The following is a 55,660-nucleotide window of genomic DNA, read 5'->3' as shown; positions in this document are numbered from 1 at the left end:
CGCCATCGCCTGGTTGATCAGGTCATCGACCTGGCGCTCGGCCAGTTGCGTCACCGCCAGCACCAAGGCGTGGCGCTGACGCTGCCAGTCGTTCTCCGCCGGCTGTGTGGTTTCGGTCGGCGCTGGTGTGTCCAGCAACGGCTTGATCTTGCTCACCGCAACGCCACGATCGATCCACGTGAGGATGTTCCGGATCCGTTGTACATGCTCGGCATTGAACAGTCGGTGACCCTTGGGTGTGCGGTGCGGCACGATCAGGCCGTACCGGCGCTCCCAGGCCCGTAGCGTGATGGCGTTGACCCCGGTCTGCCGGGCGACTTCGCGAATGGGCAGCCAGCCTTGGGCCAAGGCCTGGGCAAAATCGGCCCCCAAGTCTTCGCGGGCGCTGGCGTCGGGGTCGTTCTTCATTAGATAGCGTTTCGCAAGCTAAGGTTTTCCGGGTGCGGTTGCAGGTAGACCTGCTGCGCCAGGTAAGGATCGGGGTGCTGGCGCAGGTGATGCTTGAGCAATGTCAGCGGCACTACCAAGGGCACGATGCCGAGGCGATATTGCCCGATGAGGTGCTGCACCTCTTGTTTGTCCTCGGCGTCGATGTCGCGCTTGAGATACCCGCTCAGGTGTTGCAGCACGTTGGTGTGGGTGCGGCGGGTGGCGCATTTCTTCAGGGCGGCCATCAATGCGCTGAAATAGCGTGGGCCTAGCTCGTTGGCATCGGCCTTGCCCATGGTGCCCAGTAGTTTGCCCAGGGCCTTGTACTGCTCCGGGTTGTGGGCCATGAGCAGGTATTTGTAGCGCGAGTGAAATTCGATCAGGTCGCGACGGGTCAGGCCCTGGCGGCGCAGGGATTGCCAGGCGGCATAGGCAAACACCCGGGTCAGGAAGTTTTCCCGTAGCACCGGGTCGTTGAGGCGACCGTCTTCCTCCACCGGCAGGTCGGGATGGCGTTCGCAAAAGGCCTGGGCATAGATGCCGCGCCCGCCGCCGTCCTGGGTCACGCCGTTGTGGTCGTAGACCTTGACCCGCTCCAGTCCGCAGGAGGGCGATTTCTGCATGAAGATGTAGCCGCAGATGTCATCCAGTTCACCCGCCATCTGCCGCCCGTAGTCGGCCAGTGGCCGGGTCACGTCGAGGTCGCGATTCACCGTGCCGAGCGCCTCGGGGTGTTCGGGGTCGCCCACCAGGCGGATCGGTTCGCGAGGAATACCCAGGCCGATAGCGACTTCAGGGCACACCGACACGAAATCGAAGTACTCGACGAGGGTGCGGCTGCACAATGGCGATTGCTTGTGCCCGCCATTGAAGCGAACTTCAGCCCCCATCAGGCAGGCGCTGATGGCGATTCTGGGTTTGGCGATGGCTGCTTTGGACATGGGCGACCTCTGATAGCTAAATCTTGTACAGATTTTTTGCTCTGTACAATATTTCCATCATAGGTCCGAATGTGTGCAAGTCAATTGGATTTATCGAAGGGACTGACGCAATGAGTGTCGCAGGCAGGCTGCTGTCTCGTTCGACAGCAGCGGATGACGAGCGCTAACGCGCGATCTTATTGCAGGCTGGCATGCAGGCGGCGTGCTGCCTCCTGGCCGCTGAGCCATGCGCCTTCGACCCGGCCGGACAGGCACCAGTCGCCGCATACATACAGGCCCAGGTCGGCATCGGCCAGGGCGCCCCATTCGTGGCTGCCGGCGGGGCGGGCGTAGAGCCAGCGATGGGCCACGCTGAAGCTCGGGGCGGGCATCGCACTGTGCAGCAGCTCAGCGAACGCGCCGTGCAGGTGTTCGATCACCGCTTCCTTGGACAGGTCGATGTGCTGCCGGCTCCAGTCGCTGGTGGCGTGCAGTACCCAAGTGTCGAGTTTGCTGTCGCGTCCCGGTTTGCTGCGGTTGCGTGCCAGCCAGTCCAGCGGGCTGTCCTGCACGAAGCAGCCTTCCATGGGCGTATCCAACGGTGCTTCGAAAGCCAGCGCCACGGCCCAGGTCGGGTCCATCTTCACGCCGGCGGCCACCGCAGCCAGTTTCGGTACGGCCGCCAGCAACGCGGTGGCCTGGGGCGCGGGTGTGGCAATCACCACTTGGCCAAAGGGGCCATGGGTGAAACCTTCCGCGTCCTGCAGATGCCAATGTTCCTGGCCGCGGTACACCTCGGTGATCCGGCAGGAAAACTGCACTTGCAGCTTGTCGAGCAAGGCGCGGGTGATGGCGCTCATGCGCGGGGTGCCGACCCAGCGGGTCTGCTCGTCCGGCGATGGGCTCAATTGTCCATTCTGGAAGTTGTAGAGCTGCGGGTTCCATTCCGCGGCCCAGCCGTTGGCTTGCCAGCGCTGGACCTCCGTGACAAAGCGGCGGTCGCGAGCGGTGAAGTATTGCGCGCCCATGTCCAGCGCGCCGGCATCGCTGCGCTTGCTCGACATGCGTCCGCCACTGCCATGGCTTTTATCGAAGAGTTGAACGACATGCCCGGCCTCCGTCAGGGCCTGGGCGGCTGAAAGTCCGGCGATGCCGGTGCCGATGATTGCGATAGGTACAGTCATGAGGGCCTCGTTTACCTTTCTGTACAGACTACGCCGTCGATTAAACCTGTACAATTTTGGTTTTTGGTATAAGTTTTACCGTTCGCGTTTGGACAGGTTGTCCTATTGTTAAACACAGACCCTGTCCGATACGAAAAATCCCTACCTATAAAAATAGACTAATGGGCCGGGTAAAACGCGATGCGAGGAACATCTCATGCACATATTGCTGACCGGCGGTACTGGTTTGATCGGACGTCAGCTCTGCCGCCTCTGGTTGCAGCAGGGGCATCGCTTGACGGTATGGAGTCGTCGACCCGAAGAGGTGGCGAAAATCTGCGGGACATCGGTGCGGGGCGTCGCCAGGCTCGACGAAATTGACGAGCCGGTGGATGCGGTGGTCAACCTCGCGGGAGCACCGATTGCCGACCGTCCCTGGAGCCATAAACGCAAGATGCTGTTGTGGAGCAGTCGCATCACGTTGACGGAAGTTTTGCTGGCGTGGCTGGGGCGTTGCGAGCAGAAACCGCAGGTGTTGATTTCCGGTTCCGCGGTGGGTTGGTACGGCGATGGTGGCGAGCGTGAGTTGACCGAGGAGTCGGGGCCGGTGAGCGAAGATTTCGCCAGCCAGTTGTGCATCGCCTGGGAAGAAACCGCGCAGCGGGCCGAGGCCTTGGGCCTGCGCGTGGTGCTGGTGCGTACCGGCCTGGTCCTGTCTGCCGAGGGCGGCTTTTTGTCGCGGCTGCTGCTGCCGTTCAAACTGGCGCTGGGCGGGCGTATCGGCAATGGTCGGCAGTGGATGCCATGGGTTCATATTGACGATCAAATCGCCCTGATTGATTTTCTTCTGCACCGCACCGATGCCAGCGGTCCTTATAATGCGTGCGCGCCGAACCCGGTGCGCAACCGCGATTTTGCCAAGGCCCTGGGGCGCGTCTTGCATCGGCCGGCCGTGGTGCCGATGCCGGAGCTTGCGCTGAAGGTCACGCTGGGGGAATTGTCCTTGCTGTTGCTCGGCGGCCAGCGCGCCACGCCGGCCCGATTGCAGGCGGCGGGTTTCACATTCCGGTTCACTGATTTGCCCGCGGCCCTGGAAGACTTGTCCAGCCGCCTTTGAAATAGGACGTTGCATGACCGATCACGCGTTGCTTCTGGTGAATCTGGGTTCGCCTGCCTCCACCTCGGTGGCCGATGTGCGCCGCTACCTCAATCAATTCCTGATGGATCCGTATGTCATCGACCTGCCATGGCCGGTGCGGCGCTTGCTGGTATCGCTGATCCTGATCAAGCGTCCCGAGCAGTCGGCCCATGCCTACGCCTCGATCTGGTGGGAGGAGGGTTCGCCGCTGGTGGTGCTCAGTCGCCGGCTGCAACAGGCCATGACCGCGCAGTGGACCCAGGGCCCGGTGGAACTGGCGATGCGTTATGGCGAGCCGTCCATTGAATCGGCGCTCGTGCGGCTGGCGAGCCAGGGACACAAGAAGATCACCTTGGCGCCGTTGTACCCGCAGTTCGCCGACAGCACCGTGACCACGGTGATCGAGGAGGCCAAGCGGGTCGTGCGGGAAAAGAAACTCGATGTGCAGTTTTCGATCCTCCAGCCGTTCTACGATCAGCCGGAATACCTCGACGCCCTGGTCACCAGCGCCAAGCCGTACCTGATGCAGGAACACGATCATCTGTTGTTGAGTTTTCACGGCCTGCCGGAACGGCACCTGACCAAGCTCGACCCAACGGGGTTCCATTGCTTCAAGGATGCCGACTGCTGCAAGAACGCGCCGCCGGAGGTCATGGCCACCTGTTACCGCGCGCAATGCATCCGTACGGCCGAACTGTTCGCCCAACGCATGGGGCTGGCGGACGGCAAATGGTCGGTGTCGTTCCAGTCGCGCTTGGGACGGGCCAAGTGGATCGAACCCTACACGGAGGCGCGCTTGGAGGAGCTGGCTAAAAGCGGCGTGAAGAAGGTGTTGGTAATGTGCCCGGCGTTCGTCGCCGACTGCATTGAAACCCTGGAGGAAATCGGCGATCGCGGCCGCGAGCAGTTCCGCGAAGCGGGAGGGGATGAATTGGTGTTGGTGCCTTGCCTCAATGATGAGCCGCAGTGGGCGAAGGCGTTGAGTACCCTCTGCGAACGGGCGCCGATAGCTCTGTAGATTTCAGCGGCCCCTTCGCGAGCAAGCCCGCTCCCACATTGGATCTTTGTCGTTCACAAAGTTTGTGTACGCTGAGGATCAAGTGTGGGAGCGGGCTTGCTCGCGAAGAGGGCCTGTCAGACAACAGAACTTTTAAATCAGCGGCTCATCCACCTTCTTCTGCTTCCAACCGTCATTACCCGGCAGCAGCAGGTTCAGCGCGATCGCCACCACCGCGCACAGCGCGATGCCTTTGAGGCCGAAGTCGTCCGGGCCGGTGCCGGTGCCCACCAGCACGCCGCCGATGCCGAACACCAGCGTCACCGAAACGATCACCAGGTTGCGCGCCTCGCCCAGGTCGATCTTGTGGCGGATCAGCGTGTTCATGCCCACCGCCGCAATCGAACCGAACAACAGGCACAGGATCCCGCCCATCACCGGCACCGGGATGCTTTGCAGCAGCGCGCCGAACTTGCCGATGAACGCCAGGCTGATGGCAAAGATCGCCGCCCAGGTCATGATCTTCGGGTTGTAGTTCTTGGTCAGCATCACCGCGCCGGTCACTTCGGCGTAGGTGGTGTTGGGCGGGCCGCCGAACAGGCCGGCGGTGGTGGTGGCAATGCCGTCACCCAGCAGCGTGCGATGCAGGCCGGGTTTTTTCAGGTAGTCGCGACCGGTCACGCTGCCTACGGCAATCACCCCACCGATGTGCTCGATGGCCGGCGCCAGGGCGACCGGCACGATGAACAGGATCGCCTGCCAGTTGAACTCCGGCGCGGTGAACGCCGGCAGGGCGAACCATGGCGCGGCGGCGATTTTCGCGGTGTCCACGACACCGAAGAAAAACGCCATGGCAAAGCCCACCAGCACGCCGGAAATGATCGGCACCAGGCGGAAAATGCCTTTGCCGAACACCGCGACGATCAAGGTCGTGAGCAGGGCCGGCATCGAAATCATCATCGCGGTCTGATAATGAATCAGCTCGGCGCCGTCGCCGGCCTTGCCCATCGCCATGTTGGCGGCAATCGGCGCCATGGCCAGGCCGATGGAGATGATCACCGGGCCAATCACCACCGGCGGCAGCAGCCGATCGATGAACCCGGTGCCCTTGATCTTCACCGCCAGGCCCAGGAAGGTGTAGACGAAACCCGCCGCCATCACGCCGCCCATGGTCGCGGCCAGGCCGAACTGGCCCTTGGCGAGGATGATCGGGGTGATGAAGGCAAAGCTCGAGGCCAGGAACACCGGTACCTGGCGCCCAGTGACGACCTGGAACAGGATCGTTCCCAGGCCGGCGGTGAACAGCGCCACGTTAGGGTCCAGCCCGGTGATCAGCGGCATCAATACCAGCGCGCCGAAGGCGACGAACAGCATCTGGGCACCGGACAGGATCTGGCGCCAGAGCGGATCGTTGAACTCGTCTTGCATGCTCAAGCGTCCTTCTGCTTGGTGCCGAAGATCTTGTCGCCGGCATCGCCCAGGCCCGGGATGATGTAGCCATGTTCGTTGAGTTTCTGGTCGATGGACGCGGTGTAGATGGTCACATCCGGGTGGGCGTCCTGCACGGCCTTGATGCCTTCGGGGGCCGCGACCAGCACCATGGCGCGGATGTCCCGGCAACCGGCTTTTTTCAGCAGGTCGATGGTGGCGACCATGGAGCTGCCAGTGGCGAGCATCGGGTCGATGATCATCGCCAGGCGCTCGTCGATTTCCGGCACCAGTTTTTCCAGGTAGGTGTGCGCTTGCAGGGTCTGCTCGTTGCGAGCCACGCCCACGGCGCTGACCTTGGCCCCGGGGATCAGGCTCAGGACGCCCTCGAGCATGCCGATGCCGGCGCGCAGGATCGGCACCACGGTGATTTTCTTGCCGGCGATTTTCTCGACCTGGACCGTACCGGCCCAGCCGTCGATTTCGTAGGACTCCAGCGGCAGGTCCTTGGTGGCTTCGTAGGTGAGCAGGGCACCGACTTCCTGGGCCAGTTCACGGAAGTTCTTCGTGCTGATATCGGCGCGGCGCATCAGGCCGAGTTTGTGTCTGATCAGCGGGTGGCGGATCTCGAGGATGGGCATGGGGAAGGCTCCGGCGGCGGGCAAAAAAACCGGCCTAGATTAATCTATCCGAGGGTGTTGTCCTATAGACAATACAGAACGTTAGTCCACAAACGCTTGATCTGGCCGGGCGGGATGCGTACCTTTGCCGGCTTTTCCGAACCCTGCCCCTTGGAGAGCGCCATGTCCGCTGATCTCGAGCATATCCGTCAAATCATGCGAGAGGCTGACTGCCTGTACACCGAAGCCGAAGTCGAAGCGGCCATCGCCCGTGTCGGTGCGCAAATCAACGAGCAACTGGCCGATGCCAATCCGGTGGTGTTCTGCGTGATGAACGGCGGGCTGATTTTCTCCGGCAAGCTGTTGACCTACCTGAACTTCCCCCTGGAAGCGTCCTACCTGCACGCGACGCGTTATCGCAACGAAACCAGCGGCGGCGATCTGTTTTGGAAAGCCAAGCCGGAAGTCTCGTTCATCGACCGCGACGTGCTGATCATCGATGACATCCTCGACGAAGGTCACACCCTGGGCGCAATCATCGACTTCTGCAAACACGCCGGCGCCCGTGCCGTGCACACCGCCGTGCTGATCGACAAGGACCATGACCGCAAGGCGCGGCCGGACTTGAAAGCCGATTTCGTCGGCCTGCCATGCATCGACCGCTACATCTTCGGTTATGGCATGGACTACAAAGGTTACTGGCGCAACGCCAATGGCATCTTCGCCGTCAAGGGCATGTAATCGATGACTCGGCCAAGCTTTCTGGAACAAGCGCTGTTCGATGAGTTGGCCGAGAAAGCCGCGGCCAATCCTCGCGGGCGGCAGCACCATAATTTCCATGGGATGGATGAGCCGTGCCATCGCATGGCGGTGGGTTTGCAGCCTTCCACCTACATCCCGCCGCACCGTCACCTGAGTGCCGACAAGGCGGAAACCTTGCTGGTGCTCAAGGGCCGATTGGGGGTGTTGATTTTTGACCAGGCCGGTGCGGTGGTGGACAAGCGCATCCTGCAGGCCGGCGGCGATTGCCTCGGCGTCGACTTGCCGGCTGGCGTGTACCACGGCTTGGTGGTGCTGGAAGCCGACAGCCTGATGTTCGAATGCAAGGCCGGCCCTTACCGGCCCGTGGGCGAGGGCGAACTGGCCCATTGGGCGCCCCGCGAAGGCGAGCCTGGCGTAGCGCAATACCACGCCTGGATGCGCGCCCAATTCGCCTAGCACCTGTGGCCTGAGAGCTTTTGTGGCGAGGGAGCTTGCTCCCGCTTGGGTGCGGAGCACCCACCTGCAATTGCACAACTCCACCCCAAGGGGCTGCTACGCAGCCCAGCGGGAGCAAGCTCCCTCGCCACATAGGCTCCCTTGCTACAGATCAGGCCAGCCTTGCTTGAGTCGCGCTACCGGCTAGCCATTTTTCGCTCTTGACCCGCGCCTGCTCCAAGGTCTGCACATACGCCAACTGACGTTGTTCGCGATGAATGCCGGCGCGGCGCAGTTTCAGGCGCACCCTGGGCGCAGTCGCCACCAGGATCAGGCCGATGCCGTGCTTGCGGTAATCCTTCAGGATATTTTCCAGCGCGGCCAGGGCGGTCATGTCCAGCATCGGCACGGCGCTCATGTCCACGACCACTACACGAACGCCCGGGTCGAACCGGCGCAGCACATCCAGGGCCTTTTCCGCCGCGCCGAAGAACAGCGGCCCACGGATCCCGTAGCAGCGTACATGTTCGGGCATGTCCAGTAGGGCCTGGTGGAAGTGGCGCGGCAGTTCGGCACTGTCGGTCAGTTCGCTCATGCGCTTGATGAACAGCCCGGCGGCGAGCAGCAGGCCGACTGCGACGGCCAGGACCATGTCGAACAGCACCGTCAGGCCCAGGCAGGTCAGCAGCACCAGTACGTCGCTGCGCGGGGCGATGCGCAGGGTGTGCAGCACATGCCCGGCTTCGCTCATGTTCCAGGCGACCATCACCAACAGCGCGGCCAGTGCGGCCATGGGCAAATAACTGAACAGCGGCGCCAGCAGCACAATCGCCACCAGCACCACGAGGCTGTGGATAATCGCGGCCAGCGGTGAAGAGGCGCCGCTGCGCACATTGGTGGCGCTGCGGGCAATGGCGGCGGTGGCGGTGATGCCACCGAACAGCGGCGCCACCAAATTGCCCAGGCCCTGGCCCATCAACTCGGCGTTGGGGTCGTGCTTGCTGCCGGTCATGCCATCCGCCACCACCGCGCACAACAAGGATTCGATGGCGCCGAGCATGGCGATGGCAAAGGCGGGCGCCAGCAGTTGGCGGATCAGGTCATAGGAGAGGATCAACCGATGCCCCTGGCCGTCCGGCAGGTTCCAGGGCCAGTCGAAGCTCGGTAAGAAAGGTGGGATGCCTGGGTGAACGATGCCATCGACAACGTAGCTGAACCGTTCGCCCAGCGTCGCGATCGGCCATCCGCCGCTTTCCATCGCCAGCCCAAGCAGCGTACCCACCAGCAGGGCCACCAGATGCCCAGGCACCCGGGGCACCCAGCGCGGCCAGGCAATCAGCACCGCCAGGCACGCGGCGCCGATGACTCCATCGCCGAGACGGGCACCGGGCAGCGCCACGAGCAATTCCCCCAGTTGTTCGATGTAGTGTTTGGCTTGGCCTGCGGTGGTCAGCCCCAGCAGGTCCTTCAGTTGCAAGGTGGCAATGACCACGCCAATGCCCGCGGTGAAACCGAGGATGACCGGGTAGGGAATGTACTGGATCAAACGGCCGGCGCGCATCAGGCCCAGGGCGATCAGGATCAGGCCGGCAAGCATGGTGCACAACAAGAGGCCGCCCAGGCCGTATTGCTGGGTGATGGGCAGCAGGATGACCACGAACGCCGCTGTCGGCCCGCTCACGTTGAAGCGTGAGCCGCCAGTGAGGGCGATCAGCGGCGCTGCCACCAACACCGTGTACAGGCCGTGCTGCGGCGGCACGCCGACGGCAATCGCCAGGGCCATGGCCAGGGGGATGGCGATAATGCCGACGGTCAGCCCGGCCACCAGATCGCCGCGCAGGCGTTCGAGGGTGTAACCGGCCCGCCAGGTTTGGCGCCAGGCGGCGAACAGCGGTGGGGCGGAAAAAGACATGGGCACTCCACACAAAATGAACGGGCGTTACATCTGGATCTGCCGAACAACGATCCCTGTGGCGAGGGAGCTTGCTCCCGCTCGGCTGCGCAGCCGTCGTAAAACGGGTCGACGCGGTTTGCCAGGGGAATCGCAGTCGCCTGTTGTTTGGGGCGGCTGCGCCACCCAGCGGGAGCAAGCTCCCTCGCCACACGGGCATGCGCCAGTGAGATCGACGCTGATGGCTCTTTGAGTATGCCGCGCCCGCTGCCCGGATGTATTGATCCGGATCGCTTATTTTTACCGCCGGTGCTCATGCTAGAGTGCCCGGCCAAGACCCTGGAGCTTGCCATGCGTGTATCGATCCGCCGTTGCGCCATTTTGTTGTTGATCGCCAGTCTGCCTTTGACGGCCGTGGCCGCGCCGATGCACAGCCAGTTCCTGCCACCGGATGACCTGGTGGTGCGCCAGGAACAACCTGAACAGCAGCAGTTGCTGCAAGTGACCGAATATTCGGTGGTGCTGGGTAACCAGCGCCAGTCCAACCAGCAACCGATCCCGGTCACTTCGCCCCTGCTGGTCCGTCTCAAGGGCAAGCCCTTGAATAAAGGAGCGACCGTCAGCCAGGTGATCCTCAACTTCGACGGCGAAAGCAAAAGCCTGAAGAAGCCAGTCTTCGATGAGGCGAGCAAGACCCTGACGCTGTCTTATCCACAGGCCCAGTACCGGGTGGTCATCGATCTGCTGCGCAACAACACGGTTTATGTGCAGTTCCTCACTTACGCCAACGGCCATATCTGGGCCGACCTGCACACCGGCGCCGAACGCCCGCGTTGAGCCCCGGGGCCTGCCGGGGGTAAACTGCCCGCCCCGTGAATTGTGCGAGTTGGAGCCGGCAATGCGTAAAGACAAGAAACAAGTGATTGGCGACGAAATTGGCGACGAGCAGATCAAGCTGTTCCTCAATTTCGAACCGGTCGATGCCACTTCGCCGTCGTTGCACAAACTGATCAAGGCCTACCGTGGCCTGCGGGTCGACGATTTCGAGCGCTTCCTGACGTTCTTCGTCGAGGCCGGCCATGACCTCGATGGCAAGGATGAGCACGGCAACGATTTCGTTGCGCTGATCAAGGACCAGCGTAATGCCGAGGAATACATCGAGTTGATCAACAAGGCGCGCGGCTGAATCAACGCCTATCAACGCTCTTCGGAGCGTTGAATATTCCGCTTGTATGCAACTAACTTTTTTATTTACAGATCGCTCTGAAAGGTTATGTCACCATTCGGGCTGTTCTGTTTTATTTGAAATTCCATTACTTTTGCGTTCGAAGCCAAGTGGCTTTTACGTCATTTTCTTAATGGAGTTGTATGTATCATGGAAGATCAAAAAAAGTATATCGCCGGCGTGCTGTTGTCCTTGGCGGCGTGTCTGGCAAGTTCCGCTTCCTACGCGCGGGATGAAGTTGTCAATGTCGAAATTCACAATGCCACGGTAGACGATATTATTCCTGGTAGCGGCTTTAGCTGGACTGATTATTGGGCCAGTTCGGGCCACAATTTTTGGATAGTCCCGGGTGAGAGCCAGGAGCTGACGTACTATCTGCCCCAATCGCGCGCCGAGCGAGAGGCCCTCAGCTACACGCAAGACAGTCGCACCTGCCATTTCAGCTTTGGGCATGTCGCACGAACACCGGTCAGTGAAGGGGCAATGCCTTATCGTCGTTGGGTCAAAGCAGAGCCGACGGATTATTGCGTCGCTCAATTGATTGATGTTGAAGATTATGACGGCTACGTTCGCAACGGTGGAACACGCATCAAATTCACCATGAAATAAAACCGCGGAAAATAAAAAGCCTCCCGTTTTGCACGGGAGGCTTTTTATATTAACGGCAAGGTATCAGGCGTAACTGTGCGCCTTGCTGTCTTCGACCAACTCCAACGCAATGTTGTTCTGCACATTGATCTTGCGATACAGCGCCGCGTCGGTTTCCAGCACTTTTTCCCGTGCCGGAAAGATCTCCGCGAGCTTGGTAGCCCACTCGCCCTTGGCCTTGTCCGGGAAGCAGCGCTCGATCAGTTCCAGCATGATCGACACGGTCACCGATGCACCCGGCGATGCGCCGAGCAGGGCGGCGAGGGTGCCGTCCTTGGCCGCCACCAGTTCGGTGCCGAATTGCAGGACGCCACCTTTCTTCGGGTCTTTCTTGATGATCTGTACCCGTTGGCCGGCCACTTCCAGGCGCCAGTCTTCGGCTTTCGCCTCGGGGTAGAAGCGGCGCAGGGATTCCAGGCGCTGTTCCATGGATTGCATCACTTCGCTGATCAGGTACTTGGTCAGGTCCATGTTGTCCCGGGCCACGGCCAGCATCGGGCCGATGTTGCCGGCACGTACCGACAGCGGAAGGTCCATGATCGAGCCGTGCTTGAGGAACTTGGTGGTGAAACCGGCGTAGGGTCCGAACAGCAGGGATTTCTTGCCGTCGACCACGCGGGTGTCCAGGTGCGGCACCGACATGGGCGGCGAACCCACGGCGGCCTGGCTGTAGACCTTGGCCTGGTGGTGCTTGACCACTTCCGGGTTGTCGCAACGCAGCCACTGGCCGCTGACCGGGAAGCCGCCGAAGCCCTTGCTTTCCTCGATGCCCGAGGCTTGCAGCAGCGGCAGCGCCGCGCCGCCGGCGCCGAGGAATACAAACTTGGCGTCGACTTCGCGGGTGCTGCCGGAATTGACGTCCTTGATGCTCACGGTCCAGCCGCTGCCGTTGCGCTTGAGCCCGGTAACGCGCTTGCAGTATTTGACTTGGGTATCCGGGGCGCTGGTCAGGTGCTTGAGCAACTGGTTGGTCAGCGCGCCGAAATTGACGTCGGTACCGTTCATGACGCGGGTGGCGGCGATGACTTCATCGTCTGGCCGGCCAGGCATCATCAACGGCATCCACTCGGCCATCTTGGCCTTGTCTTCGGTGTATTCCATGTCGGCGAAGGCGTGATGCTGGTGCATCAACTCGAAACGCTTCTTCAGGAACGCCACGCCTTTCTCGCCTTGCACGAAGCTCAGGTGTGGCACCGGGGCGATGAAAGACTTGGAGGAGCCGAACGTGCCTTTTTGGGTCAGGTACGTCCAGAACTGTTTCGACACCTCGAACTGGGTGTTGATGTGCACGGCTTTCTTGATGTCGACAGTGCCGTCGGCCGCCTGGGGCGTGTAGTTGAGCTCACACAGCCCGGCATGGCCGGTACCGGCGTTGTTCCACGGGTTGGAACTCTCCGCGGCACCGGAATCCATCAGCTCGACGACTTCCAGCGACATCGCGGGGTCGAGCTCCTTGAGCAGCACGGCCAGGGTGGCACTCATGATGCCGGCCCCTACCAGAACTACATCGACTGCTTCGTTATGCGCCATTTAACGCGTCTCCAAAATCTGCAGCACCAAATTGTCGGCATAGCGGCCAGGAGTGGCGGGGCAGGTCAGTTGCGCCCCAGTGATCCATGGCCAGGATCGCCATGTCCGAATCTTCGCAATTTTTCGCACCTACTGCGGATGCATGCAGCCTGGCCTCAAGAGTCACATGAACTCATTTAAGCGCCGGGCAGGCAATTCGACTTATGGCCGAGACATCCGTTCGTGCAACCAAATCCGTAGCGGACAGGCTTCAGGCGCCGGTTCTTGAGCGATATCCGGTCCTGTGTCGTTGGGCTGTTTCAGACGCCAATGGTGCTTGTTCAGACGCAAAACTCTTCATTTGCTCGCCACACTCTCGTGAAGTTGTGAAAACCCGTTTTTTCACGCTCTTTTGAAGACGTGAACCTCAAAAAAGGGCTGTCCCAGCCTGGCACTGCGCCCGGTTTGGTTGCCCCCATGGAATACATGACAGGCAAAACGGGCAGACAGCTCAGTGACCGAGCGTAATGACAGCTCTGCAGATTCGCGAAAAGTGGTGATTTGCCTGGAGGAACAGCAAGCGCGCCAGCTTCACTCGATCTGTGTGGGCGGCTCTCTGTGGGCGGTGCGGGGTGCCAATACCAGCGCATCAGCGGTGTTGCGCGGCCCGATCAGGAGACGTCCTTATAATCGGGGGGAGATTGTATCGAAGAAACGCAGGGAAATGGTCGTGTTTAATGACTTTTATTAGCCGTCCGGTCAGATGGTCAACAGTTGCCGGTTGCGTGCGCGGGCACGAAGCGGTTGCACGCGGGCGCTGGCGGGCAATGGCTGGTGCAACCAGTTGAGACGGATCTCATCGATTTCCACCCAGCCTTCGCCCATGGGTTGCAGGCTGCACTGCTTGAACGCCTGGCAACGGCCGTTGCGATCGAGCAGGGCGAAGCTGCGGTGATGGGGGCGCGGGGTGAACAGCGAAATGAGGAAGCGCATGAGCGGATACCGGGTCAGGAAGCTTGGAGCAAGCCTGACAGCGGGCCATGACATACCGGTGTAAGGATCGTGACAGTGGGGTGACAGGAACCGGCAATCACGGCCCGTGTCAGACATTTCAGTATTCATCGTATGACGCTAGTTCACCGCGATGGCGCACCGCTATACTGCCGGCCTGTTTGTGCCCGATTCTGGAGAGAAGAGCATGTTGCAACGCCTGTTGTTCGGTTTGATCGCTGTGACCAGTCTGACCCTCGTCGGCTGCGCCCACAGCCCGCAACAACTTAACCCGGAGCCCAAGCTCAATGCCCAACTGGCGCCTGTGGGTCGTGGCCAGCCGGTGGTGGTGCGGGTCGTGGACGGTCGTCCGTCGCCGACACTCGGCACCCGCGGTGGGCTGTATCCGGAAACCAGCGTGATCACGGTGCAGGGCGCGCAGATCCTGCCCAAGCTGCAGGCCCAGGCTGAAGCCGCGGTGCGTTTGTTGGGCTTCACGCCGACCGCCAACGCCTTGAATGCGCCGCAACTGACCGTGACCTTGGCCGAGCTGAAGTATCAGTCGCCCAAGGAAGGCATGTACGTGACCGAAGCCACCATCGGCGCGACCTTCCGCTCCGACGTGCAGAACGCCAACCGCCGCTACAGCGGTCGCTACGGTGCGTCCCTGGACCAGCGCTTCGGCATGGCACCTAACCAGGACACCAATACCAAGCTGGTCAGCGATGTCTTGAGCGATGCCCTGACCCGGCTGTTCAAGGACCCGACCATTGGCCAGGTGCTGGCTGAGTAAATAACAAACCCCTATCCCCTGTGGGAGCGAGCTTGTGTGGGAGCGGGCTTGCTCGCGAAGGCGGTGGGCCAGCTGCATGAATGTTGACTGGCACAACGCTTTCGCGAGCAAGCCCGCTCCCACACCGACTCGCTCCCACAGGGGGTTTTTATGGGCGAAATTCTCAGGCTGCCTGGGAATAGAACTCCAGCACGCTGATCCCGGTCAGCAGGTCTGTCTCCGGCAGGTCGGCATGTGGATGGCCGCCGAGGGCGCAATACACCAGCCAATGGCGGTCCTGCACATTGAAGGACAAGCTGTCGACGAGGTTCTGTTGTTCGTCGCTCGGGCTGATGAGATAGAGACGATCCTGGTTTTCGGCGTGCAGCATGACGGGTTCCGTGCAGGTTTGAAGGGCGACAGAGTGGCCTAATCAGATGACGAAACCGTGACTGGGAAAATTAATCCAAGGCCTGATCGCCGAGCCTGTAATGATCAGGCCAGCCCAACAAAACACACACACGGCCCGAACGCTTGGGGACATTCCTGTGGCGAGGGAGCTTGCTCCCGCTGGGTTGCGCAGCAGCCCCAAACTGACCCTGCGGCGTCTCGGTTGATTGATTACGCTCATGGGGGCGCTTCGCACCCCAGCGGGAGCAAGCTCCCTCGCCACAAAAGCATCCAATCCCGTAGGGGATCGTTACTGGTCGGAAAAAACGGCGCAGGGCGGCAGGCTTTCGGTAGAATCCGCGCCCTGTTCGTAGGCCACGGACGTGTCCCGTCCGTTTTTCGCTTGAGGTTCGTGATGTCGTCGCATCTGCTTTCGTTGTTCGCTGCCCACCCCGCCAAACTGATCAACTTGCTCGCGTTGCTGTTTGCCTGCCCGGGCGGCTGGGTGCTGCATGCGACGCGCCGCCGTGAACAACGGGCGCGGGCCTGCCTTGAAGCCCGCAATCGCGATGGCAACGAACGATTTGAAGCGCTGCTGGATCTGGCCACCCAGCGCATGAACCGGTTTTTCTACCGGTTTGGCTTCGGCTGCCTGGCGCTGGCGTTGCTGGTGTCGTGGATCAGTACGCAGTTCTGAAGCAGTAGCCTTGCAAGGCAATCGAGGATCGCTTTGTAAAAGTGTTTGCAGGGCAAATGAGGATTGCCTGGCAAAAGTGCTTTTGTGGCGAGGGAGCTTGCTCCCGCTGGGCTGCAAAGCAGCCCCTCTCGAACGCTCAACCCTAGCTCCAAGCCTGTGTTGCGATTGCTGTGCAATCGAGCGGGAGCAAGCTCCCTCGCCACAGAGGCCACAGAGGCCACAGAGGCCACAGAGGCCACAGAGGCCAAACCAGGCCCTCGCAAGCCCGGTTTTAAAGCGCCAACCCCGCCTTGACCCGATATTGGTTACGCACCGGCGTCGCATATTGCAGCACCAGGAATGGCCGGTGTTCCGGCGGGCATGCGTCCAGTCGGCGCTGCCATTCCTCCTGGGCCTTGGCCAACTCATCAGCACCAAACACCTCGGCCGCCGTCGGCACCTGTAACTGCGGGTCGGCGTCGGCCCATTGGGCGTAGGCCAGGTAATGCACCGGGAACAGCCGGTAGCCGCCGAGAATCTGCCGGTCCATTTCCAGGGCCAATTGCTTGGTGTCCTCGAACAGCTCGGTGATGGGCGCGGCGAAGTTCACATGGACCCGGCCCTTGTAGCCGGTGATGCCCTTGGCAATGCTCACGTCGTCCTCGCCCGGGGCCTTGGTGTAGGTGCCGGTGGTGGCGCGGATGTACAACTCACGGGCCTTGGCCTGGTCGCACGGGTCGTATTCGTAGCTGATCGACACCGGCGTGAGGTTCAGTGACTGGATCACCTCACCGAACGGCTCGTCCTTGCGGCTCATGTGGAACATCTTGAGGATCGCCGATTCGGTCCGGTCGTCACCGTCCTTGGCCCGCCCTTCGGCCTGGGCGATCCAGATCGAGGCGCAGTCGTTGCGGATCGAATGGTTGATATACGCCGACAGCAACTGGTACGCCGCCATTTTTTCCCGCCGCCCGGTGATGGAACGGTGCACGATAAAGCTCTTGTTCAGGCGCATCAGGTCGCTGACAAAGGGCTTTTGCAGCAGGTTGTCGCCAATGGCGATGCGCGGCGTCGGCAGGCCGGCGTGGTACACGGCATAGTTGACGAAGGCCGGGTCCATCACGATATCGCGGTGGTTGGCGATGAACAGATAGGCACTGCCGGACTTGAATTGCTCCACCCCGGTGTAGGTCACGCCATCGGTGGCGCGCTCAATGGTGTGGTCGACGTAGAACTCCACCTTGTCCTGCAACGTAGCGACCGACGTCACACCGGCGAACTCACGGCGCAATCTTTGCGCTATAAGAGGTTTGAGCATCCAGCCGAAGGCGCCGGCCAGGCGTGGGAAGCGGAAGTGGGTGAGGATATCTAGAAACGCCTTGTCGCCGAGCAGCCGTGCCAGCACCGCTGGGACTTCGCTGTCGTCGTAAGGTCGGATGGCATCGAATTCGCCCATCATGCTCTCTTGTTGGAAACGGCTAGGGTAAGTAAAGGTTCGATCGAAAAAACGACGGGGCACGGCCTGGAAGATAAGCCAGACGAAAATAGCCCTGCAAATAGACCGGCGATTATACGCACAAGTCACTTGGGAGACCGCGATGCTGGAACAGGCTAGTTATGATTGTCCCTATTGTGGGGAGGAAGTAGAGACAACCGTGGACTTGTCCGGCGGTGATCAGACCTACATCGAGGACTGTCAGGTGTGCTGTCGGCCGGTCACCTTTGTACTGCAGGTCCATGAAGAAGAGTGGCATCTCGAAGTCTTCAGCGAAAACGAGTGAAGGGGGCGCCCATGCAGCGAATCTACGAGCTGGACAACTTGATGGAAGGCGAGTTGCTGCAAGGCATGCTCGCCAGTGAGGGTGTCACGGCGCATCTGGTGGGGCGCGACCTGGTCGGCGGTGTGGGGGAGTTGCCGATGCATGGATTGCTCGGGCTGGCGGTGGAAGACGACCAGGCGCAATACGCCCGGGAGTTGATCGCCGCGTACAATGCGGCGCTGCCGCTGCCCGGCGATGAACCGGACAGCTACCCCGGCACGCTGGTCTGTTAGGCTGGCGGTCGTTCGTTCGATCAAGAGTCGTGTTGCCCCATGTGTGGACGTTATGCCCTGTTTCGCTGGAACCCCACCTTCGCGGCCCTGCCCGGTTTTCCCGCCGATCAGAAGGCCCAATGGAATATTTCGCCCAACGATTCGGTGCTGATACTGCGGGCCGGCGCCGAGGGGCAGCGCGAGCTGGCCCGGGCTCGCTGGGGCCTGACGCCGCCGTGGCTGACCGACCTGTCCCGCACCCCGGCCCATGCCCGGGCCGAAACCGTGGCCGAGCAACCGATGTTCCGCGAGGCCTTGCGCCTGCGCCGCTGCCTGCTGCCGGCCAACGGCTTCTACGAGTGGCGCGGCGGCACGCGCAAGCGTCCGTACTGGCTGACGCCGGGGGAGGGCTCGTCGTTGTTTTTTGCCGCGATCTGGGAAGCGTATCCGGTGCAGGAACAGGTGTGGTTGAGCACGGCGGTGATCACCCAACCGGCGGCGGGTCAACGCCGGCCGTTGATCCTGGACGAAGCAGGCCAGCGCCTGTGGCTCGACCCCGAGACCCCGCTGCATGCCTTGCAAGGGCTGTTGGCCAGCGAGCCGGCGCCACTGCGCGAGCGGGTGTTGGCCAATATGGTCAATGATCCGAAGCTAAATGGGCCGGAGTGCTTGACGCCGGCTTGAGTGTCGCGGCGCTTGTATTGGCCCCATCGTCGGATCGCCGCCCGGAGCAGGCTCGCTCCCACAGTGAATTACAGGTGTATTCAAATTTCCCGTACACCGACCATCCCCTAATGTGGGAGCGGGCTTGCTCGCGAAAGGGGCATGACATCCAACATTCATGCAAGCTGACCCACCGCTTTCGCGAGCAAGCCCACAATAGCTTGTGGGTGTTCACAAAAAATGTGTGCACCGCCTGTCCCCTGTGGGAGCGAGCCTGCTCGCGATAGCGGCGGATCAGTCGACATTAATGTGGCTGACATACTGTCATCGCGAGCAGGCTCGCTCCCACAATAAGATTTGTGGGTTACTCGTGATGCGGCTCACCCAGGAACGTCAGCGAAGTGAACACGCCACGGGTGTCCACGTCCTTGTTGTCCTTGAGCTTGATTTCCATGTGCGCCGCGATCACATTCAGGCCTTCGTTGCGCACCAGTACCTTGGCCCGGCCCTCTGCGTCGGTTTCCGTCGAGACGGTGTTCGGCGCGCTGCGGTAGTCGCCCACCAGTTTCACCCCGGCCGCCGGTTTGCCGTCCAGCAGCACCCGGACCGGTAATGACTGGCCCGGGCCTACGGTCAGCGGGTCGACTTCCGGCAGGATCACGAACTTGATCGGTGCAAGCGTCGGCAGTTTCGCCCCAGGCTCATAAATCGCCAGGCTGTACTTGAACGTCTGGGTCGCTTCGACCGCCCCGGGCACTTTGCTGCGGCCTTCGTTGATCCACTTCTTGTCCGCCGTCTGGGACCACATGCCGTTGTCCAGCGCCACCGCCAGTACGGCTGGCGGTTTGAGCGGTTGCAGGCGGGCGTGGTCCGGCAGGCGTTCTACGGTGACCGGAATCATCTTGCCGCCCAGGTCATAGGCCCAGGCACCGCTGATTTTCTGCGCCTTGAAGGCATTGTCTTCGGCACCGTGGCCGTAGATCACTTCGATGTTGCCGCGACGCTGTTCGGTCCACAGGCCATGGGCCGAGGCCTGCGCGGCCAGGAACAGGCCAAGCAGGGCGAAGGTCTTGGGGTATTTCATGCTGACTTCCTTATAGATCGAGGGTGAGGCTGACAGTGAAGTTGCGCGGATCGCCGGGCGTGACCCAGTAATTGCTGTAGGAGCGTTCGTAGTATTTTTCGTCGAAGACGTTATTCAGGTTCAGGCCCACGGTGACGTCATCGCTGGCCTTGTAATGGGCCAGCAGGTCCACGGTGTGGTAGGCCGGCAGTTCGAAATCCTTGCCGGCTTCGCCCGAGCGATCGCCGACGTAAGTGAACGCCGCGCCAACATCCGAGCCGCGCAGGTGCCCATTCTGGAATTCGTAGACCCCCAGCAGGCTGCCGCTGTGTTTGGCGACGCCGAGGATCCGGCTGCCGGTGGGATTTCCCGGGTCACCCTTGGTCACTTCGGCATCGATGTAGGCATAGGCGCCGATCACCCGCACGGCGTCGGTCACCTGCCCGGTCAGTTGCAAGTCGATGCCCTGGCTGCGGGCCTTGCCGATGGCGCGGCTGAAGTCGGTGCCGGCGACCGGGCTCAGGACGTTTTCCTTCTCGATATGGAACGCCGCCAGGGTGGTGCTCAGGCGATCGTCGAACAACTCGCTCTTGATCCCCACTTCATAGCCGACCCCTTCCTCGGGATCGAAAGTCTTGCCGCCGGCATCCAGGCCGTTGTTGGGCTTGAACGAGGTGGAGGCGTTGGCGAACAGGCCGACCTCGGGCGTCAATTGATATAGCAGGCCGGCCCGCTGGGTCAGGGCGTCGTGGCGTTGGCGGCTGGTGAGATGGGTGTTGTGGTCTTCGATGCTCTGCTCGAAATGCTCGTAGCGCACGCCAAGCATGCCCCGCAGCTTGTCGGTGAAGACGATCTGGTCTTGCAGGTTCAGCGCGCGGCTTTGTACATGTTCGAAAAAATCGGGGCCGATGCGTTTGCCATCAGGTTTTGGCTGGCCGTAAATCGGTTGATAAATGTCGATGGGATAAGCGCTGCCGTTGATGGTGGTCACGCGCTCGTTCTTGCGGTAGTCCTCATATTCCGTGCCGATCAACAGTTCGTGCTGCCAGGGGCCGAGGTCGAAGATTCCACGCAATTCAAGTTGGGTGATGCTGTCGTGCCAATTGTTGTCGCGCTCGCGATAACGACGATTCACTGTATGGCCGTCGGGGTTTAGCGGACGCGCTTCGGAAGCGAAACCCCAGAGTTCACCCTGCTTGTAGTGGTTGGCCAGGCGCAGTTGCCAGGCGTCGTTGAGCTGATGTTCGAGGGCGGCCTGGAGCATGTTGTTGTGATTGTCGATGTCGCCGTCGTTGGGTTCGCCCAGGAAAGTCGAGCGGGAAACGCCGCTCCAGCGATTGTTCGGAGCGACGATGCCACGGTCGAACGTCGAGCTGTGGCGCACGATTTCGCTTTCCACCAGCAACCGCGTATCAGGGTTCAGTTGCCAACTGATAGAAGGCGCAACGAAAACACGCTTGCTGCCGACATGGTCGCGGAAGCTATTGTTGTCCTCGACCGCCAGATTGACCCGCGACAGCACGTTGCCTTCGGCGTCCAGTGGCGTGTTGACGTCCAGCGCGGTTCGGTAGCGATCCCAGCTTCCGGCGCTGGTTTGCAGCGTGGTGAAGGCTTCCGGTTGCGGTTTCTTGGTGACAATGTTCACCGTGCCGCCAGGGTCGCCTCGGCCATACAGGCTGGCCGCCGGGCCCTTGAGCACTTCGATGCGTTCGATGTTCGCGGCGTCCGGGGTGCTCGGATAGCCGCGGTTGGCGCTGAAACCGTCCTTGTAGAACTCCGAGGTGGTGAAACCGCGCACGCTGTATTCGTAAAGCGTCAGGCCACCGAAATTGTTCTGCTTCGACACGCCGCCGGCATACTCTAATGCCCGTTCAACACTGGTGCTGCCCAGGTCCTTGAGCACGCTGGCGGGAATCACGCTGATCGATTGCGGGATGTCGCGCAGGGCCGTGTCGGTCTTGGTTGCACTGGCGGAGCGGGTGGCACGATAGCCCGTGACAGGCCCGGTGGCGGATTCGTAGTCGGATGTTACGGTGATGGCGTCCAGCTCCAGCGGCTGGACTTCTTCGGCGTAGGCGGGATCGCCGAGCAGGCCCAGGGCGAGGCTGGCAGCGGAAATCCGTTTCAGGGATGACATGTTATGTTGTTCCAATTTTTAGTATTGAAACAATATAACACTACTAATGAGAATTTATGCTATTCCTGATTTGCCAATCGAGCGTCGCTTTCTTGTGGCGAGGGAGCTTGCTCCCGCTGGGCTGCGCAGCAGCCCTAAACCTGCCACCTCAAAACACCAGACCGATTGCATTCAATCCTGTTGGGTCTACTTCGCAGCCCAGCGGGAGCAAGCTCCCTCGCCACAGGGATTTGAGGAGGGCTTGCTCGGTTGCAAGGCCCCTTTTATGGTTATGGTGCGGCTTACTGTTCTTCTTTAGGCACCACCGGCGCCGGCGGTGGGCGCAGGCCGATTTCGGCGCTGAGCTTGAGCTCCTTGCCGTTGCGCATGACCTGGATCGTCACCTTGTCGGTGGGCTTGATCCGCGCGACCTGGTTCATCGAGCGGCGGCCATCGCCGGCCGGTTCGCCATCGATGCTCAGGATCACATCGCCCAGTTGCAGGCCGGCCTTCTGCGCCGGACCGTCGCGGAAGATCCCCGCCACCACGATGCCGGGCCGCCCGGACAAGCCGAAGGATTCCGCCAGTTCCTGGGTCAGCGGCTGGACTTCGATCCCCAGCCAACCGCGGATGACCTGGCCGTGTTCGATGATGGATTTCATCACCTCCATCGCCAGTTTCACCGGAATGGCGAAACCGATGCCCTGGCTGCCGCCGGACTTGGAGAAGATCGCCGTGTTGATCCCGGTGAGGTTGCCATTGGCATCCACCAGCGCGCCACCGGAATTGCCGGGATTGATTGCGGCGTCGGTCTGGATGAAATCCTCGTAGTTGTTCAGGCCCAACTGATTACGCCCGGTGGCACTGATGATGCCCATGGTCACGGTCTGACCAACGCCGAACGGGTTGCCGATGGCCAGGGTCACGTCGCCGATGCGGATGCTGTCGGAGCGGCCGATGGTGATGGCCGGCAGGTTCTTGAGATCGATCTTCAGTACCGCCAGGTCGGTTTCCGGGTCGCTGCCGATCACCCGGGCCAGGGTTTCACGGCCATCCTTGAGGGCCACCACGATCTGGTCGGCACCGCTGGTGACGTGGTTGTTGGTCAGGATGTAGCCTTCCGGGCTCATGATCACGCCCGACCCCAGGCTCGACTCCATGCGCTTCTGCTTGGGCGAGTTGTCGCCGAAAAAGCGCCGGAATTGCGGGTCTTCAAACAGCGGATGGCTGGGTTTGTTGATGACCTTGGTGGTGTACAGGTTCACCACGGCCGGCGCGGCGGTGGTCACGGCGTCGGCATAGGACACCGGCCCCTGCAGCACCGCCTTGGTTTGCGGCGCCTGCTGCAGGTTGACGTCGAGGCTCGGCAGGCCAACCCATTCCGGGTAGCGCTGGATAATCAGTAGAGCGACAAGCACACCGGCCAATAGCGGCCAGCCGGAAAAACGCAGCGCCTTGAGCATTAAGCACGTCCTACAAAGGTTGCAGGCGGTATGAGACCGCCCATAATGTCGCGCATTATACGAGGCCGCGCGCGCCTCTGAACGGGATATTTAGGAGTCTTTTCATGGCCGTCGCCCTGAACACCCTGGTAGAAGAAGCGGACCGATACCTGGCCAGCAGCCGGATTGCCGATTATTGCCCCAACGGCCTGCAGGTCGAAGGCGCGCCCCAGGTGATGCGCATCGTCAGCGGCGTCACCGCCAGCCAGGCCTTGCTCGATGCGGCTGTCGAGGCCGGGGCCGACCTGGTGCTGGTGCATCACGGTTATTTCTGGAAGGGCGAGAACCCTTGTATCACCGGCATGAAACAGCGTCGTCTCAAGACGTTGCTCAAGCATGACATCAGCCTGCTGGCTTACCACTTGCCCCTGGACCTGCACCCCGAAGTGGGCAATAACGTGCAACTGGCCCGCCAGTTGGACATCACCGTCGAGGGACCGCTGGATCCGGATAATCCCAAGATTGTCGGCCTGGTCGGCTCTCTGTCCGAACCGATGACGGCGCGGGATTTCGCGCGCAAGGTCCAGGAAGCCTTGGGCCGCGAGCCCTTGCTGATCGAAGGCGAGCAGATGATCCGTCGGGTCGGCTGGTGCACCGGTGGCGGCCAGGGGTATATCGATCAGGCGGTGCTGGCAGGTGTCGACCTTTACCTCAGCGGCGAGGCCTCGGAGCAGACGTTCCACAGCGCCCGGGAGAACGGCATCAGCTTCATTGCCGCCGGGCATCATGCCACTGAGCGATACGGCGTCCAGGCGCTGGGTGACTACCTGGCGCGACGCTTTGCCCTGGAACACATCTTCATCGATTGCCCGAATCCGATCTGACTGTTTATAACCCCTGTGGGAGCGAGCTTGTGTGGGAGCGGGCTTGCTCGCGAAGGCGGTGGGTCAGTTGCCTAAAGTGTTGACTGGCACAGCGCCTTCGCGAGCAAGCCCGCTCCCACAAAAAGCCCACAGCTCCCGAACCGGCAGGCATATCCATATGCTGTTTCGATCTAGTTGGCGCCCTGATTAGAAGAGGTCGCTGTGCTAGGATTCCCCGCTCGAACACGGCCCGCTGGCCGTTCATAAGAAAGTTTTCGTGAGTAGCCATGGTCGACAAACTGACGCATCTGAAACAGCTGGAGGCGGAAAGCATCCACATCATCCGCGAGGTGGCCGCCGAGTTCGATAACCCGGTGATGCTGTACTCCATCGGTAAAGACTCCGCCGTGATGCTGCACCTGGCACGCAAGGCGTTCTTCCCCGGCAAGCTGCCGTTTCCGGTGATGCACGTCGACACCCGCTGGAAATTCCAGGAAATGTACAAGTTCCGCGACCGCATGGTCGAGGAATTGGGCCTGGACCTGATCACTCATGTGAACCCGGACGGCGTGGCGCAGGGCATCAACCCGTTCACCCACGGCAGTGCCAAGCACACCGACATCATGAAGACCGAAGGCCTCAAGCAGGCCTTGGACAAGTATGGTTTCGATGCTGCGTTCGGCGGTGCCCGTCGCGATGAAGAGAAATCCCGCGCCAAGGAGCGCGTGTACTCGTTCCGTGACAGCAAGCACCGCTGGGACCCGAAGAACCAGCGCCCGGAGCTGTGGAACGTCTACAACGGCAAGGTCAACAAGGGCGAGTCGATCCGCGTCTTCCCGCTGTCGAACTGGACCGAACTGGACATCTGGCAGTACATCTACCTCGAAGGCATCCCGATCGTGCCGCTGTACTTCGCCGCCGAGCGTGAAGTGATCGAGAAGAACGGCACGCTGATCATGATCGACGACGAGCGCATCCTCGAGCACCTGTCCGACGAAGACAAAGCCCGTATCGTCAAGAAGAAAGTGCGTTTCCGTACCCTTGGCTGCTACCCGTTGACGGGCGCGGTGGAGTCCGAGGCCGAGAGCCTGACGGACATCATCCAGGAAATGCTCCTGACGCGAACTTCCGAGCGCCAGGGCCGGGTCATCGATCACGATGGCGCAGGCTCGATGGAAGATAAAAAACGTCAAGGTTATTTCTAAGGGGCTGTCATGTCGCATCAATCTGATTTGATCAGCGAGGACATCCTCGCCTACCTGGGCCAGCACGAGCGTAAAGAGCTGCTGCGCTTCTTGACCTGCGGTAACGTCGACGACGGCAAGAGCACCCTGATCGGGCGCCTGCTGCACGACTCCAAGATGATCTACGAAGATCACCTGGAAGCCATCACCCGCGATTCGAAGAAAGTCGGCACCACCGGTGACGACATCGACCTGGCGTTGCTGGTCGATGGCCTGCAGGCCGAGCGCGAGCAAGGCATCACCATCGATGTCGCGTACCGCTATTTCTCCACCGCCAAGCGCAAATTCATCATCGCCGATACCCCCGGCCATGAGCAGTACACCCGCAACATGGCCACCGGTGCTTCCACCTGTGACCTGGCGATCATCCTGGTCGACGCCCGCTACGGCGTGCAGACCCAGACCCGTCGCCACAGCTTCATCGCCTCGTTGCTGGGCATCAAGCACATCGTCGTAGCCATCAACAAGATGGACCTCAAGGACTTCGACCAGGGCGTGTTCGAGTCGATCAAGGCCGACTACCTGAAGTTCGCCGAAGGCTTGAAGATGAAGCCCACCAGCATGCACTTCGTGCCGATGTCCGCCCTCAAGGGCGACAACGTGGTGAACAAATCCGAGCGTTCGCCGTGGTACACCGGCCAATCGCTGATGGAAATCCTCGAGACCGTGGAAGTGGCGGGCGATCGCAACTTCACTGACCTGCGTTTCCCGGTGCAGTACGTCAACCGTCCGAACCTGAACTTCCGCGGTTTCGCCGGCACCCTCGCCAGCGGCATCGTGCACAAGGGCGACGAAGTGGTGGTGCTGCCGTCGGGCAAGAGCAGCCGCGTGAAATCCATCGTCACCTTCGAAGGCGAGCTGGAACACGCCGGTCCAGGCCAGGCGGTGACGCTGACCATGGAAGACGAGATCGACATCTCCCGTGGCGACCTGCTGGTGCATGCCGACAACGTGCCGCCGGTCACCGACAGCTTCGAAGCGATGCTGGTGTGGATGGCCGAAGAGCCGATGCTGCCGGGCAAGAAATATGACATCAAGCGTGCCACCAGCTACGTGCCGGGCTCGATAGCCAGCATCGTCAACAAGGTCGATGTGAACACCTTGGAAGAAGGTCCGGCCAGCGCGTTGCAGCTCAATGAAATCGGCAAGGTGAGGATCGCCCTGGATGCGCCGATTGCCCTGGACGGTTACGAGAGCAACCGCACCACTGGCGCGTTCATCGTCATCGATCGCCTGACCAACGGCACGGTCGGCGCCGGCATGATCGTCGCCCAGCCGCTGACCCATGGCAGCAGCACGCACCATGGCAAACTGGCCCATGTGTCGGTGGAAGAGCGCACCCAGCGCTTCGGCCAGCAGCCGGCGACGGTCTTGTTCAGTGGCCTGTCGGGCGCTGGCAAGAGCACGCTGGCCTATGCGGTCGAGCGCAAGTTGTTCGACTCGGGCCGTGCGGTCTTTGTCCTCGATGGCCAGAACCTGCGTCATGACCTGAACAAGGGCTTGCCGCAGGATCGTGCCGGGCGGACCGAGAACTGGCGCCGTGCGGCGCATGTCGCTCGTCAGTTCAACGAAGCGGGCCTGCTGACCTTGGCCGCGTTCGTGGCGCCGAGTGCCGAAGGGCGCGAGCAGGCCAAGGACCTGATCGGCCGTGAGCGTCTGCTGACCGTCTACGTCCAGGCCTCGCCAGCGGTGTGTGCCCAGCGTGATCCGCAAGGGCTCTATGCCGCGGCCGGCGACAACATCCCGGGCGAGTCCTTCCCGTATGACGTGCCGCTGGATGCCGACCTGGTGATCGACACCCAGGCGCTGACCCTGGAAGAAAGCGTCAAGCAGGTGCTGGATCTGCTGCGCAAGCGTGGGGCGATCTGACGATCGGCGCTGTAAATGAAAAGCCCGCAGGTGAGTGATCATCTGCGGGCTTTTTTATTTCCAGAGACAACTCGGTCAACTGTGGGAGCGGGCTTGCTCGCGAAGGCGGCGGAACATCCAACATCTTCATGAGCTGATATACCGCTTTCGCGAGCAAGCCCGCTCCCACAAGGGAAGATCAGTGCTGGTTGGGGTATTCGCGATGCATCTGCGCAAGCAACGCATCCTTGTCCTGCCACAACTGGTTGATCCAGCCCTGGAACTCCAGGCGATAGGCACCGTCCTGGTCGTAGCTTTTACCAATGAACTGCGGCGGGATCGTCAGCTCCTGGCAATGCACCACGACCTCGCCAACGTTGCCGCAGAGCAAATCCCAATACCCAGGACGTCCGCCCGGGTAATGGATGGTCACGTTAATGATCGACTCCAATTGTTCGCCCATGGCATCGAGCACAAACGCGATGCCACCGGCCTTGGGCTTGAGCAGGTAGCGAAACGGTGACTGCTGCTGGGCGTGCTTGCCTTCGGTAAAGCGCGTGCCTTCGACGAAGTTGAAGATGCCCACGGGGTTGTCGCGAAACTTCGCGCAGGTCTTGCGGGTGGTTTCCAGGTCCTTGCCTTTCTTTTCCGGATGCTTTTCCAGGTAAGCCTTGGAGTAGCGCTTCATGAAGGGGAAACCCAGGGCCCACCAGGCCAGGCCGATCACCGGCACCCAGATCAGCTCTTGCTTGAGGAAAAACTTCAACGGCCGGATGCGCCGGTTCAGCACGTACTGCAACACCATGATGTCGACCCAGCTCTGGTGGTTGCTGGTGATCAGGTACGAGTGCTGGTAATCCAGGCCCTCCAAGCCGCTGAGGTGCCAGCGGGTACGCCGCACCAGGTTCATCCAGGCCTTGTTGTTGCTGATCCAGGCTTCATGGATGTGGCTCATCAGCCAGTCGGTGAAGCGCTGGGCGGCGGGGAAGGGCAGCAACAGCTTGAAGATCGCCACGATGAACAGCGGTGTGCAGCAGGCGATGGTGTTCAGGGCCAACAGCAGCGAAGCGATGACGCCGCGTAAGGGGGCAGGCAGGAAGTCCAGCATTTAAATATCCAAAGGTCGGTTGGCGGCTTGGATCGCAGTCAGGGCGATGGTGTACACGATGTCGTCGACCTGGGCGCCACGGGGCAAGTCATTCACCGGTTTGCGCAAGCCTTGCAGCATCGGCCCGAGGCTGACGCAATCGGCGCTGCGTTGCACGGCTTTGTGGGTGGTGTTGCCGGTGTTGAGGTCCGGGAAGATGAACACCGTCGCCCGGCCGGCCACTTGGCTGTTGGGCGCCAGTTGCCGGGCCACGGTTTCGTTGGCGGCGGCGTCGTATTGCAGCGGGCCGTCGATCAGCAAGCCGTGCTGGGCTTCGTGGGCCAGCAAGGTGGCTTCGCGGACTTTTTCCACTTCTTCGCCACTGGCCGACTCACCGCTGGAATAGCTGAGCATCGCCACCCGTGGGGTGATGCCGAACGCGGCGGCCGAGTCGGCGCTTTGCAGGGCGATTTCCGCCAGCTCCGAAGCGCTGGGGTGTGGGTTCATCACGCAGTCGCCGTAGACCAGCACTTCTTCGGGAAACAGCATGAAAAACACCGAGGACACCAGCGAGCAGCCTGGCGCGGTCTTGATCAGTTGCAAGGCTGGGCGGATGGTGTTGGCGGTGGAATGGATGACCCCGGAGACCAGTCCGTCCACTTCATCCAAGGCCAGCATCATGGTGCCGATGACCACGGTGTCTTCCAGTTGCTGCTCGGCCATCGGTGCGTTCAGGCTCTTGCTCTTGCGCAACCGCACCATCGGCTCGACGTAGCGCTCGCGGATCGAGTCCGGATCGAGAATCTCCAGCCCTGGCGGCAGTTCGATGCCTTGGGCGCGGGCCACCGCCTCGACGTCGGCCGGCTTGGCCAGCAACACGCACCGGGCGATGCCCCGGGCCTGGCAGATGGCGGCGGCCTGGACGGTCAGCGGTTCGCTGCCTTCGGGCAATACGATGCGTTTGTTGGCGGCCTGGGCGCGCTGGATCAACTGATAGCGGAACACCGCCGGCGACAGGCGCATTTCCCGCGGCGTGCCGCAGCGCTGGTGCAACCATTTGGCGTCCAGGTGGCTGGCGACAAAATCGGTGATGATCTCCGCACGTTCGCGGTCATCGATGGGAATTTCCTTGTTCAGGCCGTTGAGCAGGTTGGCGGTGTCGTAGGAGCCGGTGCTCACCGACAACACCGGCAACCCCGCCTGCAAGGCACCGCGACACAAGTCCATGATGCGCGGGTCGGGCAGGGTGTCGCTGGTCAGCAGCAGGCCGGCCAGCGGCACGCCGTTGATCGCTGCCAGGCTCACGGCCAGGATGATGTCGTCGCGATCGCCAGGTGTCACCACCAGCACGCCGGGCTTGAGCAGTTCCACGGTGTTGCGCATGGTGCGGGCGCAAATGATGATGTTGCTCATGCGCCGGGTTTCGTAGTCGCCGGCATTGAGCACCTGCGCGCCCATCAGGTCGGCCACGTCGCGGGTGCGCGGGGCATTGAGTTCGGGGCGAAACGGCAGGCACCCGAGCAGGCGAAAATCACCGCTGCGCAACAGGGGCGAGTGCTCTTTGAGCCGTGCGGAAAACGCTTCCATGCTTTCGTCGGTGCGGACCTTGTTCAGGATCACCCCGAGGACTTTCGGGTCCTTCGGCCCGCCGAACAACTGCGCTTGCAACTCCACCCGCCCGGAAAGCTCGGTCAGCACTTCGTTTTCCGGTGCCGACACCAGGATGACCTCGGCGTCGAGGCTCTTGGCCAGGTGCAGGTTGACCCGGGCGGCGTAGCTGGCGTTGCGGGTCGGGACCATGCCCTCGACGACCAGCACGTCCTTGCCAATGGCTGCTTGCTGGTAAAGGGTGATGATTTCTTCCAGCAGCTCATCGAGCTGGCCATCGCCGAGCATGCGCTCCACATGAGCCAGGCCCAGGGGTTGCGGAGGCTTGAGACCATGGGTGCGGGCCACCAGCTCGGTGGAGCGCTCCGGCCCGGTGTCGCCGGGATGCGGCTGGGCAATAGGTTTGAAAAAGCCGACTTTCAGCCCGGCCCGTTCAAGGGTACGCACCAGTCCGAGGCTGATGGAGGTCAGACCCACCCCAAAATCGGTGGGCGCGATAAAAAAAGTTTGCATGCGAATTCTCTAAGGGGGAATGGCGCGACCTATGACTGGTCGTCTACCCACGATTCAGTCGCCAAGGTTATCGCTAACCGGGCCTTGAGCGCACCAGCCGCAATCAAAGGGCTGGCCTATTTTTCCAATACGTTGCGCAGGGTCCAGCACCCAGGCCCGAGACTGCCACGGCGGTTGGTGACGCAGATGCTGGGTGTGGCCACAGGACAGCTCGGCCACCCAGTGTCCGTCATCGTCCTGATGGAAACCGGTGACCGTCGGTCTGTTCGAGCTAGCCCGTTTGTCCGGGTTCCGTTCGCTTTCGGGCAAATCCTTGTTTAGACTTGTCCGTTCTTCATTCTTATGCAAAAGGTCTCGCCCCATGCTGATCGCCGCCAATAAGGCTGTCTCCATCGACTATACCCTGACCAACGACGCTGGTGAGGTCATCGACAGCTCTGCCGGCGGCGCTCCGCTGGTCTACCTGCAAGGCGCGGGTAATATCATTCCAGGCCTGGAGAAGGCCCTGGAAGGCAAAGCCGTCGGTGACGAACTGAAAGTGGCCGTAGAGCCGGAAGACGCCTATGGCGAATATTCCGCTGAACTGGTCAGCACCTTGAGCCGTAGCATGTTCGAAGGCGTGGATGAGCTGGAAGTGGGCATGCAGTTCCATGCTTCGGCGCCCGATGGCCAGATGCAGATCGTCACCATCCGCGATCTGGAAGGCGACGACGTCACCGTTGACGGCAACCACCCGCTGGCCGGTCAGCGCTTGAACTTCCAAGTCAAGATCGTTGACATCCGTGACGCCAGCCAAGAAGAAATCGCCCATGGTCACGTCCATGGTGAAGGCGGCCATCACCATTGATTTCTGCGCTACGCTCAAGTTGACTGGAGAGGCGCCCTATGGCGCCTTTTTAGTCGCTGCTGTTAGCATCACCCATGGCTGTTTCGCAAAGATCCGCAAACCTGGAGTTCGTCATGAGTGCTTTCCACGACCTTAAATTGAAAGCCCTGGATGGTCAGGAGCTTCCTCTGGCGCCTTTCAAGGGGCAAGTCGTGCTGGTGGTCAACGTCGCCTCCAAATGTGGCCTTACGCCTCAGTACGCGGCGCTGGAAAATCTCTATCAGCAATACAAGGACAAGGGCTTCAGCGTGCTGGGCCTGCCCTGCAATCAGTTCGCCGGGCAAGAGCCGGGGACCGAGCAGGAAATCCAGGAGTTCTGCAGCCTCAACTATGGCGTGACGTTCCCGCTGTCCAGCAAGCTGGACGTGAATGGTCATGATCGCCATCAGTTGTACCGCCTGCTGGCGGGCGAAGGGGCCGAGTTTCCCGGGGACATCACCTGGAACTTCGAAAAATTCCTGCTCGGCAAGGACGGCAGGGTACTGGCGCGTTTCTCACCGCGCACGGCGCCGGATGATCCTTCCGTGATCCAGGCGATCGAAAAAGCGCTGGCTTGATCCCAATACTGTATGGCGGTCCCTTTGTGGCGAGGGAGCTTGCTCCCGCTGGGCTGCGAAGCGGCCCTGGCTTTTTTGCGGTCGCTGCGCAACCGAGCGGGAGCAAGCTCCCTCGCCACAGGGGATGTGCTTGAGGCTGTGATACTCAGCGCTCCCTTCTGATCCTTGATCATTCAAATCAATAGTGCTACCCAGCACTCCTCATGCTCCATATTATCGTCGTCATATCCGATCTGTGACTTCGTCCCGTGGAGTGCCCCATGCCTGTAAAAGCCCTGTTCAAACCCTTCCACCTCGGCGCGTTCGAGTTGCCGACCCGGGTGGTGATGGCGCCGATGACCCGTTCCTTTTCGCCGGGCGGCGTACCAAACACCAAGGTGATCGAGTACTACCGTCGTCGCGCGGCGGCCGGGGTCGGCCTGATCATCACCGAGGGCACGACGGTCGGGCACAAGGCCTCCAACGGCTACCCGAACGTGCCGCATTTCTACGGCGATGCAGCGTTGGCCGGCTGGAAGCAGGTGGTCGATGCGGTGCATGCCGAAGGCGGCAAGATCGTTCCACAGTTGTGGCACGTGGGCAGCGTGCGCCGCATCGGCACCGAGCCGGACGCCAGCGTGCCGGGTTACGGTCCGACCGAAAAGCTCAAGGACGGCCAGGTGGTGGTCCACGGCATGACCCAGGCGGACATCGACGATGTCATCGCAGCCTTCGCCCAAGCGGCAAAGGACGCCCAGGGCATCGGCATGGACGGGGTGGAAATCCACGGTGCCCACGGTTACCTGGTGGACCAGTTCTTCTGGGAAGGCAGCAACCAGCGCACCGACGGCTACGGCGGCAGCCTGGCCAACCGTTCGCGCTTTGCGATCGAACTGATCCGTGCCGTGCGCGCGGCGGTGGGCGAGGGCTTCCCGATCATTTTCCGCTTCTCCCAATGGAAACAGCAGGATTACACCGCGCGCCTGGTGCAGACGCCTGAAGCCTTGGGCGAATTCCTCAAGCCCTTGTCCGAAGCGGGCGTGGATATTTTCCACTGTTCGACGCGACGTTTCTGGGAGCCGGAATTCGAAGGCTCCGAGCTGAACCTGGCCGGCTGGACCCGCAAGCTCACCGGCAAGCCCACCATCACCGTCGGCAGCGTCGGCCTGGATGGCGAGTTCCTGCAGTTCATGGTCAACACCGACAAAGTCGCGCAACCGGCCAGCCTGGAAAAGCTGCTGGAGCGCTTGAACAACGATGAGTTCGACCTGGTGGCGGTGGGACGTGCGCTGTTGGTGGATCCGGACTGGGCGCAAAAAGTCCGTGAAGGGCGGGAGCAGGAGATCTTGCCGTTCAGTCGCGAGGCGTTGATGACCTTGGTTTAAGCGTGTCTGATCCGGCGCCATCGCGAGCAGGCTCGCTCCCACAATGGATCTCGGCTGAACGCAAACTTTGTGCGCGCTGAAGATCAAAATGTGGGAGCGAGCCTGCTCGCGATGACGATTTCAGTATCACCGAACAATCAGCGCACCGTCGGCGCAGCAGGCATCACCTGCTCCCCGACACAAACCCCGCGCAACTGCGCCTCGAATTGCTCGATCACCGACGCCCATCCCTGGCGACTGGCATGCTGGCGCGCATTGAGTCGCACGCAACGCAAGGTCTCGCGCTCTTCCAGCAGCCAACGGGCGGCATCGCAGAACGCCTCTTCATCCCCCGGCATCGCCAGCACGCCGTTGTAGCCGTGGCGAATATGTTGCGCCGCGGCGGCCTGGTCGTAGGCCACCACCCCCAGCCCGGACGCCAGCGCCTCCAGCACCACATTGCCGAAGGTTTCGGTCAGGCTCGGAAAGACAAACACATCCCCGGACGCATAGTGGCTGGCCAGCGCCTCGCCGCGTTGCGAGCCGCAAAAGATCGCCTCGGGCAATGCCTGCTCCAACGCGGACCGCTGCGGGCCGTCGCCGACCACCACCAGTTTCATCCGGCGCCCCGGGAAAGCGCTGCACAGTGTGTCGAAACTGCGCTTGAGCAGCCCGAGGTTTTTCTCCGGCGCCAGGCGTCCGACATGGATCACGGCGATGTCGTCATCGCCCAGGCCCCACGCTTCGCGCAGGCTCGCCGAGCGCTTGATTGGATGGAACAGTTGGCTGTCGACGCCGCGGGACAACAACGCCACCCGCTCGAAATGGCGTCGCTCCAATTCCAGGCGTTGGCTGAGACTGGGCACCAGGGTCAGGCTGGAGCGGTTGTGAAACCAGCGCAGGTAATGGGTGAGCCCGCGACTCAACAGCCCGAGGCCGTACTGTTGGGTGTATTGCTGGAAATTGGTGTGGAAACCACTGACCACCGAGATGCCCAGGCGACGCGCCGCCCGCAGCGCCGACAAACCCAGCGGCCCTTCCGTGGCGATGTACAGCACGTCCGGACGATGGCGTTTCCAGCGCCGGAGCAGTTTGTGCATCGACACCTGGCCCCATTGCAAACCTGGATAACCCGGCAGCGGCCAGCCCCGGCACAGCAGCAGTTGGTCGTCACTGGCCTGGCGCGGGTCGTCGGCCTGGCGAGGTCGTATCAGCTCGACCTGATGCCCGCGGGCGCGCAAGCCGTCGTACAGGCGGCCCAAGGTATTGGCCACGCCGTTGATTTCCGGCGGGAAGGTTTCGGTGATCAGGGTAATGTGCAGGGGTGTGGTCATGACCCCAGTGTCGACCGGAGCCATTTCGCCATTGTGACGCCTGGATGATGGATTTGTGACCGGCTCAGCCTTGCCGGGCCAACGCGGTCTCGGCGCCTTGCTCGCGCACCCAGAACAACGTCGCCCCGGCCACCGCCGCCGGCATCATCAGGATGTTCACCACCGGGATCAGCAGCACCAGATAGACGCTGCCGCCAAAGCCCAGGCTCTGCCAGCGTTTTTCCCGCAGCCAGGCGAGCATTTCGTTCCAGCCCAACTTATGGTTGTCTGCCGGGTAGTCGATGTACTGGATCGCCATCATCCACACGCCGAACAGCAGCCACAGTGGCGCCGCCACCAGATTGACCACGGGGATGAACGACAGCACGAACAGCCCCAGGGCGCGGGGCAGGAAATAACCCAGCTTGCGGGCTTCCCGGCTGAGGGTCCGGGGGATCATGGCGATCAACTCGGCCCAGCTAAAGGCCGGGAAATCGTCGGTGCCACGGATGACCACCTCGACCTTTTCCGCGAGAAAACCGTTGAACGGCGCCGCGATGATGTTGGCGAGCATGGTGAAGGTGAAGAACACCATCAGCACGACGAGCACTACGAACAATGGCCAGAGTACATAGCTGAGGAAACTCAACCATTCCGGCAGCGACGGCATCAGCGTATCGACCCACAGGCTGAACTGATGGCCGGCCAGGTAGATCAATCCGACGAACAGCACCAGGTTGATCGCCAGGGGCAAGAGGACGAACAGGCGCAGGCCCGGGCTCAAGACCAGCTTGAGGCCTTCTCGCAGATATTGCGGGCCGGACAGGACGGGGGCGGGCATAGGTGGCTCCGAGCGAAGATGAACGCGCCGACCTTACCGGCTTTGCCCCGCCCGGGAAAGCGGCGACATGGCGTGTAACAACGTTTCTTGAGGCGAAGGCGCCTATTAAAAGGACCGCCGGGGATAGAGCTCACCTATGAGCTGGATTGTTAAACCGTATTTCCTTAATCTTCGCTCCCTCGATACGCTGCACCCATTCTTTTCCAGGACTGTCGAACCGAAGCCTTCCCCAAGTGCGTCAACGGTCCTTTTTTATTCGCGCCGCTCACCCGGCGTTCCGGCCCGCAAGGTCCGGTCAACAGGAGCAGGTCATGTCTGAAGTGCGTCATTCGCGAGTGATTATCCTTGGTTCCGGCCCTGCCGGTTACAGCGCTGCGGTCTATGCCGCCCGTGCCAACCTCAAGCCGCTGCTGATCACCGGCATGCAGGCTGGCGGTCAATTGACCACCACCACCGAAGTCGACAACTGGCCGGGCGACGTCCACGGCCTGACCGGCCCGGCCCTGATGGAGCGCATGAAGGAACACGCCGAGCGCTTCGAGACCGAGATCGTCTTCGATCACATCAATGCCGTGGATTTCGCCGCCAAGCCGTACACCTTGACCGGCGACAGCGCGACCTACACATGTGATGCCCTGATCATCGCCACCGGCGCCAGCGCTCGTTACCTGGGCCTGCCGTCGGAAGAAACGTTCATGGGCAAAGGTGTTTCGGCCTGCGCCACCTGCGACGGCTTCTTCTACCGCAACAAGCCAGTGGCTGTGGTCGGTGGCGGCAATACCGCCGTCGAGGAAGCCCTGTACCTGGCCAACATCGCCAGCACGGTCACCTTGATCCACCGTCGCGAAACCTTCCGCGCCGAGAAGATCCTGATCGACAAGCTCAACGCCCGCGTCGCCGAAGGCAAGATCATCCTCAAGCTCAACGCGACCCTGGACGAAGTGCTGGGCGACAACATGGGCGTGACCGGTGCCCGCCTGAAGAACAATGACGGCAGCTTTGACGAGATCACAGTGGACGGCGTTTTCATCGCCATCGGCCACACCCCGAACACCTCGTTGTTCGAAGGCCAACTGGAACTCAAGGACGGCTACCTGGTAGTCAAGGGCGGCCGCGACGGCAACGCCACCGCCACCAGTGTCGAAGGCATCTTCGCGGCCGGCGACGTGGCCGACCACGTCTACCGCCAGGCGATCACCTCGGCCGGTGCCGGTTGCATGGCAGCCCTGGACACCGAGCGTTATCTGGATGGCCTGCAGAACGCTTCGTTCTGATTCATCGGGTACAAAAAAACCGGCTTCGGCCGGTTTTTTTGTGCCTGGATATCTGCCGGTGGACCCTGTGGGAGCGGGCTTGCTCGCGAAGGCGGTGTTCCAGTCGACATCGATGCTAACTGACACACCGCTTTCGCGAGCAAGCCCGCTCCCACAAGTCCTCTGTTTGGTCAGAAGATCGATTGGCAGGCCAACTGCGCCAGGCACGCCTCCAAAATATCCAAACCCTCTTCCAGCACCGCCGGTTCGGTCGTCAACGGCGCCAGCAGCCGGATGATGTGCCGCGATTTGCCGCTGGGCATCAGCAGCAGGCCCGCTTCCCGCGCCAGGGCCAGCAGTTGCGTCAGTTGCGCCGAGGCCGGAGTGCCGTCGGCGTGGGCCAGTTCGATGCCGCGCATTGCGCCGACGCCGGTCAGTCGGTCCATAAAAGTATAAGTCCTGAGGCGGCTATAATGACCATTCCAAGAATTTGCAGAGGATCTGGAATGTGTGCAAAAAATATGATGCCGAATCCAGTTGCCGAAACTATTTCTATATAACTAATAGGCGCTAACGTGCTTACCGGCGCTAAACGATAATTATGTCGAAGATGGGAGGGATCCGACCCTCTCTCATTAGTCTTCCAGGGGAGGCGCTGTGATGACGAACCGCCGAAGGAACACGTGTGCGTTCGTTCTCTAAGTATATTGTTTCTGTGATATGTCGGCCGCCAAGTATAATTAATATATCGTCTCCTAATAGTCTCTTGGCTAATTTGGCGCACTCGATCGCTCCTGGCATACAGAGGGTCATAGTTCCGAGCAACAGAAGATTGGGCCGTGTTGATAAGATAAGCGTCTCGAATCGGTCCATGTCATCGAGAGAGTACATGAGAAGGAAATACTTTCTAATTTCTTTCCGCGAAACCGCCCAGTTACTGTCCGCCCAAGATCCAGTTTTTTTCTGTGCCAAATTTGCGGCGTAGCGGCAAGCATTGAATAGGCTGGCGGGATCGGTGCTATTGAGCGCATGTTCGGATTTGGTCCCGCTGATCCAATCAGGAGCGGAAACTGCAAGCGCTCGAATCCGGGGCTGTGGATCAAGGACTGTGGAAGACGGCGGAGGCCGTCGGCTGAATTGTAGGTCTTCTTTTACAGGTCGCTGTTCCATTGCGTTCCCCAAAGCCTTCCAAGGCCCTCATAGCCTCGGAACCAATCAGGGGATGTTGTCATGAAATGGATATTGGATACAATGGCCAATAAACCACGGAGGATCTGTTATGGCTGCAATGGCTCTAGGACTGGTGTTTGGGGGCAGAAGCCCTGAGCATGACGTATCGTTGTTATCCGCGAAGAGGATCTATGGAGCGTTATTGGAGCTTGGTTGCGAGGTGCATTGCATCGGCATAGACAGGTCGGGAATCTGGCGTTATCACAACGTCTCTGATTCTTTTCCGAGGGCTGTGGACGGTTCGGCACCTGTCGTTTCAATTAGGCTTGGGTATCCCATAATATTTTACGAGGACACGCGCTCGGGTGAGGTGTGCGAGGTCAAGCTCGATTTGTTATTTCCCGCCTTGCACGGCCCGTGGGGTGAGGATGGGACGATACAGGGCTTGGCTGCTATGTCGAATTTGCGGTGTGTTGGATCGTCTACGTTGGGATCTGCTATCGCGATGGACAAAGATATTACCAAGCGGTTATTGAGAGCCGAGGGTATCGCCATTACTCCTTACATTGCATGTGTGCAGCGGATGCCGCCATGGGATGAGGTTGTTGCCAAATTAGGCGGTAGCATATATGTCAAGCCTGCATCGCAGGGGTCGTCCATCGGAGTCCAACGTATTATCAATGCAGATGAATATGAACTTGCCTTCGCAGAAGCGGCAAGTCTTGATGATAAAGTTCTTTTGGAAACTGAGATACGCGGTCGAGAGATCGAATGCGGTATTCTTCAAGTTGATGGCAAGTTGATTGCTTCGGAACCAGGCGAAATAATTCCCCTCGGTCCACACATCTATTATGATTACGTCGCCAAATATGCAGATAAAAATGGGGCGCGATTGTGTATACCCGCTGTGTTAAGTGAGAAAACTAAAATGAGTATCCAGGCGCTCTCGAAACGTGCTTTCAAGTGTCTCGGTCTCAGCTCTTTCGCAAGAATCGACTTTTTTTTAACCGAAGATGAGGAGATAATTCTCAATGAAGCTAATAGTCTTCCTGGATTTACGGATGTAAGTATGTATCCGCAGATGTTTGGCCACTCCGGCTATTCCCTAACTGGTTTAATAGAGAAGATCTTGGACGGCGCAGTAGGGCCCGCCCGCTCTGTTTTTCATTATGGTCAGGGTTTTTGACGTGACTTTAAAAAAGATACGACTGTCTTTTGGGAGTTGGAAATATGGCTCTTTAGACTTTTTACAGCCCCGATCTGATCACCTGCCGCGCAGGCTTCAGTGAGCATTTTATATTCCCGTACAGACTGTGTCTGATGATCAGGGTCTATTAAGATAAATTGTAAATAACGCTCAACCGAATCTTGGAGGGATTTTATTAAGGATTGGAGCCTTGGACGTTGAACTGGCTGAAATAGCACAGCAAAAAATTGTTGGTTCAAAGCCTTGAGCTGATCAAGATCAGCCGACTCCATGTCTTGGATAATACTGTTAAGCTCGGCAATTCGCTCTTCTTTAATACTCCCAAATGCGAGCTTCAGCGCGGTGCATTCGGCCATAATGCGCATGTCGTAAATTTCGATGATGTCATCAATGGTCATCGTTGCAACGGTAGCCCCCTTGTGGGGCTCATAGACGACTAGTCCTTCAGCTTCCAACTGTCGAATTGCATCTCGTATCGGCATCCGGCTGAGGCCAAATTTAGCTGCCAGATCGTCCTGCCGTAACGGGGTACCTTCGGCGATAGCACCCGTTAAGATGCCCTGTCGCAGCACGTCTACCACGTAAGACATTGCGGTCTTGTAGCGATGCTTGTCTGGAACAACAAAACTATCAAGTGAGCCAGTCAACAGGACCTCCGAATCAGCTGTACGAAAGGCTATTAAGGTATCAGATTTTTCCTACAGGGCTCAAATTTTAAATGCCTCGGTGGGCCTTCATAAGAGACACAAAGAGCCTGCATACATGCGACCATTTGCGATCTATGAAATAAGTTTCGAAGGTTACGGCAATTACTGAAAAATTATAAATTCGCCTACTCGCGGCGAAATTTCTTAATTAGCCATCGCTTCAAATCTCAACGTTTTGATTGTCAGGCCAACTGCGCCAGGCACGCCTCCAAAATATCCAAACCCTCTTCCAGCACCGCCGGTTCGGTCGTCAACGGCGCCAGCAGCCGGATGATGTGCCGCGATTTGCCGCTGGGCATCAGCAGCAGGCCCGCTTCCCGCGCCAGGGCCAGCAGTTGCGTCAGTTGCGCCGAGGCTGGAGTGCCATCGGCGTGGCTCAGTTCGATGCCGCGCATTGCGCCGACGCCGGTCAGGCGGCCGAGATAGGGCGTCAGCCCGCGACGGCGCCAGGATTCGTAGCGGCTGACGATCGCCTCTTCCTGTTGTGCACCCCAGGCGTTCAGGTTGGCGTCGGTCATTTCGTCCAGGGTCGCCAGTGCGGCGGCGCAGGCAATGGGGTTGCCCGAGTAGGTGCCGCCCAAGCCACCCTTGGGCAGGTTGTCCAGCAGCGCCTTGCATCCCACCACTGCTCCCAGGGGCACGCCACCGGCAATGCTTTTGCCCAGCAGCACCAGGTCTGGCTCGATGCCCAACCGGGGGAAGGCAAAGCGCTGGCCGGTGCGGCCGAAGCCGGACTGGATCTCATCGACGATCAGAACAATGCCCTTGTCGTCGCAGAACCGCCGCAGGAGCTGGGCGAAGGGCACGTCCATCGCCAGGAAGCCGGCTTCGCCCTGCACCGGCTCGACAATGAAACAGGCCACGTCATTCACGTCGATCTCGACGCTGAACAGCCGCTCCATGGCCTTCAAAGCCTCATCGCAGGTAATGCCGTTGTCCTGGCTGGGGTACGGCAGGTGATACACCGGCCCGGGCAGTACGCCAACTTTCTGTTTGTAGGGCGCGACCTTGCCGTTGAGGTTGAGGGTCGCCAGGGTGCGGCCGTGAAAGGCGCCGTCAAACGCGATCACGGCGGTGCGGCCCGTGGCGCCGCGCACGATCTTCAAGGCATTCTCCGCCGCTTCGGCGCCGCTGTTGGTGAGCATGCCGCTGACGGGATAGCCCAGCGGAATGAACGCCGCCAGACGTTCCATCAACTCAATGTAGGGCGCGTGAGGCGCGGCGTTGAAGGCGTAGTGAGTCAGTCGGGTGGCCTGTTCGCGGATCGCCTCGACGATGCGCGGATGGCAATGGCCCAGGTTCAACACACCGATGCCGCCGACGAAATCGATGTAGCGTCTGCCGTCGGTGTCCCAGACCTCGGCATTCTTGCCGTGGCTGAGGCTGACGGGATGCACGATAGAGATCGATTGGCTGATGGTTTCGCTGCTCATGGAGGACGGCCCGGACGAAGGAGAAATTTCCGTTATCTAAGCCGCGAGCAGAGGGGCCCGGCAAACGAAATAAAGTTGCCGGGTCAATCTTAAAAGTTGGGATGTGAGCAGATGCGATCTTGCGAGCACTGTTTGCGTGGCGACGAAGCTTTTGTGGCGAGGGAGCTTGCTCCCGCTCCAGTGCGAAGCGCTGGCCTTGGATCGCGGCGCAGCTACTTTTGTGAGTGCTGCGCACTGGAGCGCCAGCCCGGTCAAGCGGGAGCAAGCTCCCTCGCCACAAAAGCGGGTTTCGACATAGAGGTCGATTGTGGATCAGCGCCGCTGCAGCGGTGGTGCCTCGAATTGCACACCCGCCAGGCCATGGACCATCAACGCGCGGATATTGCCGTGATCGCTGCCTTCGGGCGTGGACAGCACCGAACGGTAATGTTCGCCAAACGCCAGCAGTGCTTCTTCATCGCTCAAGCCTTCGAGCAGCGCCAGGCCCAGGGTCTTGCACGAGCCTTCGTTCTGCCCGGCGGCGTTTTGCACGCCGCCGTTGTTGAAAGCCTGGGGCTGGTAGTCGTAGCCGGCGGCGATAAAGGCCAGGGTGTCGGCGAAGGCATGTTCGCCGCTCTTGAGGTGGGCACGCAGGGTCGCAAGATCAAGCATCGGGTTTTCCTTTGGCGAACGCCGCCTGTTGTTCGGCGCTGGCTTCTTTCTGGTATTGGGCTTTCCACTCGGCGTACGGCATGCCGTAGACCACTTCGCGGGCGTCGTCGAGGCTGACCTCGACCTGGCGTTCATCGGCGGCGGCCTTGTACCACTTGGACAGGCAGTTGCGGCAGAAGCCGGCGAGGTTCATCAGGTCGATGTTCTGCACATCCTTGCGGCTGTCCAGGTGGGCAACCAGCCGACGGAAAGCGGCGGCTTCGAGTTCGAGGCGTTGTTGGTCGTTCATGGGGGTCTCTGCGAGGCAGCTTCAAGGGGCAAGCTTCAAGCTGCAAGAGTGGATTTGCGGTGGTCAGGCTTGAAGCTTACAGCTTGAGGCTTGCAGCTGCTACGAAGTAGCCCGACTTGCCGCGAGCGTAATCGATACGGACTCGGCGAAGCGCAAGGCGTGCGGCTTGTCCACTTCGACTTCGGCGTACAGCACCGACTCATTGGCCATGACCAGATCGAGCAGTTCCTGGGTGAGGCGTTCGAGCAGGGCGAAGCGGTTGCCTTCCACGTGGGCGATGATCGCCTTGGTGATAGTGCGGTAGTTCAGCGCGTGGTCGATGTCGTTGTCGCGCACCGCTTCTTGGGCTGCGTAGAGGATGGTCAGGTTGATCAACACATCCTGCTTGTTGAGGATTTCATCCTCGTTGATGCCGATGAAGGTGCGCAGGCGCAGGTCCTTGACCTTGATACGTGCCATGGCTGGCTGAAGTTGTGGCATTTACTTGCTCCGTCGAATCAATTGCAGGAACTCCTGGCGCGTGGTGCTGGAATCGCGAAAGGCGCCGAGCATCACCGAGGTGTTCATGGTCGAGTTCTGTTTTTCGACACCGCGCATCATCATGCACATGTGCTGGGCCTCGATCACCACCGCCACGCCGGCGGCCTGGGTGACCTGCTGCACCGCGTCGGCGATTTGCCGGGTCAGGTTCTCCTGGATTTGCAGGCGGCGGGCGAACATGTCCACCAACCGGGCGATCTTTGACAGCCCCAAGACCTTGCCGGTAGGAATATAAGCCACATGGGCCTTGCCGATGAAGGGCAACAGGTGATGTTCGCAGAGTGAATAGAGTTCGATGTCGGCGACGATCACCATTTCATCGCTGTCAGAGGCGAACAGCGCGCCGTTGACGATTTGCTCGACGCTTTGTTCATAGCCATGGCAAAGGTACTGCATGGCCTTGGCGGCACGCACCGGGGTATCGAGCAAACCCTCGCGCTCGGGGTTCTCCCCCAGGCCGATGAGGATCTCGCGGTAGTGCTGGGGCAGGGATAGCGTCATGGTGCATCCTCGAAACAAGGCTATTTGACGTGCCGCCCGCCGTTGACGGTCAGGGTCGTGCCGGTGACATAGGGGTTGTCCAGCAGATAACGCAGGCTCTGGTAGATCACTTCGCTGCCAGGTTCGATACCCAGCGCGGACTTGGCCAGGGCCTTGGCGCGGTAAGCCGCGTCGTCTTCGGGGTTGAACAGTAGCAGGGCCGGGGCGATGCCGTTGACCTTGATCGCGGGGGCGAACTTCGCCGCGAACGACAGGGTCAGGCTTTCCAGGCCGGCCTTGGTGGCGCAATAGGCGATATGCCGGGCGCTGCCCTTGCGAGTCACGTCATCGCTGATGTGCACGATATCCGCGGGCGTTGAACGCCGCAGCAGTTCGGCGCCATGCAGGTTGATCAGGTAAGGCGCGAGCATGTGCACGCCGAACATGGCGCTGAAGGCCGTCGCTTCGTTGCCAGGCGCCTCGGTCATCCAGGCCGAGGCGTTGTGCACGATGGCCCGCAGTTGGTCGGTGTGCTGCTTGAGTTGTTCGATAAAGGCAAGAATCCCCGTTTCGCTGGCGAAGTCGGCGAACAGCACGATCGCACCCAAGTCGCGCAACGCCTGCACGCCGGGGCGTTCGGTGCGATAGGTCGCGATCACCGGGTGCCCGTCCTCCAGCAAGCGTCGGGCGCAGTGCAGGCCGACGCGCTGGGCTGCACCAGTGATCAGGATAGGAGCGGTGGCGCTGGACATGGGACGGCTCGGTTCACGGTAGGAGCAAAACTATAACAGCGACGCAAGATTGCGGCAGGCGAATCTGTGGCAGTGGCGAGCCGATGAGTTTGCGAAGAGGGGGTGTCAGCGGACATCAGCGTTAACAGATACACCGCCTTCGCGAGCAAGCCCGCTCCCACAGAGGACCACCGTCGAGCACAAATGCTGTGTATGACACAATCTACTGTGGGAGCGGGCTTGCTCGCGAAGGCGGTATCCGGTTAAACCACTGAAGTCACTGATTCTGTGTGAAAGGCTTGGTCGGCAATGCCCGCTGCGGCGCGCCGTTGAGCCAGTTCGCCAGCAAATGGGTCGACATCGGGATAAACAGGTAAACCATCAGCGGTGTCAGGATGAGTGTGCTGATCAGCACGCGGTTCAGCAGTCCCAGTTCGCCCAGCAGCGGCCCCAACAGGAAGTTGAACAACAGCGACACGGGAAAGAACGCGAGCCAGATGGCCACGGCCTGTTTCCAGCGAGGCGGACGCTGGCCGACCGCGCCGAACCAGCCATCGATGCCACGCACACGGTGTTCGGATGGATGGGCGAACAGATCACTGCCCCGTCCCAGCCAGGTCGTGCGTGAGGCGGAGTGTTCCCAGGCATGCAGGGTCTGTTCGTCGGCAAACCGGAAGATGATCTGGAATTCATCGTCCTGGGGCGGTGGCGCGAGCACGCCGGAACCCAGGTAGCCGGGAAAGTCGGTGGCCAGTTGTTCGCCTTCGCGCAACCAGGCAATCAAATCTTCATAGCGCCCGTTGGCGACGCGGCGGGCCACCATCAGGGTGACGGGTGAGGTAGACATTATGTATCTCCGTAAGACAGGCGCAGTACTCCGGGTAGGAGATTCGCGGGAGACGCCCCGGGATGGTGGGTAGCGTCTGGTCGCCATAAAACACGCAAGGATTATTCCAAATTGCGCACAAAACAACAAAATCGCACATAAAGTGCGTTTTGTTCTTGTCATCGACCGTCTCGGGAGGAGTAAACTGGGATCCAAATTGCCAGTCGGATTGCCTGCCAACATGAGCGTGATCACCGAAGATAGCTTTGTCTTCCAGGCATCGGGTGCCTTGAGGCGGGAAGAGCTGTTTCCCATTCGCGAAGTTGCGCGCATGACCGGCGTGAATCCCGTTACCCTGCGCGCATGGGAGCGGCGCTACGGTTTAATCCAACCCACTCGCACCGAAAGTGGGCATCGCCTGTACTCTTTGAGTGATATCGAAAAGGTGCGCGGCATCCTGGCGTGGATAGACCGCGGGGTAGCCGTAAGCAAAGTGGGAAAGATTTTGGCGAAGACCGAGTCGGTGCAACCGGTCTCCACGCTTATTTCATCGGATCTGGTCAAGGCCGATTACGCCCAGTGGCAGCAACAGGTGATGGCTGCGGTCGCCAACTTTGACGATGTGGAACTCGACCACGTTTATGGGCAAATTTTTTCCACCTACAGCGTGCCGGTCATCTTCCAGGACATCCTGATGCCGCTTTGGCGACAAATGCTGTGTCGCCAGCCGGAGTTCGGGCAAATCAGTGAGTGGGTGTTTTTCGATGGTTTCCTGCGTTCGCGCATCGTCCAGCGGCTTTTGCTCAAGCGCGAAAGTGGAGTGCCACGTGTCTTGGTCTGTGCCATCGCCGGCCAATGCCGTGAGCTGGAGTTGCTGGTCACGGCGCTGTTCCTGTCCAAGGCGGATGTGGGCGTCAGGGCGCTGTCGATCGGCCTGCCATTCAACGAGCTGACCTTGGTGTGCCAGAAGATCAAGCCGCTGGCATTGGTGCTGGTTTCCAATCATGCGCCGGTCCCGGAATTGCCCAAGCGCCTGGAAAAATTGGCGATGAGCCTGGATTGTCCGTTGATGTTGGCCGGTGATGCATCCGACCTGGCGCAGGAAAGCCTGGCGGGCTCGTCAGTCGCTTGCCTGGGTAACGAAGGAACGGTGATGCGCCAGCGCCTGCGTCAATTTCTGGCAGGCAACCTCGACACCTGAGTGACTAGAGATGCATGGTGGGATGGGTGAGGCGATGTTGCTGCAGGATGTACTGGCGCAGGCGTTCGGTCTCGTCCTGGTCGTTCTGGTTCAAGTGATAGGCCAACAAACCTCGATCGGTTTCCCGTTCGAAGGAACCACGCAATGAAATCCTCTCGTAGCCTGACGGGCTGAACCACAAGGCAAATTGCTTGGGTGGCTTGGTGCGGCTGCGGTTTTCCAGCAATACACCCTTGCAGGACACTTCATGGACCCACAGCGGTCCCGGCTGGCCCTTGATATTCTCCAGCGCCACCGGCTCGTCTAGCACCAGGCGCCACGGGCGGATCTTCGGTCCGTCCTCGTAGATGCTTGGCACACCCAGGCGCAGGTGCATCGCATGGAATTCGTCTTCCACCAGGTGCAGCGGAAAGGTCATTTGCTGGTTTTCGAAATTGGCTTGCAGCGTCACCTGCTCATTCGCTGCCAGGCGCGTCAGCAAGTCACGGATCTGCGACCCACCGTTGACCAGCAAGCTCGACGTGACATCCCGCTCATTCAACTGCGGGTTGTGTTGCATGGTCCGGATGAAATCCAGTTCATCCTGCGTCAGAAGGGCATCGCGCTGCATGGTCGGCTCGAAATGATAATTTACATATTCACTGGTGATTGTAGTGACTGACCATTAATTCGGGGTTTTGTTTGCACCGTTCGTCGCTTCTAGCCGTGCAATCGTTTCCCGGGCTTCGGCCAGCTCCTTTTCCAGCTGGATGACGCGTTGTTGAGCCTTGACTTCAGTCGTGACGTTTTTTTGCACACCAATGAAATAGGTGTGCCCGTCAGCCGAATTTTTCACCGTGGACAGTGACAATTCATTCCAGAACGGCGTGCCGTCCTTGCGGTAGTTGCGCAACACCTCGCGACAGGTACCTCCCTCTCTCAAGGCCTTGCGAATGGGCTCCAGGGAAGGTTGGTCCCGATCACCCGACTGCAGGAAGCGGCAATCCTGATAGAGGATTTCGTCGCGGTGATAGCCGGTCAATCGTTCGAAGGCTGGGTTCACGTAGATCAGGATGTTGTCTTCGCCTTCTTTTTCAGCGATGACAATCCCGTCGTTCGAAGCATCGATGACCAGTTGCATCAGTTGAGCGTTGATCATTGGAAAGCGCCCTTTGAACATTCCTTGATGCAACATTTTAAAAGAAATCGACAGGCTGTCCACTGGCCATCAATGCCGTTGAGAGCCATTCGCAGCCCGGCAGGTGCAGCTGTTACTATCCCGGCTCTTTTTTCAGGTTCAGGATCAGATCGATGAAAGTCGCCATTCTTTCCGGCTCAGTGTATGGCACCGCCGAAGAAGTCGCCCGGCACGCCGCCAAACTGCTTCGCGACGCGGGCTTCGACGCCTGGCACGACCCTCGCGCGACGTTGACGGATGTGCAGGCGTTCGCGCCAGAGGCCTTGCTGGCGGTGACGTCCACGACCGGCATGGGTGAGTTGCCAGACAGTTTGATGCCGTTGTATTCGATCATCCGCGACCAATTGCCAGGGTCCTTTCGCGGCTTGCCTGGCGCGGTGATCGGCCTGGGTGACGCCAGCTATGGGGACACCTTCTGCGCCGGCGGCGAGCAGATGGGCGAGTTGTTCGCCGAACTGGGCGTGCGCGAGGTGTTGCCGATGCTGCGCCTGGATGCCAGCGAAAGCGTCACCCCGGAAACCGATGCCGAGCCGTGGCTTGCCGAATTGATCGAAAAGTTGCGCCCCTGAAGCGAATCCGGTGACTCGTTTGGCCAGTAAGCTGGCTGCCAATGCAACTACCGCCTCTGAAAGACCTGACTAGACTGATTTTCTTGCGTAAGACGTTTTGATGACGAGACTCCTATAACTAGAAACCAGAGGTCAGAGCCGTGAGCGTAGCGCCCGTCCAAACGACACTCAGTATCAAGGAACAGGTCAGTGCCGCCGAATGGCAAACCCGGGTGGACCTGGCCGCCTGTTATCGGCTTGTCGCGCTGCATGGCTGGGATGACCTGATCTTCACCCATATCTCCGCGAAGGTCCCCGGCACCGAGGATTTCCTGATCAACCCCTTCGGGTTGATGTTCCATGAAGTCACCGCTTCGAGCCTGGTCAAGGTCGACCAGGCTGGCAACAAGTTGATGGACAGCCCCTACGACATCAACCCGGCCGGCTACACCATCCACAGCGCGGTGCATGAGGTGCGCCATGATGTCGCCTGTGTGTTGCACACCCACACCGCCGCCGGCGTTGCGGTATCGGCCCAGAAGCAAGGAGTGTTGCCGATCAGCCAGCAAGCGCTGTTCGTGCTGTCGAGCCTGGCCTATCACGCCTACGAAGGGGTGGCCTTGAATCACGAAGAAAAGGCGCGCCTGCAGGCCGACCTGGGCGACAGCAATTTCCTGATGCTGCACAACCATGGCTTGCTGACATGCGGCGGCACCATCGCCGATACCTTCCTGATGATGTTCACCTTTCAACGGGCCTGTGACATCCAGGTCCTGGCCCAGAACGGCGGGGCCGAATTGATCGCCATCGAGCCGCAGATTCTGGCCGGCGCCCGAGCGATGATCGCCGGCGTGACCAAAAGCGCCCAGGGCATGGGTGGTGCGTTGGCCTGGCCGGCATTGCTGCGCAAGCTCGATCAACACGATACCGGGTATAGAAGCTGATGCCCCTGGCCCAGATCCCCCTGCGTATCTGGCGCCAGCGCAGCCAGATCTTCATGTTCCGTGGCCATGCCATCCGTTATTGGGTGGCGGGGCAGGGCGAGCCGCTGCTGTTGATCCACGGTTTCCCCACCGCCAGTTGGGATTGGCATTACCTGTGGCAACCCTTGGCGCAACGCTACCGGGTGATCGCATGTGACATGCTCGGTTTCGGCGACTCGGCCAAGCCGACGGATCACGTCTATAGCCTGCTGGAGCAGGCCGATCTGCAACAGGCCTTGCTGGCGCACCTGAGTGTGAAGGGCGCGGTGCATCTGCTGGCCCACGATTACGGCGACAGCGTGGCCCAGGAGCTGCTCGCGCGGCACTACGACGCGCGCATCCACCTCGCCAGTTGTGTCTTTCTCAATGGCGGTCTGTTCCCTGAAACCCACCGTCCGGTATGGGCCCAGAAAGTTCTGCTAAGTCCCCTGGGCTGGCTCTTGGGGCGAATGTTCTGCCGGGAAAGCCTGGCCAGCAGCTTTCGGCAGATTTTCGGGCCCTCGACCGGCCCTACCGAAAGTGAACTGGATGACTTCTGGAGCCTGGTGGAGGCCCATCGCGGTCCGCGGATCATGCACAAACTCATCGCCTATATTCCCGAGCGCCGTGTGCAGCGTGATCGCTGGGTGCAGGCGATGCAACGCGGCGAAGTGCCGTTGCGGGTGATCGATGGCGCGGTTGATCCGATTTCCGGTGAGCACATGGTGGCGCGCTACGAGGCCCTGATCCCCAACCCGGACACGGTGTTGCTGCCCGACATCGGCCACTATCCGCACACCGAGGCCCCGGTGCAGGTGCTCAAGCATTACCTGGCGTTTCGCGAAGCCATCGCCGTGCCGCACAGGCAAATGGCCTGTTCCTGACGACTTGACATTGTAGGAGCGAACCTGTGTGGGAGCGGGCTTGCTCGCGAAGGCGTCAGCACATTCAACATCCATTCTGACTGGAAAACCGCTATCGCGAGCAAGCCCGCTCCCACAGTAGATCGAGGTTGAATACAGAATTTGTGGGCGACAAAAGTCCCGTGTGGGAGCGGGCTTGCTCGCGAAGGCGTCAGCACATTCAACATCCATTCTGACTGGAAAACCGCTTTCGCGAGCAAGCCCGCTCCCACAGTAGATCGAGGTTGAATACAGAATTTGTGGGCGACAAAAGTCCCGTGTGGGAGCGAGCCTGCTCGCGATGGCGTCAGCACATCCAACATCTGTCCTGACTGAAACACCGCTTTCGCGAGCAGGCTCGCTCCCACAGGGCTTGGGCCCGCATCATCCCCCCGCCTTATCGGCCACCATTCACTGGCAACCGTGTTGATTGTGACCGGTCGACAGGTGCCCGACACTCGTGCCCATTGTCCTATTCGCCTGCTGGAGTTCTGCCATGAGTGAGTCTGTGCGCTTCGAAGATAAAGTCGTGATCGTCACGGGAGCCGGCGGTGGCCTGGGACGCGCCCACGCGCTGCTATTCGCCAGACAAGGCGCGAAAGTGCTGGTCAACGACCTGGGCGGCTCGGCTCAAGGGGAAGGGGCCAATGCCTCGGCAGCGGACCGGGTGGTTGCCGAAATTCGTGACGCGGGCGGCATCGCCGAGGCCAACCATGACTCGGTAACCGACGGCGACAAGCTGGTCCAAAATGCGCTCGACGCGTTCGGTCGTGTCGATGTAGTGGTCAACAATGCCGGGATCCTGCGGGACAAGACGTTTCACAAAATGGACGACGCCGACTGGGACCTGGTCTACCGCGTCCACGTCGAGGGCGCCTACAAGGTGACCCGGGCCGCTTGGCCGCACCTGCGTGAGCAAAACTACGGGCGGGTGATCTTCACCGCATCCACCTCCGGCATCTACGGCAACTTCGGCCAATCCAACTACGGCATGGCCAAGCTTGGCCTCTATGGCTTGACCCGAACCCTGGCCATCGAAGGCCGCAAGAACAACATCCTGGTCAATGCCATCGCCCCCACCGGCGGCACCCGCATGACCGAAGGCCTGATCCCGCCGCAGGTGTTCGAGCAACTCAAGCCTGAACTCGTCAGCCCGCTGGTGGTTTACCTGGCCAGTGAGACTTGCCAGGAAACCTCCGGCCTGTTCGAAGTGGGCGGCGGCTGGATGGGCAAGGTGCGCTGGGAGCGTAGCCTGGGCGCTGGCTTCGATCCACGCAAAGGCTTTTCCCCCGAAGACGTCGCCGCCCATTGGCAGCAGATCTGCGATTTCCAGGATGCGGTACACCCGAATGACAACCTGGAAGCCTTGAAGGAAATGATGGCGAATCTGCAACGGCACGCCATTTAACAGTTATAGCCCGCGCCGGTTGCTGTCAGCACAGTAACCGGTTCAGGGAAAATACTTCTTCACCAGGGCCGCCAGGTTCGCGGCGGTCTCGACGTCCATCACACCGTCATACTTGGCCGGGCGAAAGTGCAACTGAAATGCTCTTACCAGGCGCTGGAAACCTGCACCGGTCGTGGCCGCCGAAGTGTCATAGCCATATTTCTTGAATAGGCCGAGCAACTGTTCGCGAGGGGGGACACCGTTGGCTTGGTAAGCCTGCAAGAAAGTCTTTTGGGTGGTGTCATCGAACCAGGCACCGATGCCCTTGAGATACAACGCATGCCAGGGGAACATCGGCCCCGGATCACTCTTTCGCCCGGCGGCGATATCCGAATGCGCCACCACGTTGACCGGGCTGATGTCCGGGTAGCGCTTGAGAATGTCCGCCGCCAGGCACTCGATCGCCTCGATTTGCTGAGCCTTATAGGGAGGGAAGGTAAACTGGCCCTGATTATCGGTCGCCAGGTTGACAATCTCCACGCCGATCGAGCTGTCGTTCAGGTTGCTGCGGTTCCCCCAACTGCTCACACCCGCATGCCAGGCCCGCTGGCTTTCGTCCACCAGATTGAAAATCTGCGGTATCTTGAAACCTACTTTCAGATAGGTGGGGTCGCTAAAGTCGGGGATCAGGTAATGGGCGCTGATCGACGGGCCGGTCAGCGCATTGATGGACGATGCGAAGTTGCCGGCGGTGTAATGGAAGACTAAAAAACGAACGCGGCTGTTATAGCCTTTTTTTGAACGATAAGTGTTGTAGTTAATTAGCATCGTAGAAAACTCACTGAATTGAAACCGAAGCAGATTGCTGCGGCTGGTTTCAGCCTATCAGTGGATATTTTATTGGCTTGTAGCGGTTTTCCTGCTTTCTTGTAGGAGCAGGCTTATAGATAATCAGGAATTGTCGTTCGTAAAAATAAGGAAGATAGAAGCAATTTTGGGATAACTAAACAACTGCCTGGAAAGATCATCCGAAAAGAAGTAATTCCATAAAAAAGGCCGCTGTAAAAACAGCGGCCTAAGCGTGACGTTGCAAAGGAGCTACAAACCAACGTCGATAAGCACGGGATGATGGACCGATGCGCCAATCCATCCGAATGACGGTGCGCCAGGCGTGAGGGATGCCGTGGCGACTTGCGTTTGCAGGCCCGTTGCCCTGCAAGCCCGGCCAGCATAGGGATCGGGCCCGGTGGGAAACAGCCCGGATCCGGACATGCACCGTTGCAGGGCGCGTAACAGTCGTCGGCGAGGCAGGGGTATCCGCGGCGCTGATAACCCATCATCCAATTCATCCATGCACGCCTCAAAGGCCCGATGTGCAAGGGCTGTCATCCTTTGGAGGTACAGCGTGAATACCTCCTTGGTGCGCTTATCGCCCAGGGCATCCGGCAGTAGGGTGAAGGCTCTGTCACTCACCGGGGAAGACGCATGACAACAATAACAATGCGCGCCATCTTCAAGCCGCAGGCGCTGGCCGTCGCGGTGGCCTTGGGTTGCTGTGCCCAGGCGCAGGCCGTTTCATTCAACATTGGCGAGATCGAGGGTCAGTTCGATTCGTCGCTGTCCGTGGGCGCGAGCTGGGGCATGCGCGATGCCGACAAGGACCTGGTCGGTACGGTCAATGGTGGTACGGGCCAATCCTCCACCGGTGATGATGGACGGCTGAATTTCAAGAAGGGCGAGACCTTCTCCAAAATCTTCAAGGGCCTGCACGACCTCGAGCTCAAGTATGGCGATACCGGTGTGTTCGTGCGCGGCAAGTACTGGTATGACTTCGAGCTCAAGGATGAAGGCCGCGAGTTCAAGGACATCAGCGACAGCAATCGCAAGGAGGGCGCCAAGTCCTCGGGGGCGCAGATTCTTGATGCCTTCGTCTACCACAACTATTCCATCGCCGATTTGCCAGGCACTGTTCGCGCCGGCAAGCAGGTGGTCAGTTGGGGGGAAAGTACTTTCATCGGCAACTCCATCAACAGCATCAACCCGGTGGACGTGTCCGCGTTCCGTCGCCCCGGTGCGGAGATCAAGGAAGGCCTGATTCCGGTGAACATGCTGTTCGCCTCCCAGGGGCTGACCGACAAACTCACCATCGAAGGGTTCTACCAGTTGGAGTGGGACCAGACCGTGGTGGATAACTGCGGTACGTTCTTCGGCAACGATGTGGTGGCTGACGGTTGCACCAGTGGCTACACCGTAGGCAGCCCGGCGATTGCGCCGTTCGTGCCCTTGACCCAGGCATTCGGCGAGGAGATCCAGGTGTCCAGCGAAGGGGTGATCATTCCCCGTGGCGGCGATCGTGACGCCCGGGACTCCGGCCAGTGGGGCACGGCGTTGCGCTGGCTTGGCGATGACACCGAGTACGGCCTGTACTTCATGAATTACCACAGCCGTACGCCTACTGTCGGCACCACCACGGCGGGGCTCTCGACGCTGGCGGCGTTGCCGGGCATGGTCGCGATTGCCAACGGGCTGGCCCCCGGCAGCGGCGCGGGCCTGGCGCAGAGCGTGATGCTGGGGCGCGGTGGGTACTATCTTGAATACCCGGAAGACATCCGCCTCTACGGCGCCAGTTTCTCCACGACGCTGCCCACCGGCACCGCTTGGACCGGGGAAGTCAGCTACCGTCCCAACGCGCCGGTGCAGGTCAATACCAACGACCTGACCCTGGCCCTGGTCAACCCGATTGCCGGTGGCGCCGCATCGCCCATCGCCACCTCGCCTGGCGCCGACAACACCGGTTACCGCCGCAAGGAAATCACCCAGGTCCAGAGCACCCTGACGCATTTCTTCGATCAGGTATTGGGCGCTGATCGCCTGACCTTGGTCGGCGAAGCGGCGGTGGTGCATGTCGGTGGCCTGGAGTCCAAGGACACGCTGCGTTATGGCCGGGATTCGGTCTATGGCCAATACGGCTTCCAGGGCGACACCGACGGTTTCGTCACTTCGACGTCCTGGGGTTATCGCGCCCGGGCGATTCTCGATTACTCCAACGTGATCGGCGGGGTGAACTTCAAGCCCAACCTGTCCTGGTCCCACGACGTGGCGGGCTATGGCCCCAATGGTTTGTTCAACGAAGGCGCCAAGGCCGTCAGTGTTGGTGTCGATGCCGATTACCGCAACACCTACACCGCCAGCTTGAGCTACACCGACTTTTTTGGCGGCGATTACAACGTTCTCGAAGACCGCGATTTCCTCGCGCTGAGCTTCGGCGTGAACTTCTGATCTGGCTGACAAGGAAAACCCAATGCGCAAGATGATCCTGCAATGCGGTGCCCTGGCCTTGAGCCTGCTGGCCGTGAACGTGATGGCGGCGGTGTCGCCGGAGGAAGCGAACAAACTGGGCACCAGCCTTACGCCGTTGGGCGCGGAAAAAGCCGGCAATGCCGATGGCTCGATCCCGGCCTGGACTGGCGGCATCCCGAAAAACGCCGGGGCGGTGGACAGCAAGGGCTTTCTGGCCGACCCGTTCGCCAATGAAAAACCACTGTTCACTATCACCGCCGCGACTGTGGACAAGTACAAGGACAAACTCTCCGAAGGGCAGGTCGCGATGTTCAAGCGCTACCCGGAGACTTACAAGATCCCGGTCTACCCGACCCATCGCAGTGTCGGCCTGCCGCCGGAAATCTACGAGTCGGCCAAGCGCAGCGCCCTCAATGTAACGTCCATCAACGACGGTAACGGCTTGTCGAATTTTACCGGCAACCGCTACTACGCCTTCCCGATTCCCAAGAACGGCGTGGAAGTGCTGTGGAACCACGTCACCCGCTATCACGGTGGCAACCTGCGCCGGGTCATCACCCAGGTCACGCCGCAGACCAATGGCAGCTTCACGCCGATCCGCTTCGAAGAAGAAATCGCCGTGCCGTTCCTGATCAAGGACGCCGACCCGGAAAAGGCCAGCAACGTGCTGACCTATTTCAAGCAATCGGTCACCGCTCCGGCGCGCCTGGCCGGTAACGTGTTGCTGGTGCATGAGACCCTCGACCAAGTGAAGGAGCCGCGCCTGGCATGGATCTACAACGCCGGCCAGCGCCGTGTGCGTCGCGCCCCGCAAGTGGCCTACGACGGCCCGGGTACCGCCGCCGACGGGTTGCGTACCTCCGACAACTTCGACCTGTTTTCCGGGGCGCCGGACCGCTACGACTGGAAGCTGATCGGCAAGAAGGAAATGTACATTCCATACAACAGCTACAAACTCGATTCGCCGAGCCTCAAGTACGACGATGTGGTCAAGGCCGGTCACATCAACCAAGACCTGACCCGCTACGAGCTGCACCGGGTCTGGGAAGTGGTGGGGACGGTCAAGCCCAGCGAGCGGCACATTTATGCCAAGCGCCACATGTACATCGACGAGGACAGCTGGCAGGCGGCGCTGGTGGATCACTTTGACGGTCGCGGCCAACTGTGGCGGGTGGCCGAAGGTCATGCCCAGTTCTATTACGACCATCAGAACCCGGGCTACACCCTTGAAGCGCTCTACGACATCATCGCCGGCCGCTACATCGCGCTGGGGATGAAGAACGAAGAGAAGCACAGTTACGAGTACGGCTTCGAGGCCAGGGCGGCCGACTACACGCCGGCGGCGTTGCGTTCGACCGGGGTTCGGTAAGTCCTTTCCTGAGTGATGAGGGCTCGTGGCGAGGGAGCTTGCTCCCGCTAGGCTGCGCAGCAGCCTCAAAAAGGACCACTCGATGCACCTGATACATCGAGCCGCCTGGTTTCCA

56 protein-coding genes and 2 pseudogenes (1 of these 58 cut by a window edge) are annotated in these 55,660 nt (G+C 60.5%); 28 read left to right on the top strand and 30 right to left on the bottom strand.

Annotated features, from left to right (window positions below):
- The 3 genes from HU767_RS14210 to HU767_RS14200 all read right to left on the bottom strand — a co-directional run.
- Positions 1-408, bottom strand: the start of a protein-coding gene (locus tag HU767_RS14210) for a MerR family transcriptional regulator (protein ID WP_186705015.1). Its footprint begins 537 nt before the window's first position; only the first 408 of its 945 coding nucleotides appear in the window; the start codon lies at positions 406-408; the stop codon falls past the left edge of the window.
- The gene (locus tag HU767_RS14205) at positions 408-1,370 is read right to left on the bottom strand and encodes a DUF523 and DUF1722 domain-containing protein (protein WP_186705016.1); all 963 of its coding nucleotides are present in this window, start codon (positions 1,368-1,370) and stop codon (positions 408-410) included. The genes HU767_RS14210 and HU767_RS14205 overlap by 1 nt, the downstream gene beginning before the upstream one ends.
- A 176-nt stretch (positions 1,371-1,546) precedes the next feature.
- Positions 1,547-2,533, bottom strand: coding sequence for an NAD(P)/FAD-dependent oxidoreductase (locus HU767_RS14200; protein ID WP_186705017.1), 987 nt, complete (start codon positions 2,531-2,533; stop codon positions 1,547-1,549).
- Between the two features lie 196 nt (positions 2,534-2,729).
- Here HU767_RS14200 and HU767_RS14195 point away from each other — a divergent pair, with 196 nt between their 5' ends.
- Both HU767_RS14195 and hemH read left to right on the top strand, forming a co-directional pair.
- Positions 2,730-3,629, top strand: a complete 900-nt coding sequence (locus tag HU767_RS14195; RefSeq protein WP_186705018.1) for a TIGR01777 family oxidoreductase — start codon at positions 2,730-2,732, stop codon at positions 3,627-3,629.
- A gap of 13 nt (positions 3,630-3,642) precedes the next feature.
- Positions 3,643-4,668 (top strand): ferrochelatase, encoded by a 1,026-nt coding sequence (gene hemH, locus HU767_RS14190; RefSeq protein ID WP_186729789.1) that lies wholly within the window; start codon positions 3,643-3,645, stop codon positions 4,666-4,668.
- A 132-nt stretch (positions 4,669-4,800) separates the two neighbouring features.
- Here the strand turns inward: hemH and HU767_RS14185 are convergent, their stop codons facing one another.
- Positions 4,801-6,075, bottom strand: a complete 1,275-nt coding sequence (locus HU767_RS14185; RefSeq protein ID WP_186729788.1) for a uracil-xanthine permease family protein — start codon at positions 6,073-6,075, stop codon at positions 4,801-4,803.
- 2 nt (positions 6,076-6,077) lie between these two features.
- Positions 6,078-6,716, bottom strand: coding sequence for a uracil phosphoribosyltransferase (upp, locus tag HU767_RS14180; RefSeq protein WP_003185330.1), 639 nt, complete (start codon positions 6,714-6,716; stop codon positions 6,078-6,080).
- 162 nt (positions 6,717-6,878) lie between these two features.
- On the opposite strand from upp, the gene HU767_RS14175 reads away from it, so the two are divergent.
- Together HU767_RS14175 and HU767_RS14170 are read left to right on the top strand one after the other, a co-directional pair.
- Positions 6,879-7,436: a hypoxanthine-guanine phosphoribosyltransferase gene (locus tag HU767_RS14175; RefSeq protein WP_053125250.1), complete on the top strand. Its 558-nt coding sequence runs from the start codon at positions 6,879-6,881 to the stop codon at positions 7,434-7,436.
- A gap of 3 nt (positions 7,437-7,439) precedes the next feature.
- The gene (locus HU767_RS14170) at positions 7,440-7,913 is read left to right on the top strand and encodes a WbuC family cupin fold metalloprotein (RefSeq protein WP_186705022.1); all 474 of its coding nucleotides are present in this window, start codon (positions 7,440-7,442) and stop codon (positions 7,911-7,913) included.
- A gap of 151 nt (positions 7,914-8,064) precedes the next feature.
- On the opposite strand, the gene dauA is transcribed toward HU767_RS14170, so the two are convergent.
- Complete coding sequence (gene dauA / locus HU767_RS14165; protein WP_186705023.1) at positions 8,065-9,804, bottom strand: C4-dicarboxylic acid transporter DauA; 1,740 nt, start codon at positions 9,802-9,804, stop codon at positions 8,065-8,067.
- A gap of 330 nt (positions 9,805-10,134) precedes the next feature.
- Between dauA and HU767_RS14160 the strand changes: the two genes are divergently transcribed.
- From HU767_RS14160 to HU767_RS14150, 3 genes are all read left to right on the top strand, one after another.
- A complete protein-coding gene (locus HU767_RS14160) occupies positions 10,135-10,620 on the top strand; it encodes a hypothetical protein (RefSeq protein ID WP_186729787.1) in 486 nt (161 codons plus the stop codon).
- Positions 10,621-10,681: 61 nt separating this feature from the next.
- Entirely contained in the window at positions 10,682-10,969 is a 288-nt protein-coding gene (locus tag HU767_RS14155; RefSeq protein WP_186705025.1) for a PA4642 family protein, read from the top strand.
- Between the two features lie 189 nt (positions 10,970-11,158).
- Complete coding sequence (locus HU767_RS14150; RefSeq protein ID WP_186729786.1) at positions 11,159-11,617, top strand: hypothetical protein; 459 nt, start codon at positions 11,159-11,161, stop codon at positions 11,615-11,617.
- A 63-nt stretch (positions 11,618-11,680) separates the two neighbouring features.
- Here the strand turns inward: HU767_RS14150 and mqo are convergent, their stop codons facing one another.
- Positions 11,681-13,186 carry a malate dehydrogenase (quinone) gene (gene mqo, locus HU767_RS14145; RefSeq protein ID WP_186705027.1) on the bottom strand — a complete coding sequence of 502 codons (1,506 nt, stop codon included), beginning with the start codon at positions 13,184-13,186 and terminating at the stop codon, positions 11,681-11,683.
- A gap of 738 nt (positions 13,187-13,924) precedes the next feature.
- Positions 13,925-14,158 (bottom strand): hypothetical protein, encoded by a 234-nt coding sequence (locus HU767_RS14140; protein WP_014340171.1) that lies wholly within the window; start codon positions 14,156-14,158, stop codon positions 13,925-13,927.
- Between the two features lie 205 nt (positions 14,159-14,363).
- Here HU767_RS14140 and HU767_RS14135 point away from each other — a divergent pair, with 205 nt between their 5' ends.
- Complete coding sequence (locus tag HU767_RS14135) at positions 14,364-14,948, top strand: YajG family lipoprotein (RefSeq protein ID WP_003205489.1); 585 nt, start codon at positions 14,364-14,366, stop codon at positions 14,946-14,948.
- 163 nt (positions 14,949-15,111) lie between these two features.
- Here the strand turns inward: HU767_RS14135 and HU767_RS14130 are convergent, their stop codons facing one another.
- On the bottom strand, positions 15,112-15,318 hold the full coding sequence (locus HU767_RS14130) for a hypothetical protein (RefSeq protein WP_058544127.1): 207 nt from the start codon (positions 15,316-15,318) through the stop codon (positions 15,112-15,114).
- Positions 15,319-15,732: 414 nt separating this feature from the next.
- On the opposite strand from HU767_RS14130, the gene HU767_RS14125 reads away from it, so the two are divergent.
- Positions 15,733-16,014, top strand: coding sequence for a hypothetical protein (locus HU767_RS14125; RefSeq protein ID WP_014340169.1), 282 nt, complete (start codon positions 15,733-15,735; stop codon positions 16,012-16,014).
- Positions 16,015-16,285: 271 nt separating this feature from the next.
- On the opposite strand, the gene HU767_RS14120 is transcribed toward HU767_RS14125, so the two are convergent.
- Positions 16,286-17,452 (bottom strand): 1-acyl-sn-glycerol-3-phosphate acyltransferase, encoded by a 1,167-nt coding sequence (locus HU767_RS14120; RefSeq protein ID WP_060740673.1) that lies wholly within the window; start codon positions 17,450-17,452, stop codon positions 16,286-16,288.
- A gap of 139 nt (positions 17,453-17,591) precedes the next feature.
- On the opposite strand from HU767_RS14120, the gene HU767_RS14115 reads away from it, so the two are divergent.
- From HU767_RS14115 to HU767_RS14105, 3 genes are read left to right on the top strand one after another with little or no spacing between them, the layout of a single operon-like run.
- Positions 17,592-17,774 (top strand): CPXCG motif-containing cysteine-rich protein, encoded by a 183-nt coding sequence (locus tag HU767_RS14115; RefSeq protein ID WP_186705030.1) that lies wholly within the window; start codon positions 17,592-17,594, stop codon positions 17,772-17,774.
- A gap of 11 nt (positions 17,775-17,785) precedes the next feature.
- Positions 17,786-18,046, top strand: coding sequence for a DUF2007 domain-containing protein (locus tag HU767_RS14110; RefSeq protein WP_186705031.1), 261 nt, complete (start codon positions 17,786-17,788; stop codon positions 18,044-18,046).
- 39 nt (positions 18,047-18,085) lie between these two features.
- Positions 18,086-18,709 carry an SOS response-associated peptidase gene (locus tag HU767_RS14105; RefSeq protein ID WP_186705032.1) on the top strand — a complete coding sequence of 208 codons (624 nt, stop codon included), beginning with the start codon at positions 18,086-18,088 and terminating at the stop codon, positions 18,707-18,709.
- A 343-nt stretch (positions 18,710-19,052) separates the two neighbouring features.
- On the opposite strand, the gene HU767_RS14100 is transcribed toward HU767_RS14105, so the two are convergent.
- From HU767_RS14100 to algW, 3 genes are all read right to left on the bottom strand, one after another.
- Positions 19,053-19,772, bottom strand: a complete 720-nt coding sequence (locus tag HU767_RS14100) for a DUF4198 domain-containing protein (protein ID WP_186705033.1) — start codon at positions 19,770-19,772, stop codon at positions 19,053-19,055.
- 10 nt (positions 19,773-19,782) lie between these two features.
- Positions 19,783-21,888 carry a TonB-dependent siderophore receptor gene (locus tag HU767_RS14095; RefSeq protein ID WP_186729785.1) on the bottom strand — a complete coding sequence of 702 codons (2,106 nt, stop codon included), beginning with the start codon at positions 21,886-21,888 and terminating at the stop codon, positions 19,783-19,785.
- A 281-nt stretch (positions 21,889-22,169) separates the two neighbouring features.
- Entirely contained in the window at positions 22,170-23,330 is a 1,161-nt protein-coding gene (gene algW, locus HU767_RS14090) for a Do family serine endopeptidase AlgW (RefSeq protein ID WP_186705035.1), read from the bottom strand.
- A 104-nt stretch (positions 23,331-23,434) separates the two neighbouring features.
- On the opposite strand from algW, the gene HU767_RS14085 reads away from it, so the two are divergent.
- The 3 genes from HU767_RS14085 (at position 23,435) to cysN (ending at position 27,285) form a co-directional block, all read left to right on the top strand.
- Positions 23,435-24,193 carry a Nif3-like dinuclear metal center hexameric protein gene (locus HU767_RS14085; RefSeq protein ID WP_186705036.1) on the top strand — a complete coding sequence of 253 codons (759 nt, stop codon included), beginning with the start codon at positions 23,435-23,437 and terminating at the stop codon, positions 24,191-24,193.
- 266 nt (positions 24,194-24,459) lie between these two features.
- Positions 24,460-25,377: a sulfate adenylyltransferase subunit CysD gene (cysD, locus tag HU767_RS14080; RefSeq protein WP_003178041.1), complete on the top strand. Its 918-nt coding sequence runs from the start codon at positions 24,460-24,462 to the stop codon at positions 25,375-25,377.
- A 9-nt stretch (positions 25,378-25,386) separates the two neighbouring features.
- On the top strand, positions 25,387-27,285 hold the full coding sequence (cysN, locus tag HU767_RS14075; protein ID WP_186729784.1) for a sulfate adenylyltransferase subunit CysN: 1,899 nt from the start codon (positions 25,387-25,389) through the stop codon (positions 27,283-27,285).
- Positions 27,286-27,463: 178 nt separating this feature from the next.
- Here cysN and HU767_RS14070 read toward each other — a convergent pair whose 3' ends face one another.
- Genes HU767_RS14070 through HU767_RS14060 form a run of 3 tightly spaced genes read right to left on the bottom strand, consistent with a single transcriptional unit; the run spans position 27,464 to position 30,865 of the window.
- A complete protein-coding gene (locus HU767_RS14070) occupies positions 27,464-28,372 on the bottom strand; it encodes an acyltransferase (protein WP_186729783.1) in 909 nt (302 codons plus the stop codon).
- Complete coding sequence (gene pta, locus HU767_RS14065; RefSeq protein ID WP_186705039.1) at positions 28,373-30,472, bottom strand: phosphate acetyltransferase; 2,100 nt, start codon at positions 30,470-30,472, stop codon at positions 28,373-28,375.
- 54 nt (positions 30,473-30,526) lie between these two features.
- On the bottom strand, positions 30,527-30,865 hold the full coding sequence (locus HU767_RS14060) for a DUF3565 domain-containing protein (RefSeq protein ID WP_186705040.1): 339 nt from the start codon (positions 30,863-30,865) through the stop codon (positions 30,527-30,529).
- Between HU767_RS14060 and HU767_RS14055 the strand changes: the two genes are divergently transcribed.
- From HU767_RS14055 to HU767_RS14045, 3 genes are all read left to right on the top strand, one after another.
- Positions 30,834-31,319 carry a peptidylprolyl isomerase gene (locus HU767_RS14055; protein ID WP_018612607.1) on the top strand — a complete coding sequence of 162 codons (486 nt, stop codon included), beginning with the start codon at positions 30,834-30,836 and terminating at the stop codon, positions 31,317-31,319. The genes HU767_RS14060 and HU767_RS14055 overlap by 32 nt on opposite strands.
- A 113-nt stretch (positions 31,320-31,432) precedes the next feature.
- Complete coding sequence (locus HU767_RS14050; protein ID WP_186705041.1) at positions 31,433-31,915, top strand: glutathione peroxidase; 483 nt, start codon at positions 31,433-31,435, stop codon at positions 31,913-31,915.
- 260 nt (positions 31,916-32,175) lie between these two features.
- Positions 32,176-33,279, top strand: a complete 1,104-nt coding sequence (locus HU767_RS14045) for an NADH:flavin oxidoreductase (protein ID WP_186705042.1) — start codon at positions 32,176-32,178, stop codon at positions 33,277-33,279.
- A 137-nt stretch (positions 33,280-33,416) separates the two neighbouring features.
- Here HU767_RS14045 and HU767_RS14040 read toward each other — a convergent pair whose 3' ends face one another.
- Positions 33,417-34,616 carry a glycosyltransferase family 1 protein gene (locus HU767_RS14040; RefSeq protein ID WP_186705043.1) on the bottom strand — a complete coding sequence of 400 codons (1,200 nt, stop codon included), beginning with the start codon at positions 34,614-34,616 and terminating at the stop codon, positions 33,417-33,419.
- Positions 34,617-34,656: 40 nt separating this feature from the next.
- The gene (gene cysZ / locus HU767_RS14035) at positions 34,657-35,412 is read right to left on the bottom strand and encodes a sulfate transporter CysZ (RefSeq protein ID WP_186729782.1); all 756 of its coding nucleotides are present in this window, start codon (positions 35,410-35,412) and stop codon (positions 34,657-34,659) included.
- Between the two features lie 311 nt (positions 35,413-35,723).
- On the opposite strand from cysZ, the gene trxB reads away from it, so the two are divergent.
- Both trxB and HU767_RS28820 read left to right on the top strand, forming a co-directional pair.
- Positions 35,724-36,686, top strand: a complete 963-nt coding sequence (gene trxB / locus HU767_RS14030) for a thioredoxin-disulfide reductase (RefSeq protein ID WP_186705044.1) — start codon at positions 35,724-35,726, stop codon at positions 36,684-36,686.
- 40 nt (positions 36,687-36,726) lie between these two features.
- A pseudogene (locus HU767_RS28820) lies at positions 36,727-36,846 on the top strand (metal ABC transporter ATP-binding protein); the annotation flags it as partial.
- A gap of 10 nt (positions 36,847-36,856) precedes the next feature.
- On the opposite strand, the pseudogene HU767_RS14025 reads toward HU767_RS28820, so the two are convergent.
- A pseudogene (locus tag HU767_RS14025) lies at positions 36,857-37,114 on the bottom strand (aspartate aminotransferase family protein); the annotation flags it as partial.
- Between the two features lie 830 nt (positions 37,115-37,944).
- Between HU767_RS14025 and HU767_RS14020 the strand changes: the two are divergent.
- A complete protein-coding gene (locus HU767_RS14020; protein ID WP_186729781.1) occupies positions 37,945-39,021 on the top strand; it encodes a D-alanine--D-alanine ligase family protein in 1,077 nt (358 codons plus the stop codon).
- Here the strand turns inward: HU767_RS14020 and HU767_RS14015 are convergent.
- The 8 genes from HU767_RS14015 to HU767_RS13980 form a co-directional block, all read right to left on the bottom strand.
- A complete protein-coding gene (locus tag HU767_RS14015) occupies positions 39,009-39,689 on the bottom strand; it encodes a GntR family transcriptional regulator (RefSeq protein WP_238349470.1) in 681 nt (226 codons plus the stop codon). The two genes, HU767_RS14020 and HU767_RS14015, sit on opposite strands and share 13 nt — an antisense overlap.
- Before the next feature lie 242 nt (positions 39,690-39,931).
- Entirely contained in the window at positions 39,932-41,182 is a 1,251-nt protein-coding gene (locus HU767_RS14010; protein ID WP_186729780.1) for an aspartate aminotransferase family protein, read from the bottom strand.
- Between the two features lie 312 nt (positions 41,183-41,494).
- Positions 41,495-41,833, bottom strand: coding sequence for a HopJ type III effector protein (locus tag HU767_RS14005; protein ID WP_186729779.1), 339 nt, complete (start codon positions 41,831-41,833; stop codon positions 41,495-41,497).
- A complete protein-coding gene (locus tag HU767_RS14000) occupies positions 41,826-42,122 on the bottom strand; it encodes a DUF1244 domain-containing protein (RefSeq protein WP_003205454.1) in 297 nt (98 codons plus the stop codon). The genes HU767_RS14005 and HU767_RS14000 overlap by 8 nt, the downstream gene beginning before the upstream one ends.
- Positions 42,123-42,221: 99 nt before the next feature.
- Positions 42,222-42,602, bottom strand: a complete 381-nt coding sequence (folX, locus tag HU767_RS13995; protein WP_025211888.1) for a dihydroneopterin triphosphate 2'-epimerase — start codon at positions 42,600-42,602, stop codon at positions 42,222-42,224.
- Entirely contained in the window at positions 42,603-43,163 is a 561-nt protein-coding gene (gene folE, locus HU767_RS13990) for a GTP cyclohydrolase I FolE (protein ID WP_186705049.1), read from the bottom strand. It abuts the gene before it with no gap.
- Between the two features lie 20 nt (positions 43,164-43,183).
- Positions 43,184-43,894, bottom strand: coding sequence for a dihydromonapterin reductase (folM, locus tag HU767_RS13985; RefSeq protein WP_186729778.1), 711 nt, complete (start codon positions 43,892-43,894; stop codon positions 43,184-43,186).
- A gap of 256 nt (positions 43,895-44,150) precedes the next feature.
- Positions 44,151-44,720 carry an antibiotic biosynthesis monooxygenase gene (locus HU767_RS13980; RefSeq protein ID WP_186705051.1) on the bottom strand — a complete coding sequence of 190 codons (570 nt, stop codon included), beginning with the start codon at positions 44,718-44,720 and terminating at the stop codon, positions 44,151-44,153.
- A 220-nt stretch (positions 44,721-44,940) separates the two neighbouring features.
- On the opposite strand from HU767_RS13980, the gene HU767_RS13975 reads away from it, so the two are divergent.
- Positions 44,941-45,900, top strand: coding sequence for a MerR family transcriptional regulator (locus tag HU767_RS13975; RefSeq protein ID WP_186729777.1), 960 nt, complete (start codon positions 44,941-44,943; stop codon positions 45,898-45,900).
- Between the two features lie 4 nt (positions 45,901-45,904).
- On the opposite strand, the gene HU767_RS13970 is transcribed toward HU767_RS13975, so the two are convergent.
- Together HU767_RS13970 and HU767_RS13965 are read right to left on the bottom strand one after the other, a co-directional pair.
- Complete coding sequence (locus HU767_RS13970) at positions 45,905-46,510, bottom strand: hypothetical protein (protein WP_186729776.1); 606 nt, start codon at positions 46,508-46,510, stop codon at positions 45,905-45,907.
- A gap of 54 nt (positions 46,511-46,564) precedes the next feature.
- Positions 46,565-47,038 carry a PAS domain-containing protein gene (locus HU767_RS13965; protein ID WP_186705194.1) on the bottom strand — a complete coding sequence of 158 codons (474 nt, stop codon included), beginning with the start codon at positions 47,036-47,038 and terminating at the stop codon, positions 46,565-46,567.
- A gap of 152 nt (positions 47,039-47,190) precedes the next feature.
- Between HU767_RS13965 and HU767_RS13960 the strand changes: the two genes are divergently transcribed.
- The 4 genes from HU767_RS13960 (at position 47,191) to HU767_RS13945 (ending at position 50,897) form a co-directional block, all read left to right on the top strand.
- Positions 47,191-47,646, top strand: coding sequence for a flavodoxin (locus HU767_RS13960; RefSeq protein WP_186705054.1), 456 nt, complete (start codon positions 47,191-47,193; stop codon positions 47,644-47,646).
- Between the two features lie 140 nt (positions 47,647-47,786).
- Positions 47,787-48,569, top strand: coding sequence for a class II aldolase/adducin family protein (locus HU767_RS13955; protein ID WP_186729775.1), 783 nt, complete (start codon positions 47,787-47,789; stop codon positions 48,567-48,569).
- Complete coding sequence (locus HU767_RS13950; RefSeq protein ID WP_186729774.1) at positions 48,569-49,471, top strand: alpha/beta hydrolase; 903 nt, start codon at positions 48,569-48,571, stop codon at positions 49,469-49,471. The genes HU767_RS13955 and HU767_RS13950 overlap by 1 nt, the downstream gene beginning before the upstream one ends.
- Before the next feature lie 514 nt (positions 49,472-49,985).
- Positions 49,986-50,897, top strand: coding sequence for an SDR family oxidoreductase (locus HU767_RS13945; protein ID WP_186705057.1), 912 nt, complete (start codon positions 49,986-49,988; stop codon positions 50,895-50,897).
- Between the two features lie 42 nt (positions 50,898-50,939).
- Here HU767_RS13945 and HU767_RS13940 read toward each other — a convergent pair whose 3' ends face one another.
- Complete coding sequence (locus HU767_RS13940) at positions 50,940-51,704, bottom strand: N-acetylmuramoyl-L-alanine amidase (RefSeq protein ID WP_186729773.1); 765 nt, start codon at positions 51,702-51,704, stop codon at positions 50,940-50,942.
- Positions 51,705-52,361: 657 nt separating this feature from the next.
- Between HU767_RS13940 and HU767_RS13935 the strand changes: the two genes are divergently transcribed.
- Positions 52,362-54,155 carry a DUF1302 domain-containing protein gene (locus HU767_RS13935; protein WP_186729772.1) on the top strand — a complete coding sequence of 598 codons (1,794 nt, stop codon included), beginning with the start codon at positions 52,362-52,364 and terminating at the stop codon, positions 54,153-54,155.
- A 22-nt stretch (positions 54,156-54,177) separates the two neighbouring features.
- A complete protein-coding gene (locus tag HU767_RS13930) occupies positions 54,178-55,545 on the top strand; it encodes a DUF1329 domain-containing protein (protein WP_186729771.1) in 1,368 nt (455 codons plus the stop codon).
- The last annotated feature ends 115 nt before the right edge of the window (positions 55,546-55,660 follow it).

The sequence above is a fragment of the Pseudomonas sp. SWRI179 genome (genome assembly GCF_014268705.1).
Lineage (GTDB): Bacteria > Pseudomonadota > Gammaproteobacteria > Pseudomonadales > Pseudomonadaceae > Aquipseudomonas > Aquipseudomonas zanjanensis.
Note: the sequence above shows the minus strand (reverse complement) of the source record. Positions and strands in the feature narration are given on the sequence as shown.

Coding starts and splice junctions, on each gene's coding strand:
- HU767_RS14150 (WP_186729786.1), top strand. CDS start 11,159: ATGGAAGATCAAAAAAAGTATATCGCCGGCGTGCTGTTGTCCTTGGCG.
- HU767_RS13940 (WP_186729773.1), bottom strand. CDS start 51,704: ATGCTAATTAACTACAACACTTATCGTTCAAAAAAAGGCTATAACAGC.
- HU767_RS14040 (WP_186705043.1), bottom strand. CDS start 34,616: ATGGCTCCGGTCGACACTGGGGTCATGACCACACCCCTGCACATTACC.
- HU767_RS14170 (WP_186705022.1), top strand. CDS start 7,440: ATGACTCGGCCAAGCTTTCTGGAACAAGCGCTGTTCGATGAGTTGGCC.
- HU767_RS14055 (WP_018612607.1), top strand. CDS start 30,834: ATGCTGATCGCCGCCAATAAGGCTGTCTCCATCGACTATACCCTGACC.
- HU767_RS14200 (WP_186705017.1), bottom strand. CDS start 2,533: ATGACTGTACCTATCGCAATCATCGGCACCGGCATCGCCGGACTTTCA.
- HU767_RS13980 (WP_186705051.1), bottom strand. CDS start 44,720: ATGTCTACCTCACCCGTCACCCTGATGGTGGCCCGCCGCGTCGCCAAC.
- HU767_RS14125 (WP_014340169.1), top strand. CDS start 15,733: ATGTCGTCGCATCTGCTTTCGTTGTTCGCTGCCCACCCCGCCAAACTG.
- trxB (WP_186705044.1), top strand. CDS start 35,724: ATGTCTGAAGTGCGTCATTCGCGAGTGATTATCCTTGGTTCCGGCCCT.
- HU767_RS14185 (WP_186729788.1), bottom strand. CDS start 6,075: ATGCAAGACGAGTTCAACGATCCGCTCTGGCGCCAGATCCTGTCCGGT.
- HU767_RS14110 (WP_186705031.1), top strand. CDS start 17,786: ATGCAGCGAATCTACGAGCTGGACAACTTGATGGAAGGCGAGTTGCTG.
- HU767_RS14060 (WP_186705040.1), bottom strand. CDS start 30,865: ATGGAGACAGCCTTATTGGCGGCGATCAGCATGGGGCGAGACCTTTTG.
- HU767_RS13975 (WP_186729777.1), top strand. CDS start 44,941: ATGAGCGTGATCACCGAAGATAGCTTTGTCTTCCAGGCATCGGGTGCC.
- cysN (WP_186729784.1), top strand. CDS start 25,387: ATGTCGCATCAATCTGATTTGATCAGCGAGGACATCCTCGCCTACCTG.
- HU767_RS14000 (WP_003205454.1), bottom strand. CDS start 42,122: ATGAACGACCAACAACGCCTCGAACTCGAAGCCGCCGCTTTCCGTCGG.
- HU767_RS13970 (WP_186729776.1), bottom strand. CDS start 46,510: ATGCAGCGCGATGCCCTTCTGACGCAGGATGAACTGGATTTCATCCGG.
- HU767_RS13930 (WP_186729771.1), top strand. CDS start 54,178: ATGCGCAAGATGATCCTGCAATGCGGTGCCCTGGCCTTGAGCCTGCTG.
- HU767_RS14155 (WP_186705025.1), top strand. CDS start 10,682: ATGCGTAAAGACAAGAAACAAGTGATTGGCGACGAAATTGGCGACGAG.
- HU767_RS14100 (WP_186705033.1), bottom strand. CDS start 19,772: ATGAAATACCCCAAGACCTTCGCCCTGCTTGGCCTGTTCCTGGCCGCG.
- HU767_RS13945 (WP_186705057.1), top strand. CDS start 49,986: ATGAGTGAGTCTGTGCGCTTCGAAGATAAAGTCGTGATCGTCACGGGA.
- HU767_RS14045 (WP_186705042.1), top strand. CDS start 32,176: ATGCCTGTAAAAGCCCTGTTCAAACCCTTCCACCTCGGCGCGTTCGAG.
- algW (WP_186705035.1), bottom strand. CDS start 23,330: ATGCTCAAGGCGCTGCGTTTTTCCGGCTGGCCGCTATTGGCCGGTGTG.
- HU767_RS14085 (WP_186705036.1), top strand. CDS start 23,435: ATGGCCGTCGCCCTGAACACCCTGGTAGAAGAAGCGGACCGATACCTG.
- HU767_RS13960 (WP_186705054.1), top strand. CDS start 47,191: ATGAAAGTCGCCATTCTTTCCGGCTCAGTGTATGGCACCGCCGAAGAA.
- cysD (WP_003178041.1), top strand. CDS start 24,460: ATGGTCGACAAACTGACGCATCTGAAACAGCTGGAGGCGGAAAGCATC.
- HU767_RS13950 (WP_186729774.1), top strand. CDS start 48,569: ATGCCCCTGGCCCAGATCCCCCTGCGTATCTGGCGCCAGCGCAGCCAG.
- folE (WP_186705049.1), bottom strand. CDS start 43,163: ATGACGCTATCCCTGCCCCAGCACTACCGCGAGATCCTCATCGGCCTG.
- HU767_RS14050 (WP_186705041.1), top strand. CDS start 31,433: ATGAGTGCTTTCCACGACCTTAAATTGAAAGCCCTGGATGGTCAGGAG.
- folM (WP_186729778.1), bottom strand. CDS start 43,894: ATGTCCAGCGCCACCGCTCCTATCCTGATCACTGGTGCAGCCCAGCGC.
- HU767_RS14135 (WP_003205489.1), top strand. CDS start 14,364: ATGTTGCAACGCCTGTTGTTCGGTTTGATCGCTGTGACCAGTCTGACC.
- HU767_RS14010 (WP_186729780.1), bottom strand. CDS start 41,182: ATGAGCAGCGAAACCATCAGCCAATCGATCTCTATCGTGCATCCCGTC.
- HU767_RS14120 (WP_060740673.1), bottom strand. CDS start 17,452: ATGATGGGCGAATTCGATGCCATCCGACCTTACGACGACAGCGAAGTC.
- dauA (WP_186705023.1), bottom strand. CDS start 9,804: ATGTCTTTTTCCGCCCCACCGCTGTTCGCCGCCTGGCGCCAAACCTGG.
- folX (WP_025211888.1), bottom strand. CDS start 42,602: ATGCCACAACTTCAGCCAGCCATGGCACGTATCAAGGTCAAGGACCTG.
- HU767_RS14140 (WP_014340171.1), bottom strand. CDS start 14,158: ATGCGCTTCCTCATTTCGCTGTTCACCCCGCGCCCCCATCACCGCAGC.
- HU767_RS14130 (WP_058544127.1), bottom strand. CDS start 15,318: ATGCTGCACGCCGAAAACCAGGATCGTCTCTATCTCATCAGCCCGAGC.
- HU767_RS14160 (WP_186729787.1), top strand. CDS start 10,135: ATGCGTGTATCGATCCGCCGTTGCGCCATTTTGTTGTTGATCGCCAGT.
- upp (WP_003185330.1), bottom strand. CDS start 6,716: ATGCCCATCCTCGAGATCCGCCACCCGCTGATCAGACACAAACTCGGC.
- HU767_RS14175 (WP_053125250.1), top strand. CDS start 6,879: ATGTCCGCTGATCTCGAGCATATCCGTCAAATCATGCGAGAGGCTGAC.
- HU767_RS14095 (WP_186729785.1), bottom strand. CDS start 21,888: ATGTCATCCCTGAAACGGATTTCCGCTGCCAGCCTCGCCCTGGGCCTG.
- HU767_RS13965 (WP_186705194.1), bottom strand. CDS start 47,038: ATGATCAACGCTCAACTGATGCAACTGGTCATCGATGCTTCGAACGAC.
- HU767_RS13935 (WP_186729772.1), top strand. CDS start 52,362: ATGACAACAATAACAATGCGCGCCATCTTCAAGCCGCAGGCGCTGGCC.
- HU767_RS14195 (WP_186705018.1), top strand. CDS start 2,730: ATGCACATATTGCTGACCGGCGGTACTGGTTTGATCGGACGTCAGCTC.
- HU767_RS14005 (WP_186729779.1), bottom strand. CDS start 41,833: ATGCTTGATCTTGCGACCCTGCGTGCCCACCTCAAGAGCGGCGAACAT.
- HU767_RS14105 (WP_186705032.1), top strand. CDS start 18,086: ATGTGTGGACGTTATGCCCTGTTTCGCTGGAACCCCACCTTCGCGGCC.
- pta (WP_186705039.1), bottom strand. CDS start 30,472: ATGCAAACTTTTTTTATCGCGCCCACCGATTTTGGGGTGGGTCTGACC.
- mqo (WP_186705027.1), bottom strand. CDS start 13,186: ATGGCGCATAACGAAGCAGTCGATGTAGTTCTGGTAGGGGCCGGCATC.
- HU767_RS14205 (WP_186705016.1), bottom strand. CDS start 1,370: ATGTCCAAAGCAGCCATCGCCAAACCCAGAATCGCCATCAGCGCCTGC.
- hemH (WP_186729789.1), top strand. CDS start 3,643: ATGACCGATCACGCGTTGCTTCTGGTGAATCTGGGTTCGCCTGCCTCC.
- HU767_RS14115 (WP_186705030.1), top strand. CDS start 17,592: ATGCTGGAACAGGCTAGTTATGATTGTCCCTATTGTGGGGAGGAAGTA.
- HU767_RS14020 (WP_186729781.1), top strand. CDS start 37,945: ATGGCTGCAATGGCTCTAGGACTGGTGTTTGGGGGCAGAAGCCCTGAG.
- cysZ (WP_186729782.1), bottom strand. CDS start 35,412: ATGCCCGCCCCCGTCCTGTCCGGCCCGCAATATCTGCGAGAAGGCCTC.
- HU767_RS14070 (WP_186729783.1), bottom strand. CDS start 28,372: ATGCTGGACTTCCTGCCTGCCCCCTTACGCGGCGTCATCGCTTCGCTG.